Source organism: Mesorhizobium sp. M0106, assembly GCF_040322715.1.
GTDB lineage: Bacteria > Pseudomonadota > Alphaproteobacteria > Rhizobiales > Rhizobiaceae > Mesorhizobium.
On the sequence record NZ_JAMYUA010000010.1, the window covers coordinates 1 to 55,777 of the forward strand.

Genomic DNA, 55,777 nt, shown 5'->3' on the forward strand with positions numbered 1-55,777 from the left:
CCCCTCCTCAGCGCCACTCGCCCCCTCGGTCCCGAGCAGCCGGCTTGCGGGGGCCCCCTCGGGGGGCGTCGGGCTGTAGGGGAGTAGGGGAGTAGGAAAGCTAAGCGGCGCGCCCGCCCCTGTCTCTACTCTTACTGCCCTATTCCCCTACTCCCCTACTCCCCTACTCCCCTACTCCCCTATTCCCCTACTCCCTTATTCCCCTACTCCCTTACCTTACCACCCTTACCACCGTCCGCTCCGACAGCAGCGGCAGCAGCCGTGCCATGGTGCGGGCCGTTACCGCGACGCAGCCTTGCGTCGGCGTGAAGCCGGGGCGCGCCAGGTGGAAGAAGATGGCGCTGCCGCGCCCGCGCCGGCGCGGCACAATGTTCCAGTCCAGCACCAGGCAGGCGTCATAGAGATCGTCGGTGCGCAGCATCCGCTCATGGCTGGCGCCATAGGGGATTTTGACCGGGCGGTTGTAGTTGCGGTCCCCAGGCACTTCGCACCAGCCGAGGTCGCGGCCGATCGGCGTCATCGCCAGCCGCGTCCGGCGGCCGCCGGCAAAACGGTCGCCGCGAAAATATCCCGACAATATCCGCATCGAGGCAAGCGGCGTGGCGCCATCGCCCTCGCGCTTGCCGGCCGAGATGCCGCCATGCCCCAGCGCACATGGAAACACCAGTTTGCCGGCCTGCAGAAAGCCCTGGCTGGGTTGGCCGGGGCGCGCGCGCACGGTGAGCACGGTGAGCCCTTTAGGCAAAATTGCGCCGACTGCATTGCGATCGTGTTTTTTCTTGTATGATCGTGCCACGGAACAAATCACTGTGAACGGCTGTTGTGCCGGTCAGCTTCCGCATAAACAGGCAGCGGTCAACTGAAATCTCTTTTCAAAACAACGGATTGATCCATGACTTCACGCACCATTCTGATCGTCGACGACGATGACGACCTGCGCGGCACCCTTGTCGAGCAATTGTCGCTTTATGAGGAATTCGATGTCCTGCAGGAAGCGACCGCCGCCAAAGGCGTCGCCACGGCGCGTGGCGGGCTCATCGACCTGCTCATCATGGATGTCGGCCTGCCCGACATGGATGGCCGCGAGGCGGTAAAGATATTGCGCAAGGGCGGCTACAAGGCGCCGATCATCATGCTGACCGGCCATGATACCGATTCCGACACCATCCTTGGCCTCGAGGCCGGCGCCAACGACTATGTGACGAAGCCGTTCCGTTTTGCCGTGCTGCTGGCCCGCATCCGCGCGCAGTTGCGCCAGCACGAACAGAGCGAGGACGCCACTTTCTCGGTCGGCCCCTACACGTTCAAGCCCAGCCAGAAGCTTCTGATCGACCCGCGCGGCGCCAAGGTGCGGCTGACCGAAAAGGAAGCCTCGATCATCAAATATCTCTACCGTGCCGACCAGAAGGTGGTGACCCGCGACGTGCTGCTGGAGGAAGTCTGGGGCTACAATTCCGGCGTCACCACGCATACGCTCGAAACTCACGTCTACCGGCTGCGCCAGAAGATCGAGCGCGATCCTTCCAACGCGGAAATTCTCGTGACAGAAAGCGGCGGCTACAAGCTGGTTCCTTAAACATTTCATTATTCAAATAAGCGATCCGGGCGGGGCGCTTTTCGGGTACGGTCCTGAGGCTGGAGGTGGTTTTGGATCGGCCTCGTAGGGGAGGAGTCGGACTAACGGTTCGGGGACATAGCTAGATGGCGCTGGATGACGACATCCGCATCCTGTCCACCGTGAGGCTCTTCGAGGGCTTTACGCAGGAACAGCTGCGTCTGCTCGCCTTCGGCGCCGAAACCACCATGTTGAAAGCCGACCACAAGCTTTACCGCGAGGACGACGAGGCCGATTCAGCCTACATCGTCGTCAGCGGCCGCATCGTGCTCTACCGCGAGCACGACGGCGAGCGCATCCCGATCGGCACCGCCGGCCCCGGCACCATACTCAGCGAACTGGCGCTGATCGCCGACACCAACCGGCTGACCAGCGCCTCCGCCGAAATCGATTCGGAAGTGCTGCGGCTCAGCCGCAAGATGTTCCGCCGCATCCTCGAGGAATACCCGGAACTGGCGGTTCATTTGCACCAGCGCATTTTGGAGGATTTCCAGGCGATGATCCGCCGCATCGAGGAACTTGGGCCGCGTTTTGCCGGCTAATGTAGCGCCTTTGGCCTAGCCAGATTGGAACTGCGAGGGCTCAGGGCCGGTGCATTGCGGAAACAAGCTCGGCCTTGCGCCGTGCCGTCTCCAGTCCCAGCGCAATGAAGCGGCGCGCATGTTTGGCCAGCTCCATATTGTCGGTCCACAGATTGCGCCAGATCGCGGTTTTCCGCGACAGGTTCTCGTCGACGATTTCCGAGGAGAAGGACTCGAAGCTGAGGTTGTCGCTGTAGCCGATGGCGGTCAGCGCATCGAATATCGCGGCAAAATCGATATTGCCGGTGCCGAGGAAACCGCGATGGCTCTCGCCGATATGGACATAGCCGATCTTCCCGACCGCATTGCGAATGGCCAAGCCGACATCGGCCTCCTCGATGTTCATGTGGAAGCTGTCGAGATGCAGGAAGATATTGTCGGAGCCACTGTCCGCGATGAAGGCCATGCCTTGCGCGGCGGTGTTGAGCAGATTGCTTTCGAAGCGGTTGACGATTTCGAGGTTGAGGGTGACGCCGGCTGATTTTGCCGTGTCCGCCACCTTGGCCAGCGTGCCGGCGCTGCGGTCCCACTGGTCACGCGTCGGCGCCTCGCTCTGCAAGCCGTGGCTGGTGCTGAGGATGCCGGCAACCTTCTGGCCGCCGAGATCGCGGGTCAGCGCGATCGTACGTTCCAGGATTTCGACGCCGTGCGCGGCAATCGTTTTGTCGGCGCTCGAAATATCGCCGTCGGCCGGCAGTCCAATGCTGATCGCAACGCCGAGGCCGAGATCGGCGATCCGCTTGGCCAAGCCGTCAATGTCGACATTGGCGGGGTCGAGATAGGAGAATTCGATCAGGTCGAAGCCGGCTTCCCTGGTGTTGGCCAGCGTCCGCTCGAGGTCGCCCTGCGCCGAGCTCGCCGACCAGACGAATGAGTGGATTCCGATGCGCGACATGATCGTCTCCGGTTATTTCCAGCTGACCCAAGTCCAAAGCGGTTTTGGCAATCCAATGCTCGGACAAAAAGGTGCGGGCGGTGATACCCGCCGCCCCCCGCGCGGGAGGCTTAGCGAGCTGCGGTCCAGCCCTTGTAATCCTTCAAATTGTCGGCCGTAATCAGCTTCGGGTCGAGCAGTACCGTCGGCTCGGCCGGCTTCTTGCCGGCAAGCAGGTCAGCCGCCATCGTCAGCGACTGGCCGGCCATCACATAGGGATCCTGCGAGGCCGAGGCCTTGATCATCGACGCGCCGGAGGCGAGTTCCTTCTCGATATCGGGCGCGCCGTCGACCGCGGTGAAGATGAACTCCGAGCGGTTGAGCTGCTTGGCCGCAAGCTGGGCGCCGATCGCCGTCGGATCGTTGATGGCGAAGACCGCGTCGATCTTGTCGAAACGCGTCAGCAGCGACTGGAACACTTTCAGGCCGCCGTCACGCGAGCCTTCGGCGTTCTGGTCGTCGGAAAGGATCTTGATGTCGGGGTGCTTTGCCAGCACGTCCTTGCAGCCCTTGACCCGCTCCAGGATCGACGACGAGGCCGGGCCATTGAGGATGACATAGTCGCCCTTGCCGCCGGTATGATCGACCAGATACTGGCACGCCTCTTCGCCGGCCTTGACGTTGTTGGTCATCACGGTGACGTCGGCGCCCGGCGCCGAAACGTCGAAAGCGGCAACGACGATGCCGGCCGCCTGCGCCTTCTTCACCGCCGGCGCGATCGCCTTGGCATCGACTGCGTTGAGCATGATGACGTCGACACCGGCAGCGATGAAGGAATCGACCTGCGATACCTGCTTGTTGAGATCGTAGTCGGCCGATACCGAGGTCACCTGCACATTCGGGTTGATCTTCTTGGCCGCGTCCTCGATGCCCTTGATGGTGGCGACGAAGAACGGGTTGCCGAGCAGTCCGACCGAGATGCCGACCTTGTTCAGATCCTTTGCCGATGCCGGCGCGATGACGGCGGCCGCAAGGGCGACGCCGCAGAGCAGTTTAGCGATGGTCTTCATTGTTTTGTTTTCCTCCTGATGCCCCGCGCCTCTCACGGTGCGTTACACATGAAACCGGCTCGTTGGATGCCGGCGACTAAGGGCCATCACGTTCTTGCTCCTGCCTGGAGCCGGTAACGGTCGAGGGCGACCGCCACGATGATGACCAATCCCTTGATGATGTACTGCCAGATGTCCGAAACACCGGCGAGGATGAGCCCGTTGGACAGCACGGCGATGATCAGGCCGCCGATCAGCGTGCCCCAGATCGAGCCGACACCGCCGACGAAACTGGTGCCGCCGAGGATGACTGCGGCAATGGCGTCGAGTTCGTAGGACTGGCCGAGCTGAAGCCCGTTGGCGGCATAGAGCCGGGCCGCCGACATGGCGCCGCCAAGGCCGGCCAGAAGGCCGGAAACGCCGTAGACGAAGAGCAGCACCAGCGGCACCTTGATGCCGGTCAGCCTGGCGGCCTCGGCGTTGCCGCCGACGGCGTAGATCCAGGTGCCGAGCACGGTGCGCTTGAGCACCAGCCAGGACAGGACGACGACCGCCAGCGCGATGATTACCAGCCACGGAATGCCGAACAGCGAACCGTTGCCGATGAAGTCGAACGGCAGGTCCGCGTTGAACACCGTCGTGTCCTGGCCGAGCAGGCGGGCGACGCCGCGCACGGCGGTCAGCGATCCCAGCGTGACGATGAAGGGCGGCAGCTTGATATAGGCGATCAGCAGCCCGTTGATGACGCCGAAACCGAGCCCGACGAGAATGGCCGCAGGCACGCCCAGCAGTCCCCAATCGGGCACCAGCGACACCATCACCGCCACCATCGCCGAGACGGCAAGGATCGAGCCGACGGACAGGTCGATGCCGCCGGTCAGGATGACGAAGGTCATGCCGGCGGCCAGCACGATGTTGATCGACGATTGCTGCATGACGATCAGCAGATTGGTCTGGGTGAAAAAGCGCGGATTGATGAACTGGAAGCCGACCGCCAGCAGGATCAGGATCGGCAGCATGCCGAGTGCGGCGATGGCGGTACGCCATCTCGTGCTCCTGCCGACCGCCCGGTCGTCCGCTTTCATCGTGTCGGCCACCTTGTCGGTCATCGCTGAGCCGCTCCCGTTGCAAGTTCCATGATCGCTTCCTGCCGCAGCGGCTCGCCCTCCGACGCCGTCACCTCGCCGGCAATGGTGCCGTCGCGCATCACCAGCACGCGGTCGGCGATGCCGATCACCTCCGGCAGTTCGCTGGAGATCATCAGGATGGCGATGCCTTTCTTGGCCAGATTGTCGATCAGCCGATAGATTTCCGACTTCGCCCCGACATCGACGCCGCGGGTCGGCTCATCGAGGATGACGACCTGCGGCTCGGTTTCCAGCAGGCGGGCGAGCAGCACCTTCTGCTGGTTGCCGCCCGACAGCGAGCCGGCATTGGCCTGCACCGAGCTGGTGCGGATGGAGAGGTCTGACACCGCCTTGGCAGCGCGCTTTTCGGCAGCCGTGAAGTCGCGCAAACCGCCGGCCTTCGCGTCCTTTGCCAGCACGCCCATGCTGATATTGTCGGAGATCGACATGTCGAGAAACAGGCCAAGTTGCTTGCGGTCCTCGGTCAGGTAGGCGATGCCGGCATCGAGCGCCTCGCTCGGCGAACCGATGGATATCGGTTTGCCGCCGAGCTCCAGCGTGCCTGATGTGTGCCTGTCGGCGCCGAAGATCAGCCGTGCCAGTTCGGTGCGGCCCGAGCCGACCAGGCCGGCCAGTGCCAGCACCTCGCCCTTGTGGAGGTCGAAGGAACAATTCTTTATGAGATTGCCGTCCGACATGCCGCGCACCGACAGCGCGATGGCGCGCTTGCTGTCCGGCGGACGGTGATCCTTCTTGTAGAACGTCGACAGATCGCGCCCGACCATCATCGATACCAGGCGCGAGGCGTTCAGGTCGGCGCGGTCGAGCGTGCCGACATAGCCGCTGTCGCGTAGCACGCTGACGCGGTCGGCGAGCTGGTAGACCTCTTCCATGCGGTGGCTGATGTAGATGATGGCGATGCCTTGCAACTTCAGCGTCGCGATCACCTCGAACAGCCGGTCGGTCTCACGCGAGGTCAGCGACGTGGTCGGCTCGTCCATGACGATGATGCGCGCATTGGTCGACAGTGCGCGGGCGATTTCCACCAGCTGTCGCTCGCCGAGCGACAGGCTTGCGACCGGAGTGCGCGCCGAGAAGGTCACGCCGAGCCGCGCGATGATCTCGCTGGCGCGCCGATTGCACTGCTCGCGGTCGACAACGCCGAACCGTCGCGGCTCGTTGCCGAGAAAAATGTTCTGCGCTACCGACAGATTAGGCGCCAGCGACAGCTCCTGATAGATGACCGCAATGCCGGCGGCGCGCGCCTTGATCGGGTCGCCAGTCGCGGCCGGCACGCCGTCGATCAGGATTTCGCCGCCGGGGTCCGGCCGGTAGGCGCCGGACAGCACCTTCATCAGCGTCGACTTGCCGGCACCGTTTTCGCCCATCAGCGCGTGCAGCTCGCAGGCGTGAACGGTCAGCGACACATCGTGCAAGGCGCGGATCGCACCGAACGTCTTGGAGATGTGGCGCATCTCCAGCACCGGCTGGCGCACCGTCTCGATCCGGGCGGCGGCGCTCATCGCGCACCTCCTGCAGCTGCGCTGGCCACAGCCCGGTCGGCGGCAAGGCCGCGCCAGTCGTTGCGATAGCCGGCAAGGCCGCTGAAACTTGCCGCATGCACCGCCTCCGGCGCTTCGGTGGCAAACTCGCGTCCGACGCTTTCGAAGGCAAGTGCGGCAGCACCGGTGGCGCTGCCCTCCAGCGTTGCGCCCTGCAGGAAAGCCTGCCCGGGCCGCAACTGCGCCAGCAACGCGGCAAGCAGCCCGCCATTGTTCAGGCCGCCGTCGACGATCACTGTGTTGTCCGAATGGATCAGCTCGAGGCACAGATCGACCATCAGCGCGACATAGAGCAGCGCCATGGCCGCGCGTTCCTCGGCATTGGGCGTACGCCCGACCAGTTCGCCGCGGCGGTGCGGCATCGGGCCGCCGGGCGCGAAGCTCGGCAGCGCCATAATGCCGGCGTCGATCACCCGTTGTATCGATGACGGCGCGATTGCGCCCTGCCAGCCGGCGCTGATCGTGGCGAATTCGCGCCCGCCCATGAAGCGGACGGTTGGCACCGGGCCGCCATCGACATCGACATTGACCAGCATGTCGCGCTCGCCGTCGAGTGCGTCGAGCGGGCAGTCCGGATTGAGCACGACCACCCAGGTGCCGGTCGAGACCACGGTCACCGGCCCGAGCTGCTGCCGGCGGTAGGCATGGAGCGCGGCATTGCTGTCGTGGACGCCATTATGGATGGCGACTGGCTTCGCGGCCTGGCCGAAGCGCTGCTCGCCGATCACCGCGCCGGCACGCTCGAAGGCGGGCATCTGGCCGCGCCAGCCCTCGGCATCGACCAGCGAGCTGAAATCGCGTTTGCGCGGCGCCCATAAATGCGAGTGGCAGCCAAGATACGACACTTCCGATACCGGCCGGCCGCCAAACCGCCAGCTCCAATATTGGGGGTAGCCGAGGATCGATTTCGCTGTGGCGAAGGCACCGGGCTCCACCTGCTTCAGCCACAACATGTGGCGGCCGTAGTTGAAGCCAAGCGGCAGGCGCGGCGAAAAGGTCTCGGCAAAATCCGGAATGCGGCGGTCGATCTGCGTGGCGATTTCAGCTGGCGGTTCCTGCTCGTAATCGAGGATCGGATGCGTCAGCACGGCTTCGTCGACCAACGCGAAGGTGCAGCCATGGCCGGATACCATCAGCCCTTCCACGCCATGCATGTCGACTGCATTATCGATGGCGCGAGCCGCCCAGTCGTGCAGCGCTGGCTCGTTGAGCACGCTGAAGCCGCCTTTGCGGATCCAGCTCGGCTGGCTGCGGCGCTCGTCGAGGATCTGTCCGTCCTGGCCGAAGACGAACAGCTTCGAATTGGTCTTGCCGAAATCGAGGGCGGCGATGTTCACTGGGCGCCTCCCGAGGAAGCCGCGATCCGCACCATGACGCCGGCATCTTCGAGCATGCGGGCATCTGTCTCGGACAGGCCGTCATCGGTGACCAGCGTGCCGATCCGCGACAGCGGCAGTGCCACATTGCGCGCGTGGATCGACAATTTTCGGCTGTCGGCCAGCACGACGATCTGGTCGGCGCAGAGGCTGAGCTCGACGATCGAGCGGACCAGCAGCGGGTGCGATTCCAGAAGGCCTTCCTGGCCGATGCCTTGCGCGCCGAGAAAGAACTTCGAGGCGTAGAACGGCACCGTCTGCGTCAGCGAATGGATGATGCCCGGCTCGCGGTGCAGTTCGCCGCCGGCGACGGTGAGGCTGCAATGGCCGTGGTCGCTGAGATAGGCCGCGAGCGGCATCGAGTTGGTGTAGAGCCGGATGTTGCGGTCGGCGAGCTTGACGCCGAGATGGAAGCAGGTCGAACCGCCATGCACGATGACCGCGTCGCCGTCGCGCACCATGGTGGCGGCGAGAGCGGCGATCTGCCGCTTGGCCTCGACGGCGAGGTCGCGGTTCTCGTCATAGGGCCTGGCATAGGCGACGCCGGCTTGCGAAGCGCCATCGAGCGCCGAGATGCCGCCATAGACCTTGCGCGCTTCGCCGGCCTCGTCGATCTTGTCGATGTCGCGCCGCACCGTCGCCGCCGATACGCCAAGCCGCTCCTGCAGCTCGCGCACCGATGCGAAAGGCCGGTCCCGCAAAAGCTCGACAATCTGACGCTGGCGGCCGGAGTCGCTCAACCCTTACCTCCCAATGCGCTTGCCTCCCAAGCATTTTGCACGGCATTGCCGTTTTGCATGGCAATTGGTGCAACTTACTCAACGGCCCTCGGATTGCAAGCCTGATTTGACGCGATAACATCACTGTTGACGTAACTTACTCGCATCTGCGATACCAGCATGGGTCTTCGTCCCGGCACCGGGACGTCCAAAGCCGTGGCCGCGCGGCCGGTTTGTGGAGGAATTTCGATGACGATCAGTGCGGATGCGCAGGAACTGGCAGCGCTGCGGTCGCTTTCGGCCGCCATCGGCAGCGACCCGCATCTGACCCAGGCCGCCGGCGGCAACACCTCGCTGAAAGCCGGCGACACGCTCTGGATCAAGGCCTCCGGCACCTGGCTGAAGGACGCGCTCATCGCGGACATCATGGTGCCGGTCGGCATCCCGCCATTGCTCGACGCCATCGAACGGCGCGACCCGGCCGCCGAACAGCCGCAGGCCTTCACTGTCGGCGCCCTCAACGCGCGCGGCTTGCGCCCGTCGATCGAGACCACCGTGCATGCGCTGATGCCGCAGCGCATCGTTCTGCATGTTCACTGCGTCGAGACCATTTCGCTGGCCGTGCAGGCCGACTGCGAGGCCGAGGCCGCCAGGCGGCTCGACGGCCATCAATGGGCGTATGTTCCCTATCGCCGGCCGGGACTGCCGCTCGCGCAGGGTATCGCCGAGCGCCTTCGGCCAGGCGTGGATATCCTGATCCTCGGCAATCACGGCCTGGTCGTTGCAGCCGAGACCGTCGCCGCGGCCGACATGCTGCTGCGGCGCGTGACACGACTGTTGGCGCGGCCGCCGCGCCGGGTGGCGGAACCGGACATCGCGGCATTGACGGCGCGCGCCGGCGACAGCGACTACAGATTGCCGGCGGACGTTGAGGCGCATGCGGTGGCGATCGACCCCGAAAGCTGCCGCATGGCTTCGGGTGGCAGCCTCTACCCCGACCACGTCATCTTTCTCGGCGAAGGCTCGGTCGTGGCGAGACCGGACGAGGGTGTGAAGCGCGTCATCGAGCGCTGCGGCGCCGCACCCGTGGCGATCCTGTTTCCTGGACTCGGCGTGTTGATGCGCGGCGACGCCGGCGCCGGTGCCGACGCCATGCAGCGCTGCCTTTCCGACGTGACAGCGCGGATCGATGTCTCGGCGAAGCTGAATTATCTGACAGCGGCGGAGAATGACGAGCTGATCAACTGGGACGCCGAAAAATATCGCCAGAAACTCAATGCCGGAGGCAGCTGACATGCCGCGTTCGTCTGGTCCGCTTGCCATCGGCATCGACATCGGCACATCCGGCGCGCGCGCCGTCGCCATGCGTCCGGACTTTTCCATTGCGGCGCATTCCGCTATTGCCCTCGAGCGATTTGGGCCGAACGGCCGCGACCCCGCCATATGGTGGGAGGCGGTCGGCGCGACGTTGGCGGAACTGCTCAAATGTATCGATCGCGCGGCAGTGCGCTCGATCGCCGTCGACGGTACGTCGGGCACGCTGCTGCCGGTCGACGGCGCCGGGCGGCCGCTGGCCGAACCGCTGATGTACAACGACAAGGTCGCTGACGACACTATTCTGACAGCAATAGCCGGCGCGGCACCGGCAACGAGCGCTGCACTTGGGGCGACCTCCGGTCTCGCCAAGGCGCTGTCTTTCCAGCACCTGCCCGGCGTCGCCACTGTGCTGCACCAGGCAGACTGGATCGCCGGACAGTTTTCCGGCCGCTTCGATGTCAGCGACGAGAACAACGCCCTGAAGACCGGCTACGACGTCGAGGCCCGGCACTGGCCGGACTGGATCGCGGCGACCGGCGTGCGCATGGAATTCCTGCCCCGCGTCGTGCGGCCGGGCGATGTCACGGACACGCTCACCGCCAGCGCTGCGAAAATGTTCGGCCTGGCGCGCGACGTGGTTATCGTTGCCGGCACGACGGATGGCTGCGCCTCATTCCTGGCGACCGGTGCGAGTGCCGCGGGCGACGGCGTTACCGCGCTCGGCTCGTCGCTGACCATCAAGATCCTCTCCGACCGGCCGATCTCGGCGCCGCAATTCGGCATCTACAGCCATCGGCTGGGTGACACCTACCTGGCGGGCGGCGCCTCGAACTCCGGCGGCAAGGTGCTGGCCCAGCATTTCCCCGTCGCCCGCATTGTCGAACTCAGCAAAAAAATCGACCCGGCGACGAAGACCGGCCTCGATTATTACCCGCTGCCGGCGCCGGGCGAACGCTTCCCCATAGCCGATCCGGCGCTGCCGCCGCGCCTCGAGCCGCGGCCCGCCGACGACGCCGACTATCTGAAAGCGATGTTCGAGGGTATTGCGGCGATCGAAGCGCTCGGCTATCGCCGGCTTGCCGAACTCGGCGCCCCCCGGCTGACATCGGTCAGGAGCGTCGGCGGCGGTGCGGCCAATCCGGCCTGGACAGCGATCCGGCAGCGCAAGCTTGGCGTCGCTCTGGTGCCGGCTCTTTCGGAGGAGGCCGCTGCCGGCACGGCGCGGCTGGCGCTGATGGGCGCAAGCGCAGCGGGGCTTTTATGACGGCCAAGGCAATTCAACACCTCGACGGCATCGCCGCGCTGACCGACCGCTATCAGGTGTTCCTGCTCGACCAATTTGGTGTGCTGCACGACGGCACCAGCGCCTATCCAGGTGCTGTCGAAGCGTTGTCGGCACTCAAGCGCGCCGGCAAGACCATCGTACTGATCTCGAATTCCGGCAAGCGGGCGCAACCCAATGAGCGCCGCCTGCTGAAGCTCGGCTTCGAACCGGGAAGCTGGGATCACTTTGTCTCCTCCGGCGAGGTGGCGTGGCGCTCCTTCCACCAAATGGCAGCATCCGGAGCCCTGCGCCCGCAGACAAAATGCCTGCTGATCCGCCGCGACAATGACCGTTCGGCTGTCGACGGCCTGCCCTTCGTCCTGGCCAAGAACGGCGACGATGCCGAACTGGTGCTGATTTCCGCCAGCGAGGGCGATCGCTACGACCTCGACCATTATCGCCGGCTTCTTGGTCCGGCGGCGGCGCGGCGCGTGCCATGCTTCTGCACCAATCCCGACAAGATCATGCTGACTGCCGTCGGCCCTCGCTTCGGCGCCGGCCGGCTCGCCGATCTCTATGAGAGCCTCGGCGGCAGCGTGGCGCGCATTGGCAAGCCCAATCCGCAGATATTCGAGGCAGCGCTGGCACTGGCGGGCCATCCGGAGCGCGAAAGCGTGATCTGCGTCGGCGACAGCGTCGAGCACGACATCGCCGGCGGCAACGGCGTCGGCGTCGCGACGACGCTGGTCCTGTCGGGCATATTGGCGGGGGCGCCTGACCTGGAGGACGTTTTCGCCACGCTGAACGCCCGTCCCGACTACATTGCGGATAGCTTCAGGTTTCGCTGAGTTGTTAAAGCTAATCCAGGTTGAAACGCCCGATCACCGGCACATGGTCCGAGGGCCGTTCCCAGCCGCGCGCCGGCCGCAGGATTTCATAGCCGGCAAAATGCGGCACCAGGTTTGGCGACGACCAGACATGGTCGAGGCGGCGGCCGCGATTTGAGGCCTGCCAATCCTGGGCGCGATAGCTCCACCAGGTGTAGAGTTTCTCCTCGTAAGGCACATTGAGCCGCATCAGGTCGATCCAGTCGCCGGCGAGCCGCATTGCCTCGAAGTTTTCCGTCTCGACCGGCGTATGGCTGACGACATTGAGGAGCTGCTTGTGCGACCAGACATCGTGCTCGAGCGGCGCGATGTTGAGGTCGCCGACCAGGATCGAGCCGGAGTGCTCGTCATGCTCGGCGCGGACGGCGTTCATCTCGGCAACGAAATCGAGCTTGTGCTTGAACTTGCGGTTGACGGCCGGGTCGGGCTCGTCGCCGCCGGCCGGAACGTAGAAATTGTGCAGCAGGATCGTTTTGCCGCCGGCGTTGACGGTGACCGACAGATGCCGGCTGTCGTCGATCTCGCAGAAGCGGCGCTTTTCGACCACCTCGATCGGCCGCCGCGCTATGGTGGCAACGCCGTGATAGCCCTTCTGGCCATGGAAGGCGATGTGCTCGTAGCCGAGCTTGCGGAACGCCTTCTCCGGAAACAATTCGTCCGGAACCTTGGTTTCCTGCAGGCAGAGCACGTCCGGCGCCTGCTCGACCAGCAGGCGTTCGACGATCGGCATACGCAGCCGGACGGAGTTGATGTTCCAGGTAGCGACTGAAAACGGCATGTGGGTTCCGGACAACGCGAGATCCGCCGGATGGGTCTGGCGGAAGTCAATCGCGGAAACTACTGCCAGCCGCGCACCGCAAAGACAAGCCGGCGCTTGGCCGAGCCTGTCATGGTCGAGTCCGGTGCTGCCCCTCATCCGTCTGCCGACACCTTCTCCCCGTATAGTGACGGGGAGAAGGGGCTGGCCGCACGCTTGGTGCTCTTTTTGCAATGCGAAAAATTGGCGAAACCGACGATGAGAGCGCCCCTCTCCCCGTCACTATACGGGGAGAGGATGCCGGCAGGCAGGTGAGGGGCGGCGCTGACGCCCGAAGAGAATTTACCGCGTCTTGGTGTTCAGCTCGCGGTTCGCCGTATAGTCGATGGCGAAAGTGTCGGGGGCGAAGCTGACGCCCTCCTTGGTGTTGAAGATCATCACCGTCGTGTCCTTGCCTTGCGCATCGGTGATGGTCCACTGCCGCAATTCATAGGATTTCGGATCGAACATCATGGTGATCTTCGAATTGCCGAACACCGATTTGTCGGCAAGCTGGATGGTGGTGAGATCGTCCTCTTCCTTGACGCTTCTGACGCGCCCGCCCGACAGATCGATCTTGTCGTCGAGCAGCAGCTTCAGCGGCGTCTTCGACAGCGGGTAGAGGTCGGAGGTCCGCAGCTTCTTGTTGAGGATGACCACCGACTTGCCGTCGGAAATCACCCTGAAATTCGAGGCGCCGTCATAATTGAAGCGTATCTTGCCCGGTCGTTCCAGAAAGAACTTGCCGCCGGTCTGCTCGCCCTTGGGCCCGAACTGCACAAACTCGCCGCTCATCGATTTGACCGAGGAGAAATGATCGGCGATCTTCTGCGCCGTCGCCGGAACCGCTGCTTGCGCCGACGCCAGCAGCTGGAAGCCGGGCACGACATTGGCGGCCGCCGCACCGGCCAGGACCAGGCCGAGGCCGAGCACCTGCCGGCGGGTTGGGGCGAAATCCCTGCTTTGGGCGAGAGTTGCGTTTTTCATGCCGGTCACCATCATCTGATTGCTTGCTCGTTATATTGGTCTGGCCCCCCGGTTGGGCTTAAGTTTGGCGGACCGCACGGCGCCCGTCCGTTGCAACGCGCCAAAAGGTTCAAAGTTGCCGGCGCGGATGCGCTCTAGAACTTGTCGTCCTCCGTCGGCACCAGGATTTCGCGTTTTCCGGCATGATTGGCCGGGCCGACAATGCCTTCCTTCTCCATCTTCTCGATGATCGAGGCGGCGCGGTTGTAGCCGATGCCGAGCCGGCGCTGGATGTAGCTGGTCGAGGCCTTGCCGTCCCGCAGCACCACCGCAACCGCCTGGTCGTAGGGATCGTCGGAATCCTCGAAATTGCCGCCGTCGCCGCCGCCACTGCCTTTGCCCGACGGCTCATCGTCATCCTTGTCGTCGTCCTCGGTGATGGCGTCGAGATATTCCGGCACGCCCTGCAATTTCAGGTGCGCGACGATCTTCTCCACCTCGTCGTCGGAGACGAAGGGACCGTGCACGCGCTGGATGCGGCCGCCGCCGGCCATGTAGAGCATGTCGCCCATGCCGAGCAGCTGTTCGGCGCCCTGTTCGCCCAGGATGGTGCGGCTGTCGATCTTCGATGTCACCTGGAAGGAGATGCGGGTCGGGAAATTCGCCTTGATGGTGCCGGTGATGACGTCGACCGACGGCCGCTGCGTCGCCATGATGACATGGATGCCGGCGGCGCGCGCCATCTGCGCCAGGCGCTGCACCGCGCCTTCGATGTCCTTGCCGGCGACCATCATCAAATCGGCCATCTCGTCGATGATGACGACGATGTAGGGCATCGGCTCGAGGTCGAGGTTCTCCGTCTCGTAGATCGCCTCGCCGGTTTGGCGGTCGAAGCCGGTCTGCACGGTGCGCGAGATCCTTTCGCCCTTTTTCTCGGCCTGCTGCACGCGCGCGTTGAAGCCGTCGATGTTGCGGACGCCGACCTTGGACATCTTGCGGTAGCGGTCCTCCATCTCCCGCACGGTCCATTTCAGCGCCACCACCGCCTTCTTCGGATCGGTGACGACCGGCGTCAGAAGATGCGGAATGCCGTCATAGACCGAGAGCTCCAGCATCTTTGGATCGATCATGATCAGCCGGCAGTCCTGCGGCGTCAGCCGGTAGAGCAGCGACAGGATCATGGTGTTGATGGCGACGGACTTGCCCGAGCCGGTGGTGCCGGCGACCAGCACGTGCGGCATTTTGGCGATGTCGACGATCACCGCCTCGCCATTGATGGTCTTGCCCAGCGCCAGCGCCAGCTTGGCCTTGGTGGTTTCGAAATCGCGGCTGGCCATGATCTCGCGCAAATAGACCGTCTCGCGCCTGGCGTTCGGCAATTCGATGCCGATCGCGTTGCGGCCGGGCACCACGGCGACACGGCAGGCGATGGCGCTCATCGAGCGGGCGATGTCGTCGGACAGGCCGATGACCCGCGACGATTTGATGCCGGGCGCCGGTTCCAGCTCGTAAAGCGTGACGACCGGACCCGGACGGACATGGATGATTTCGCCCTTGACGCCGAAATCCTCCAGCACGCCCTCGAGCAGGCGGGCGTTCTGCTCCAGCGCGTCCTTGGACAGGCTGGCGTCGCGCACCACGTTCTTTGGTTCCGACAGGAAGTGCAGCGACGGCATCTCGAATTTTTCCGAGCCGATCAGCGAAGTCTGCGCCTCGCGCTGGACGCGGGCGCCGGGGGCCGGCCGCGGCGCCGGCGCCTCGACGCGTGTCGCCGCGTCGGAACGGAAGTTCTGCACCTTGGCCGTCGGCGCGGCGCGGCGCTGGCCGGCCGGCTCGGGCGCGAAATCCATGTCGTCGTCATTGTCGTCGTTATCGAAGACGTCGGCATCGTCAGGGTCGATCGAGGCACTGCGGTCGTTGACCATGGCGGCGAAGAATTCCGGCTCGACGCGGGCGCGCCCGCCCGGGCTCATCCGCGCCTCGGCGAACTCGGCCGATTCGACCCGTTCGGCCGCCCGCCGCCAGGCGCTGGGGCGCGGTTCCATCTCCGGCTCGAAATCGTCGCGCTCGCGCCGGCGCGCGGCGCGGCGGCGCAGATAGGCCCGCAGCGACAGCCACCAGTGGGTGATGGCGCCAAGCGCCAATATGCCTTCGTCGCCCTCGTCCTCTTCATTGTCGAAAAGCAGGTCGTCCTGCGGATCGGGCACTGCAGGCTGTTCGAGGACGGCAAAGCCGTTCTTGCGCGAAATCAGCGCCGAGCCATACAAGAATACCCACAGCGCCGGCGCTGCCAGGAGCACGGCGAGTACGCTGGCGACGAGGCCGGTCGGATAGCCGCCGATGACCAGGCCCGGGATATTGAGCACCATGTCGCCGAAGACGCCGCCGAGGCCGGTCGGCAGCGGCCAGGTCTTGGGCGGCACCACGCAGCCGGCAATTGCCGCGCCAAGCAGCGAAAACCCGAACCAGGCCAACGCCCGTTTCGGCAGCCGGTCGACGCCGCGCGCGGTAAACAGCAGAAATCCCCAGATCACCGCCGGCACCAGCGCCGCAACGGCGGCAAGTCCGAAGAACTGCATGGCAATGTCGGAAAAGACGGCGCCGGCATAACCCATTGCATTGGTGACGATGTTGTCGGTGGCGTGCGAAAAGCTCGGATCGGCGACGTTCCAGGTGGCAAGGGCGGCGACGCCGAAACCAACCAGAGCAAACAGCCCGGCACCGACCAGCCGCCCGACCTGGCGCCTCGCGAACGACCGCATGCCGTGCTCCGTATCGGCCAGCGCAAGCGGTGCTGAAGCCCCTGAACGCATGCTCTTCCTCGTCTGTCGTTGCCCGGCCGGGCGCGGACGCGCAACACGGCAGATTCGGCTGTCAGACTAGCGGCGGGAAGGTTAAGGGCGCATTAACCATGGGCATTCTGCGTCACCGGAACGGGCGACCGCCACCACAGTTCGGAGCCGCTGCGGCCGCTGTTGCACGCCGCCGGCGGATCGAGCACCTTGGTCAAGCGATTGTGATCGAGCCATAACGGCCGCCTACGCACAAAAAAGAGGCCCGGAAATCTTCCGGGCCTCAAGGCGTGAGCCCTTTCGGGAGCATCACGACGGGATCTTCCCGGCACCGGCAAAACGCCGGTGCCAGCCAATAAACCTCACGGCACCACTTCGCCGTGCTGGCTGATGTCGAGGCCTTCGACCTCTTCCTGGGTCGAAGGACGCAGGCCGACCAGCGCCTTGACGATATAGAGGATCACGAAGCTCGCGATCGCCGTCCACAGGATGGTGAAGACGATACCGTAGAGCTGCTTGCCGACAGAGGCACCCGAGCCAAGGCTGTTGATCGCCGGATCGGCGAGCACGCCGGTCAGCAATGCACCGATGATGCCGCCGATGCCGTGCACGCCGAATGCATCGAGCGAGTCGTCATAGCCGAACGCGTGCTTGAGCTTGACGGCCGAGACGTAGCAGAGCACGCCGGCGACGATGCCGACGATGAAGGCGCCGGTCGGATTGACGAAACCGGAAGCCGGCGTCACCGCGACCAGGCCGGCGACGGCGCCCGAGATGATGCCAAGCACGCTCGGCTTCTTGGCGACGATCCATTCGGCGAACATCCAGGCGAGCGCCGCAGCGGCAGCGGCAACCTGGGTGTTCAGCATCGCGGCACCGGCAAGGCCGTCGGCGGCCAGTTCCGAGCCGGCGTTGAAGCCGAACCAGCCGACCCACAGCAGCGAAGCGCCGATGACGGAGTAGACGAGGTTGTGCGGCGCCATGTTGGTGGTGCCGTAGCCTTCACGTTTGCCGAGAACCAGCGCGCAGACCAGGCCGGCAACACCGGCATTGATGTGAACGACCGTGCCGCCGGCGAAATCGAGAACGCCGGCTGTGCCGAGGAAGCCGCCGCCCCACACCCAGTGCGCGATCGGGGCGTAGACCACCAGCAGCCACTCGCCCATGAAGATGAGCAGCGCCGAGAACTTCATGCGTTCGGCGAAGGCGCCGGCAATCAGCGCCGGCGTGATGATGGCGAAGGTCATCTGGAACATCGAGAAGACGAACTCAGGAATGTTCGCCACGCCCGGCAGCCACAGCGAGGAGGTGGTGATGCCGTTGTGGAAGAACTTCGAGAAGCCGCCGAGATAGGCATTCATGCCGCCGCCATCCGAGAAGGCCAGCGAGTAGCCGAACATGAACCACAGCACCGTCACCAGGCAGGTGATGGCAAAGCTCTGCATGATGGTGGCGAGCACGTTCTTTTTGCGCACCATGCCGCCATAAAACAGCGCCAGGCCCGGTACGGTCATCATCAGCACCAGCGCCGTCGAGGTCAGCATCCAGGCTGTGTTGCCGGTGTCGAGCGCGGGCGCAGGGGCAGCCGGTGCCGCTTCCTGCGCGAACGCAGCAACCGTGCCCAGCGCAGCGAGAGCGAGCGAACCTAAAACGGCCGCGCGTCCCGTTATCTTCAAGGTGGAAGGAATATTCATTGAACTCTCCATTGGAATACGTATCCGCAGCTCAAAGCGCGTCGGTGTCTGTTTCGCCGGTGCGAATGCGCACCGCCTGGTCGATGCCGAAAACGAAGATCTTGCCGTCGCCGATCTGGCCGGTCTTGGCCGCCGCGGTGATGGCTTCGACGGCCTTGTCGACCATGTCGACAGCGACCGCGACTTCGATCTTGATCTTCGGCAGGAAGCTGACCGCGTATTCCGCCCCGCGATAGATTTCCGTGTGCCCCTTCTGACGTCCGTAGCCTTTTACTTCGGTGACGGTCAGGCCCTGGATGCCGACTGCGGTGAGCGCCTCGCGCACCTCGTCGAGCTTGAACGGCTTTATGATTGCCATCACGATCTTCATAAGGTTTCACCCTTTGCTGTTGCGGGTCCCCGCGTTTGCACGACTTCGCCGATCCCCATGAGAGCCGGAGAGTGCCCGCTAGGATTCAAGCTCCGTGCCAATTGCCGAAGCAGGGTGTTAAGCTGTTGTTAAACAACGAAATCGAGAAGGTCTGGCAGCTGCCTGTTCACAGGCGCGGCAGTGCATATGCTTAAAAAGTAGGCAAATTTCGAAAAATGCCTACTCCGCAGGCGGCCGCTTCAGCCGGATGAGTCCTTCTTGGGCAACCGAGGCGATCAGGGTGCCGTCGCGGGCAAACAGCGAGCCGCGGGTAAAGCCACGCGATCCTTGCGTCGACGGGCTGTCTTGCGTGTACAGCATCCAGTCGTCGAGCGGATGGCTGCGGTGGAACCACATGGCGTGGTCGAGGCTGGCTGCCTGGATATCACGATCGAAAATGGCGCGGCCATGGGCAAAGGTCGAGGTGTCGAGCAGCGTCATATCCGAGAGGTAAGCGAGCGCGGCCGCCTGCGTGGCGCGGTCGGCCGGCACCGGGCCGGTGGTGCGGATCCAGATGTTCTGCTTCGGCTCGAGCTTTTCCCGGCTGGTATAATGCTTCAGCATCACCGGCTTCATCTCGATCGGCCGGTCGCGCTCCCAATAGCGCTTGATGCCGTCGGGCACGGCTTCGCCGAACTTGCCCAGCAATTCGCGCTGCGACAGCAACGTGTCAGGCGCCGGCACGTCCTGCGGCATCGGCACCTGATGTTCCAGGCCGACCTCATCCTGCTGGAACGAGGCTTCCAGCGAAAAGATCGCCTGGCCGTGCTGGATCGCCACGACGCGGCGCGTGGTGAAGGAGCCGCCGTCACGGATGCGGTCGACCTCGTAGATGATAGGCACCTTGGTGTCGCCCGGCCGCATGAAATAGCCATGCAGCGAATGCACGTGGCGCTCGGGCTCGACCGATCGCTGCGCGGCGACCAGCGCCTGGGCGATGGTCTGGCCGCCGAAGATGCGCTGCCAATCGAGCTTGGGGCTGCGACCACGATACAGGTTGTGTTCCAGCTGCTCGAGGTCGAGAATACCGAGAAGCTCGTCCATGGCTGCCGTCATCTTGACCTCGCCGCAAAATTACCATGGCGGTTTCCGACAGGAACAGCGGGCAGTCAAGGGCGGAATGCCCGGCGACAGTCAGGCTGCGAAAGGAATTGCCCATGGTCGACAGCAAGAATTCGCTCGACGTTCTGGTCGCCGGCGCCGGTTATATCGGCTTGGCCGCCGCCGTGTCGCTGAAGCAGGCGCGGCCGAGCCTCGCCGTCGCCGTCGTCGATGCCGCGCCGGCCGGCGTCTGGCAGAAGGACGGCCGCGCCTCGGCGATTGCCGCCGCCGCGTGCCGCATGCTCGACCAGCTCGGCGTCTGGAACGAGATCGCGCCGGAGGCGCAGGCAATCACCGAAATGATTGTCACCGATTCGCGCACATCCGATCCGGTCCGCCCGGTGTTCCTCACCTTCGACGGCGAGGTCGCGCCCGGCGAACCCTTTGCGCATATGGTCGCCAACAAGGATTTGAACGGCGCCTTGCGCCGGCGCGCCGAACAACTCGGCATCGGCATCATCGAAGGCGTCGCCGTCAGCGCCTTCGACATCAACGGCGCCGGCATAACGGTGCATCTTGCCGACGGCGCGACGCTGAAGGCGCGGCTGCTGGTTGCCGCCGACGGCGTCAACTCGAAGCTGCGCGACATGGCCGGCATCAAGACGGTAAAATGGGAGTATGGCCAGTCCGGCATCGTCTGCACGGTGGCGCACGAGCGGCCGCACAACGGCCGCGCCGAAGAGCATTTCCTGCCCGCAGGCCCGTTTGCCATGCTGCCGCTCAAGCCGGGCAAGGACGGCACCAACCGCTCGTCGATCGTCTGGGTCGAACGGTCGCAGGATGCCGAGAAACTGGTCAGTGGCGACGCGCTGGTCCTGGAATATGAGCTCGAGCAGCGCTTTGGCCTGAAACTCGGCGAAATTCATATCGCCGACAAGCCGCGTGCCTGGCCGCTAGGGCTGATCATTGCGCGCGCCTTCGTCGCGCCGCGCATCGCCTTGGCCGGCGACGCCGCCCACGGCATCCACCCGATCGCCGGCCAGGGTCTCAATCTCGGCTTCAAGGACGTGGCGGCGCTGGCCGAAGTGGTGGTCGAGGCCGACCGGCTCGGCCAGGACATCGGCGCGCTCGACGTGCTTGAGCGCTACCAGCAATGGCGGCGTTTCGACACGGTGCAGATGGGCATCACCACCGATGTGCTGAACCGGATGTTTTCCAACGATTTCGGCCCGCTGCGCACTTTGCGCGACATCGGCCTCGGCCTCGTCGAGCGCATGCCCCGGCTGAAGGGGTTTTTCATCCGCCAGGCGTCGGGTCTGTCCGGCGACACGCCGAAACTGTTGAAGGGCGAGGCGATCTAAACAGGCCCTGAAGCGATCAGGCGTCTCGGCTTAATCGCCATGCGGTCTGCCAAATTTCCGTGTCAGGGAACTTAGTTCACCTCGAAGCCCAGCTTCTGGCGCAGCCGCAGCATGCGCTGGTCGGGAATCTGCAGGTTTTGTCCGCCGGCTTCCGCCGTACGGCTGACCATCCGCAGCAGATCGCTCCTTTCGGCCGCGTCGAGCCGTTCGCGCAGGAACGGTGCCAGCTTGTCGATGACGACCGTGGCGTCGTCGATTTGCGATGCCGCCCATTTGGCGTAGATCACCGCTTCATCGGTCTGTTTTTTGTCGGCAATCTCCGAGATCACCGATCGAATGGCAGCTTCGCGTTGCGGCAGCACAGGACCATGTTCGGAAACGATGGCGGTGATCAGCGTCGCGGCGGCGACGACCGGATCGTCGATCGCCGTCAGCGGCGAGAGCGCCGCCTGCTTGCGCAGTTTCTTGCGGCGGACGTTGCCCTGCACGCGGCCAACGACGTCGGCAACCTCACGCGCCGCGTCGTTCATGGTCTTCAGCCGGTACCACCAGAACGCCGCTGCCCCCAGCAGGCCGATTGCTGCAATCAATATATGCATGCCCCGAAATCCCCCGATCTCGGCGACCATAGGAGAAGTATTGCTTCGCTTCAACACGCAAAAGTTGCGTCCGATGAGGAAAACGAAAGCCCGCGCCAGTCGTTGGTCTCCGCCGCTCCGCGGAGGAACCTATCGAGACATCTCTATGACCCGGGCACCTTGTAGATCGCCCGCACCTCGATCGTGCCGATTTCGGCCAGCGGAATCTCGCCCGCGATCTCCAGCGCCTCGTCTAGGCTCTCGGCCTCGATCATGACGAAACCGAGCAACTGCTCCTTGGTTTCGGCGAAGGGGCCGTCGGTGACCAGCCGCTTGCCCTTGCGCCTGCGAACGGTTTTCGACGTTTTCACCGATTGCAGCGCCTGCGCGATGATCAGCATCCCGCGTTGGTCCAATGACCGGTCATGGGCCATCGAATCGGCGTCGAGCTTGGCCAGCCTCTCGGGCGTCATTGCGTAGAGATCTTTTTCTTCACCATAGACCAGGCAAACATACTTCATTTTTATCTCCATTCCTGGCTTGAAGCCGAAGACGAGGCTACGGAAATCTCCGCGGAGCCCTTGCCTGCCGCAGAATCGAGACCGGCCGCAGCATAGTCGAGAAGAGATACCGCAATCCCGATAATGGCAATCGCCGCAAGCAATCGGCCGAAGCCGGAAGGCTGCAGGCGCGACCAGTCGGCTTGTTGTTCACCGGCCCTGTGGCCGGTGCTTGTCCAGTGAGCAGAAAACAGGTTGTTCATGTGGTCCTCCATCCGGCCACCAAGTCCATGGCCGCCCGCAGGACGGCCGGGACAGATGGAAGTCGACATTTTTGCACGCGTATTTTTTTTAATTTTTTTCGCTCGACATGATGTGTCACGCTGCCGCCGATACGAAAGCGTGGGTGGCCTTCGCTCCGGCGCGCGCTATAGTCGACTGGATGCCGATCACGGGCTCAATCACGACAATCAAGGAGGAATTGATGGACCGCACCGCCAACGCCGTTTGGAAAGGCAGTTTCAAGGAAGGCAAAGGCACGCTCGATACACAGAGCGGGACGCTGAAGGGCACGCCCTATTCCGCCAAGATGCGTTTCGAGGACGAGAGCGGCAAATCCGGCACAAATCCGGAAGAGCTGATCGCCGCCGCCCATGCCGGCTGCTACGCCATGCAGCTTTCGCATTTCCTCGCCGAGAACGGCACCCCGGCCGCCGAACTCGACGCCAAGGCCGTGGTAACGCTGGTTCCCGGCACTGGCATCACCGGCAGCGCGATCACCCTGGTCGGCAAGGTACCGGGCATCGATGCCGCCAAGTTCAAGGAATTGGCCGAGAAGGCCAAGGCCGAATGCCCGGTCTCGAAGGCGCTCGGCGCCATCAAGGTATCGCTCGACGCCAGGCTCGGGTGAGAGAGCTTTTATGCCTGATAGATTCCAACTGGTGTTGGAGTCCATCAATTGTTAAAGTCGGCGCCGCCCCTCATTGCCCTGCCGGGCATTTCTCCCCGTAAGTGACGGGGAGAAAGAAGCTGGCCGCCGCGGCGGCACTCTTCTTGCGACGTTGATGATTGACGAAACCGTCGAAGAGCGTCCCTCTCCTCGTCCCTATACGGGGAGAGGTCGCCGGCAGGCGGGGCAGCGCCAGCCAATCGAAAGTAGGCAACGAACACGTTACCTGAGGGGCCGTCCGACGTCTCGAAAATCCTTATCGCCCATCCCCGGACAGCGCGTCGAGACGGGCGCGCAATGCCGCGACCTCTTCCTCGAGGGCCTGCACGCGCGTCTCCAGATCCGACGCCGGCGAGGACGACTGCAGGGGCGCTGCGGCAGCCGGCAGCTGCGGCGGCCCGCTGAGCAGATGGACATAGCGATCCTCGCGCTGGCCGGGACCACGGTCGATCTGCTGCACCAGCGGTGGCCGGCGGCCGATCAGCAGATCGAGATTGCCGCGAAGCTCCTCGATCGACGGCAACCGCGCCAGGCGCTCGCTTCGCGCCAGCAATTCATAGGCCGTCTGCGGGCCGCGCAGCAACAACAGGCCGAGCAGCGCGATCTGCGCCGAGGTCAGGGAAAAGCGCTGTGCCACGACATGCTCATAGCGCTCGACGCGCGACGCGAACACCTGCCTGACGAGGCCCTTCTGCTCGAGCTGGCCAAGCGCCCTTCTGACTTCGCCAACCTCGACCGACAACACCGGCTCGCGCGCCGTTTTCTGGTTGGCCGCCGCATGTGCTGCATTGAGCGTCAGCGGATAGACGTCCGGCGTCAGCTCCTTCTTCTCGATCAGGCAGCCGAGCACGCGGGCTTCGATGGGAGAGAGGATGGGAAGGTCGATATCGGTCATAAGTTTGCTATCCTTTCCAACTCGGCGGGACAGCGCCCCCCTCTGTCCTGCCGGACATCTCCCCCTCTAGTGGGGAGATTGGCTGTCATCACCGCTTCGCCACTTTTCAAGGCTGCAGAAAGGGCGCTGTCCTCCAAGCTGCTAATCTCCCCCTTGAGGGCCCCTTGAGGGGGAGATGTCCGGCAGGACAGAGGGGAGCGCGAAGGATCGCTGCGGACGAGACGATCTCGGCTGCAACCCGCCCGCCGCCTAAACCCGTCGCTCCACCATCATCTTCTTGATCTCGGCGATCGCCTTGGCCGGGTTGAGCCCTTTGGGGCAAGTCTGGGCGCAGTTCATAATGGTGTGGCAGCGATAGAGCCGGAACGGGTCTTCGAGATTGTCGAGCCGCTCGCCCGTCGCCTCGTCCCTGGAATCGATCAGCCAGCGATAGGCCTGCAGCAGCGTCGCCGGGCCGAGATAGCGCTCGCCGTTCCACCAGTAGCTCGGGCAGGAGGTCGAGCAGCAGGCGCACAATATGCACTCGTAGAGCCCGTCGAGCTTTTCGCGGTCCTCATGGCTCTGCAGCCATTCCTTGGCCGGCTCGGGCGACACCGTCTTCAGCCACGGCTCGATCGAGGCGTGCTGGGCGTAGAAATTGGTGAGGTCGGGCACCAGGTCCTTGACCACAGCCATGTGCGGTAGCGGATAGACCTTGATCGCGCCGGAAATGTCGTCGCAGCCCTTGGTGCAGGCCAGCGTGTTCGACCCGTCGATGTTCATGGCGCAGGAGCCGCAAATGCCCTCGCGGCAGGAGCGGCGCAGCGTCAGCGTCGGATCGATCTTGTTCTTGATCCAGAGCAGCGCGTCGAGCACCATCGGCCCGCAATCGTCCATGTCGACGAAATACGTATCCATGCGCGGGTTCTCGTCATCGTCCGGCGACCAGCGGTAGATGCGGTATTCTCGCAGATTGGTCGCGCCCTCCGGCTTCGGCCAGGTTTTTCCGGCCATGATCTTCGAGTTTTTCGGAAGCGTGAGTTCGACCATTACCTCAGGTCCTTTCGGATGACGAGCTTCAGCCCGGACCAGATCTCGTTCACGGCGGCGACCTTGACGTCGACGAGGTCGAGCTTCAGCGCCTCTGTGCGGATAACGTCCTCGGTGACGTCGGTCGGCACTTTCGATGCCTTCTTCGGCCAAGAGACCCAGACCATGCCATCCCGCTTGATCGCTGCTTCGATGTCGCCAAGACGGTCCTCGATCTCGACACGCTGCCGGGTGAAAGCATGCACGGCATCGTATTTGTCATGAACGCCAGAGATCGCCGACCAGTCAGCCAGCCGGTCGACGTGGGCAAACTCGACGGCGTCTGCCAGATCGTCGAGTTCGGGCGGCAAGGCGACGAAGGCGGCAATCATCCCGTCCTTCAGGCCGAGCTTGGCCGGAAGGGGCGTGCCGGAATATCCCGCAACCGCCAGCGCCATGATCAATACACCCTGGCCTTCGGCGCGATCTTGGCCGGGTTGATGCCGCCGTCTGCTTCCTTAAGCAGCGTTTCGGTGTGCACCGGCCGGTAGGTGAGCGCCACCTCGCCGGCCTCGTTGAGCCGAGCCAGCGTATGCTTGCGCCAGTTGGCGTCGTCGCGGGCCGAAAAGTCCTCCCGCGCGTGCGCGCCGCGGCTTTCCTTGCGCGCCTCGGCGCCGTAGACGGTGGTGATGGCGTTGGCCATCAGGTTTTCCAGCTCCAGCGTCTCGACCAAGTCGGAGTTCCAGATCATCGAGCGGTCAAACACCTTGACGTCGCCGAGTTCACCCCAGATCTGCGAAATGCGCCTGCAGCCGCTTTCCAGCGATTCCTGGGTGCGGAACACCGCCGCGTCCTCCTGCATCGCCTTCTGCATCTTTTCGCGCAAAACCGCTGTCGGCGTCGAGCCGTTGGCGTGACGCAGCCGGTCGAAGCGGTCCATGATCTTTTCGACGGCGGCCTCGTTGGGCGAAGGGATCGCCGATGTGCGGTCGATCACCTGGCCGGCCCGGATTGCCGCCGCACGGCCGAACACCACCAGGTCGATCAGCGAGTTGGAGCCCAGCCGGTTAGCACCGTGCACCGAGGCGCAGCCGGCTTCGCCGACCGCCATCAGCCCGGGCGACACCTGGTCCGGATTCGACGCCGTCGGGTTCAGCACCTCGCCCCAGTAATTGGTCGGCACGCCGCCCATATTGTAGTGGACCGTCGGCAGCACCGGGATCGGCTCCTTGGTCAGGTCGACGCCGGCAAAGATCTTTGCCGATTCCGAAATACCCGGAAGCCTCTCGTGCAGAACGGCCGGGTCGAGATGGTCGAGATGCAGGAAAATGTGATCCTTCTTCGGGCCGACGCCGCGGCCCTCGCGGATTTCCAGCGTCATGCAGCGCGAGACCACGTCGCGCGAAGCCAGATCCTTGGCTGACGGCGCGTAGCGCTCCATGAAGCGCTCGCCCTCGGAATTGACGAGATAGCCGCCCTCGCCGCGCGCGCCCTCGGTGATCAGGCAGCCGGCGCCGTATATGCCGGTCGGGTGGAACTGCACGAACTCCATATCCTGCAGCGGCAGGCCTGCGCGTGCGGCCATGCCGCCGCCATCGCCGGTGCAGGTATGCGCCGAGGTGGCCGAGAAATAGGCGCGGCCATAGCCGCCGGTCGCCAACACCACCATCTTGGCCGAAAAGCGGTGGATGGTGCCGTCGTCGAGGTTCCAGGCGACGACGCCGGTGCAGGTGCCGTCCGGCTCCATGATCAGGTCGAGCGCGAAATACTCGATGAAGAACTGCGCATTGTGCTTCAGCGACTGGCCGTAGAGCGTGTGCAGCATGGCGTGGCCGGTGCGGTCGGCGGCCGCACAGGTGCGCTGCACCGGCGGCCCCTCGCCGAAATTCATCATCATGCCGCCGAACGGCCGCTGGTAGATTTTCCCGTCCTCGGTGCGGCTGAAGGGAACGCCGTAGTGCTCGAGCTCGTAGACCGCCGCCGGCGCTTCGCGCACCATGTATTCTTGAGCGTCGGTGTCGCCCAGCCAATCTGAGCCTTTGACGGTGTCGAAGAGATGCCACTGCCAGTTGTCGGGACCCATATTGGCGAGCGAGGCGGCGATGCCGCCCTGCGCCGCAACCGTATGCGAGCGCGTCGGGAACACTTTGGTGATGCAGGCGGTGCGCAGGCCCTGTTCGGCCATCCCGAGCGCGGCGCGCAGGCCGGCGCCGCCGGCGCCGACGACCACGACGTCGAATTTGTGATCGACATAGCTATAGGCGGAAGCCGTGTTGGCGTTCTTCGCGTCCTTGGCCAAAAAATCAGCCTCCAAATGCCAGTTTAAGCAGGGCGAAGACCGAAGCGACGCCGACGACTACGGGAAAGAATGTGTTGAGGGCGAGCAGCGCCAGCCTGGTGCCTTCGCCATGCACATAGTCTTCGATGATCGCCTGCATGCCGAGCCGCATGTGGTAGAGCACCGACAACAGCACCAGCGCCAGCACCAGTGCAACGAACGGATTGGCAAGTGCGGCGCGCACCTCGAGATAGCTGGCGCCGTTGAGTGCGATCAGGAAGCCGACGAAGAACAGGACCAGCGGGATGTTGGAGATCGCCGTCAGCCGCTGGCGCCAGAAATGGCCGGTGCCCTCGCGGGCGGAACCGAGGCCGCGGACCTTGGCCAGCGGCGTGCGCATGTCGGTGTTCTTGCCGTTCATGTCAGGCTCCCCGCGCCATGTAGCCGGCGATCCAGATCAGCAGCGTCAACGTGACCGAGCCGGCAAGCGTCGCCCAGGCGATCCTCGATGCCGTATGCTTTTCCAGCCCTGCCCCAGTGTCCCAGATAAGATGGCGCACGCCGCCCAGCATGTGGTGCATCAGCGCCCAGCTGTAGCCGAACAGCACCAGCCGTCCCAGCCACGAGCCGAAGGCCCAGTTGACGGCATTGAAGGTCGCCTCCGAACTCGCCGCCGCCATCAGCCACAGCGCGACCAGCAGCGTGCCGAAATAGAGCGCCCCGCCGGTGATACGATGGATGATCGACATCGTCATGGTGATCGGCGGCCGATAGACGGTCAGATGCGGCGAAAGCGGCCGTTCACGTCTGGCAAATTCGCGGGTGGCTGGTGATTTGCTCATGGCTCCCCCAGTTCGGCGTCTCTGGAGCCTCAGGTGGGAATGCGGCATTACCGCTTCCGGTTGCGACTTCGGACAGCCGGTTTCTAATGCTCTTTTTGCACCGCGTCAAAGCCGGAAAACCGTTTCGAAAACGTAATTTAGTCTGATGAAAGCGAGGCTTTCAGCTTCAATCGATTAGGGCTGTCGCCTTGCGCCGGCACAATGTCGCCGCACTGCAAAATATGGCTGGCGCAAGCGGCGGATCAGCGCTTGCAGGCCAGCGGTGATGCACCGCCCTTCATCACCAGCGCCTCACGCCCATCGATCACGATTGCGTCATGCGCCTCGCCGTAACGGCTGGTCTGATTGGCCGGTGACGCCGGCAGCTCGGCGCTGGCGCCGTTCTGGCCGAGGACGCGCACCGACGTGCCGAGATTCTCGATGGTCATCACGCTACCGTCGGCGCAGTTGTAAGTAGCTGTGCGCGGCTGCGGTGCCGTCGGTTCACTAGCCGCGGGAGCAAGCGACACGGAAGCGGCGGCCGTGTTGCCGAGCTTGGGCGCGCTGGTCTGCGGCGCGCAGGCGGCTGCAGCCAGCAGCGGCGGAATGGCTAGCGCCATCCGAAACGTGCGGCGTAATCTCATTTGCTGCTTTCCCCACCGCGTATCGAGCCCGCCGCGATGCTCCGGCAAGCCACCGGATTTCATGCTTTTTGAGTCGCGCCCGATGCTGGGGATGGTGGAAACAAGGCATGGCCGAATGATGGCCGGTGGGCGATTGAGTATTAATCATATTTTCCGAGACCTCGCCCCTGCTGCGGTTGCCCTCTTAACAAAGGTTAATAAAAGGTTAATTTCTGATTCGAGGAGGCTTGCCTCTCAGCAATGGAGCAGCACGCCATGCATTCGAATTCAGCAGGATCGCGCCTTCCCTGGTTCCTATTGGCGGCGCTCGCCGTCGGCGTCGTCGCACCGGCATTCGCCGGGACGCGTCATCATGACCGCGTCTATGCCGATTCCTTCGGCAATCTCGTCATCGACAGCGCCGCCGGCTACAAGCGTATCCTCGTTGGCGAGGGCAAGCTGGCCAAGGAATTGTCCGACTACACCAGCGCCGGCCAGCCCGACGTGATCTACGAAAACGAATCGGACGATGTCCGCGGCGGCGACTGCTATAGGCCGCCGGTTTTCGTCAAGGGCCGCAGCTATATGTACGGCCTCTCCGACGGCGAAATGCCGGAGCTCAGCCCCTGCCGCTGACGGCCACGCCGCCCTTGGTTGACGGCGCCGGCAGGGCAACAGCCGGCCCCACCGAGACACGCACGCAATCGCGACCGCTGCCCTTCGCCTGATAGAGCGCTTTGTCGGCGCGCCGCAGCAGGTCGGAAAAGCTTTCGCCCGGACCAAGCTCGGCAACGCCAAAGCTGGCGCTGCAGCGGTGATCCGCGGGCAGGCAGTCGATCGGCGTGGCACCGAAGGCGCTACGCGTGCCCTCGGCAAAGAGCCGGGCGGCGGCTAGATTGGTCCCCGGCAGGAAAATAGCGAATTCCTCGCCGCCGATGCGGCCGGCGACCTGATGGTCGGCCGCGGCATCGCGGAGAAAACCGGCAAAGGTCTCGATGACCCGATCGCCCGACGCGTGGCCGTAAGTATCGTTGATGCGCTTGAAATGGTCGAGATCGGCAATGACCAGTGCCGCTGGAACGGCGCGCCGCATGGCGTCACGCAGTGCGATCTCGGCATGGCGCTCGAAGCCGCCACGGTTGAGCAGCCGCGAAAGCGTGTCGGTTTCCGATTTCGACGTCGCCTCGGCGAGCACGTCGCGGACCAGGATAGCCAATGTCACCAGCGCAAGCGCCAGGCCGAACACGGTGCCGACCGACTGCGACACCAACGCATAGCTGGTCTGCGCATAAGATTGCGGGTTGGCGCCCCAGCCACCAAGCGCATGGGCGATGAAGGGTTTGCTGGCGAACTGCAAGGTGCTGGCCGCCAGGACAGCCATCAGCATATAGTCGAGCCGCTCGCGTCTTTGCCTGGACGACAAGACGATCGCCAGCCCGGTGAACTGCATGGCCGCATAGGGAAGCTGGTAGGCCGCCATTCGCACAAAGGATTGGCGTGGCAGGTCCTGCACGAAGTAGACCGCGAGGGTGGCGAAGACCAGGAAGAACAGCATCGGCGGCCAAGGCGGCGAAACGCGGTATTTATGGGCAAGCCCGCCATTGAAGGCGACGGTAGCGCCAAGGAAGGCGGCAAAGGCGGCGACAACCACGGGGCGCGCATTGTCGAAGGCAGGAATGCTGAACTCGATCGCGAAATAAGCCGTGCCGAGTACATAGCCGAACGCCAGCCAGCGTGCCGACACCCGGCCGGCGTCATAGACCGCGATCGTCATGAAGGCCGCCGCCAGCAGCCCGGCAACGAACAGGTTGATCAGCAGGATGAAATTAGCGCTGCCCATGGCGTTTTGGCACTCCCCCCGAACAGCAAATCACCAACGCGCGAAAAAGACGTTAATTCGAAGCCGCCGCTGACGCTCAGCCAGCACTGGTCCGATTGGGAAGGACGACCGTTTCAGGCCGCTGATAGGACAGGCATACGCTGTCGCGGCCACTCCTTTTGGCTTTGTAGAGCGCTTCGTCGGCGCGGCGCATCAGCGGGTCCAGCCCTTCGTCGCTGGTGCGGGCGGCCACGCCGAAGCTCGCGGTCACTCTTGTGTCGGACGGAAGTCCGTCGATTCTGCCCGCCGAATAGACCGTGCGAATGGCTTCGGCAAACAGTCTTGCCGCGCCAAGGTCGCTGAGCGGCAACAGCACGGCGAACTCTTCGCCGCCGATACGGCCGGCAACGCCGCGCGTACCTGCAGCCGACAGAAGCTGGGCAGCGAAGTCGGCGATGACGCGATCGCCGGCCGCGTGGCCATGCTGATCGTTGAGCGCCTTGAAATGATCGAGATCGGCAAGCACCAGAGCAACCGGCAATTGCGCCGTGGCACAGTGCTGCAGGACAAGCATGGCGCGCTCCTCGAAGCCGCGGCGGTTGAGCAGGCCCGACAGCGGGTCTGTCAGGGTTTCGGTCTTCAGGGCCTTCATCACATCGAGCGCGGCGGCGCCGAACAGGCAAAGCGCAATAAGCAGCGACAGCAATGCATGCGACAGCAGCGCCGTCGTCCAATAGGACGAGGAGTAAAGCCCTTCATAGCTGGTGAACGGCCCATGCGCGATGACGACGGCAAGCGTCCGCGCCAGGAAGTTCAGGCCGGAAAGCAGCGACAGCACGAACAGGATCATTTCTGTCGGGCCGTTGTTGCGCACCACGCGCAACTCGGCGGCGACAACCAGGCTGATGCCGCCGAAGCTGAAATTGATGGCAAGGATGCGCCAGGTGAGATCCGGCCGGGCAAAAAGAAACCAGGAGAACGCGGCCAGGCCGCCGCAGGCCAGAATGCCGACCGCCGGGTAAGGCACGCGCCGCCCATAGCGCGCAATGACCGCGCCGGCGAGACAGCAGGTGGCGAAGGTGAAGCACAGGATCGAGATGAGCTTGGTCGGTGCCATGCCGACCGGCAGCGTGAAATACTGGAGCAGGAAGCCTGCGGCCGAGGCCGAGTAGCCCGCCGCCAGCACGCCCAGATAGGGACGGTGGCGCTGATAGAACCACAGCACGAGAAATGCCGCGCCGAGTGTGAGGGCGATGCCTGGATTGAGCAGCGCTATGAGCAGGCCGGTGTCCAAGCGCTGTAATTTCCCCTCGCTTCCCCTTGGAGCACCTTAGAGCGGAAGCCCAAACAAGCGGTTAAGCGAAAGCGAATATACGACAGGTGCGTCGACAAAGCCGCTGGGCGGAACCGCGAACGGCGAGCGGCGTTTCACGACGGCAACCAGGAGACGCTCCGATGGCCGACACGATCATGCTGACCGATCACGATGCAATTCGCTCATGGGCCGCGGCACGCGCCGGCTTTCCGGCGATCGTCGACGTGTCGCCCGAAGCCGGAACGCAGCCCATGCTGAGGCTGGTCTTCGGCCAGCATGCCTACCAGGACCAGGATGAGGCCGAACGCCCGGTCAATGCCGGCGGCTATGAACTGGTCGAATGGGACGAATGGTTCAAACTCTTCGACGAGCGCCAACTGGCGCTGGTCGTCGCAAAGGACCAACCCGGCCGCCGTGAGGGATTCCATGAATTCGTCAGGCGGCCCGACTGAAGAATGCCCGAACCGCATTGCGGCTCGGGCTCCTCATATCCGACTGCGCGCGCCTGCCCTATTTCCACTCGCGGATGTCGACGAAATGGCCGGCGATCGCCGCCGCCGCGGCCATTGCCGGCGACACCAGATGCGTCCGGCCCTTGAAGCCTTGGCGCCCCTCGAAATTGCGATTCGAGGTCGAGGCGCAGCGCTCATGCGGCTTCAGCCGGTCGTCGTTCATGGCAAGGCACATCGAGCAGCCCGGCTCACGCCAGTCAAAGCCGGCGGCGACAAAGATCTTGTCGAGGCCTTCGGCCTCTGCCTGTTCCTTGACCAGGCCGGAGCCCGGCACGATCATCGCACTGACCCGCGGATTGACTTGTCTGCCCTCGATCACCTTGGCGGCGGCGCGCAGATCCTCGATGCGGCCATTGGTGCAGGAGCCGATGAAGACGCGATCGAGTTCGATATCGGTGATCTTGGTGCCCGGCTTCAGGCCCATATAGTCGAGTGCGCGCTGCTTGGAGGTGCGCTTGTTCTCATCAGTGATGTCGTCCGGGTTCGGCACGATGCCTTGCACCGAGACCACGTCCTCGGGCGAGGAGCCCCAGGAGACGATCGGCGGCAGCTTTGCCGCGTCGAGCACGACCACCTTGTCGAAATGCGCGCCTTCGTCGGACTGCAGCGTCTTCCAGTAGGCGAGCGCGGCGTCCCAGGCTTCGCCCTTGGGGGCGCGCGGCTTGTCCTTGACATAGGCGAAGGTGGTCTCGTCGGGCGCGATCAGGCCGGCGCGGGCGCCGGCTTCGATCGACATGTTGCAGATCGTCATGCGGCCTTCCATCGACAGCGCACGGATTGCCTCGCCGGCATATTCGATGACATAGCCGGTGCCGCCGGCCGTGCCGATCTCGCCGATGATGGCGAGGATGATGTCCTTGGCGGTGACGCCTTCCGGCAGTGCGCCGTCGACGCGCACCAGCATGTTCTTGGCCTTGCGCTGGATCAGCGTCTGCGTCGCCAGCACATGCTCGACTTCCGAGGTGCCGATGCCATGCGCCAGCGCCCCGAACGCGCCATGCGTCGAGGTGTGGCTGTCGCCGCAGACGATGGTCATGCCCGGCAGCGTAAAGCCTTGCTCGGGACCGATGATGTGGACGATGCCCTGGCGGATATCCTTCTCGGAATAATATTCGATGCCGAAATCCTTGGCGTTCTTGGCCAGCGCCTCGACCTGGATGCGGCTTTCCTCGTTCTTGATGCCGAACTTGCGCTCGGGCGAGGTCGACACATTGTGGTCGACCACGGCCAGCGTCTTTTCCGGATGCCGAACCTTGCGGCCGGTTATGCGCAGGCCTTCGAAAGCTTGCGGGCTGGTGACTTCGTGGACCAGATGGCGGTCGATATAGAGCAGGCAGGTGCCGTCGTCCTGGCGGTCGACAACATGGTCGTCGAAAATCTTGTCGTAGAGGGTGCGGGGTGCGCTCATTTGCGTAAATCCGTCGATTTAAAAAGGGAAAACGACGCCGGTCGGACCGGCGAAACAGCCTGGCGAGTCTGGCCTAGCTAAGTCGGCTGGTCAGCGCCCCGCAGACGCGCGCGGAAAATCGCGACGGCAGGCGTTTCCTGTCCTGCAGCACGAAACCTTTATAGGCCGGATCGCCAAAAAGCTCTTCCATGGCGCTGCTCATATCAATGTTTTGGCTTTTCAGCAATCGCGTCTGCCTTCGCTCACAGCACCTCGAACACGAAGGTCTTCACCAGCGCGTCGGGCTCGGCGATTGCGTAGCAGCGGAACCACGGGCTCTCCTCGACCGGCCGCCATTTTTTCGCCTGCTCCAGTTCGCCAAACACGGCTTGAAACCCGCCGCTTTCAAACACCTGGTCGCGGACCGTGAAGATGGCGTGGCCGCCCGTCCTGGTGATGCGTACCAGTTCATGCAGGCCCGACGCCGGTGCGTGGCTGATGGTGAACACGCCGGTCGAGAAAAAGGCGCGGAAATACCCGTCCGCCCAAGGCAATGGCCCGCCGAGCATCGCCTGTTTCAGCTCGCTGTAGGCCTGCCGGCTGCCGGCGATTTTCAGCATGTCCTGCGACAGGTCGAGCCCGGCAATATCGTGGTAGCCGAGTGCCTTCAGGGATGGCCCCGACAGGCCGGTGCCGCAGCCGGCGTCGAGCAGCGGCCCTTCGCCCGCCGGCACATGGCGCGCCACCCAGGCGGTGATCAGGAACGGCAGGAGATAGCCGAGCGCCGCGGTTTCGCCGTCATAGGTCGCGGCCCATTGCGCATAGGCCTTGGCGAGCGTCTCAGGCGTGTCGGCCGTATAGACCGCTTCCAGCGCCGCATTGGCCTTGTCGATGATCATGGGTCCTCCCCGGTCGCGTCCGATCGATGGTAGCGCCGTTTTCGCCTGCCTTCTATTCCCCATGCTGGTGGCGGAGCCGCTTCTCCAGCGCCCGCAAGACCAACGATAGGCCAACGGTCAGGATGAGATAGATATAGGCGACGATCGAATAGGTTTCGAAGAAGCGGAACGAGCCAGCGGCGTAGATCTTGCCCATCTGGGTGATGTCGGCGACGCCGAGCACCGAGACCAGCGAGGAATCCTTGACCATGGCGACGAAATCATTGCCGAGCGGCGGCAGGATGGTGCGGATCGCCTGCGGAAAGATGACCAGCCGGAAGAGCTGGGTGCGCGTCAGCCCGAGCGCCTTGGCCGCCTCGATCTGCCCCTTCTCGACCGCCTGGATACCGGCGCGGAACACCTCCGAGATGAAGGCGGAATAGCCGATGGTCAGCGCCATGACGGCGCGCCAAAGCAACGACACGTCGCGTACCAGCAGCTCACCGAAGAGGCCGGCGCTTTGCAGCGGCGCCGTCAGCGCGTTCCATGCCGCGACGAAGGCCGGCGCCCCGGCAAAGGCGATCCAGAACAACAGCACCAGCATCGGCACGCCGCGGATGATCTCGACGTAGAAGCGGCCGATCTGGCTGAGCCAGCGTGAGCCCGACAGGCCCATCAGCGCGACGCCGAGGCCGATCGCGCAAGCCAGCGCGAAGGCGACCACCGTGACGAAGATGGTGACGCCGATGCCCTTGGCGACGGTTGCGAAGACCTGGGCATAGAGGTCGCTGGCAGCGATGAAGATGGCGGCGGCCAAGGCGATCGCCACGGCCACGGCAAGCCACCACGGGAAGTCGGATTTGGCTGAGGCGAGAGGCGCCGACGGCATCAAGCGGTACCGATAACAGAGTCACGAAGGCAGCGTTCTGTCACACCCCCCTCTGGCCTGCCGGCCATCTCCCCCTCAAGGGGGGAGATCGGCAGCTTTGACCTCGCGGCCCGTTCTGCAACACTGAAAATTGGCGAAAGCCGATGCGAAATCCGATCTCCCCCCTTGAGGGGGAGATGTCCGGCAGGCCAGAGGGGGGTGTACGAGCGCAGAGTCAGCGCGAGTTCCCGCGCACAATCGTCATGAAATGCGCGCAACAAGCGGGCCTACTGCCCCATCTTGTAGTCGAGGAACCACTTCTTGTTGAGCGCGTCGAGCGTACCGTCGGCCTTGAGCGCGGCGATTGCCGCGTTGACCGGCTTCACCAGGTCGGAGCCCTTGGGGAAGATGAAACCGAAATCCTCGGTGCCGAGTGGGCCGCCGATCAGCTTAAGGCCGCCGTTGGACGCATCGACATAGCCCTTGCCGGCAGTGCCGTCGGTGAGCACGACGTCGACGTCGCCGGCCTTCAGCGCCTGCACCGTCGCGCCGAATGTCTCGAACAGCTTGATGCGCGGGTTCTGCTCGTTGCCGTCGAGCACGCTGTAGACGGCGGTGTAGAAGGGCGTGGTGCCGGCCTGCGCGCCGATCAGCCCGTCCTTGAAGGCGGCGAACGTCTTGGCATCGGTGAAGCGCTTCTCGTCGCCGCGCACCAGCATGAACTGTTCCGAGCGCATATACGGGTCGGAGAAATCGACCTTCTGCTTGCGGTCGTCCTTGATGGTGATGCCGGTCATGCCGATGTTGTACTGATTGTCGGAAACCGCCTGGATCATCGCGTCCCAAGAGGTATTCTGGTACTCGACCTTGAAATTCAGCCGTTTGGCGATCTCGTTCATCGCGTCATATTCCCAACCGATCTGCTTGCCGGTCTTGGCATCGATGAACTGCAGCGGCGGATAGGCGTTTTCGGTCACCACCACCACCTTCTTGCCGCCGAGGTCGGGCAGCGCCTGCGCCAGAGCCGCGACCGGCACGAGAAGGCAAGCCAGCAGGCCGGCCAGCAGCAGTTTCGAATTTATCATGACTATGCTCCCCAGGAACTGAACCGCCTCGATCGACCGAGGCATGTAGGAAATCCGGCGCCGACTTTAGCTTTCCGCAGGCGCCTTGCAAGCCGCTCCGATGCGGCGCTCGGCACGAAAATGAATTCCAATGCTTTCAACGGCGGCAATTACAGAACGATCCGTATCGATTGCGGACCGGCAAAATCGAATCCACCTCGCGAAATAAAAAGGCGGCCGAAGCCGCCTTTCCAAAACCATGAGTTTTGAAGACGCCTTATTCGGCGGCAGTTGCTTCCGCGGCCTTGGCGGCCTCGTCGGCGGCCTTCTTCTCGGCGGCGTCCTGCGCGGCCTTCTCGGCGGCCAGCGCCTGGGCGGCGGCCACTTTCTCGGCCTCGATGCGCGCCTTCTCGGCGTTCAGCGCATCGCGCTCTTCGTCGTTTAGCTTGCGGGCGCGCACACCGGTGTTTTCCGAAATGCGGGCCGACTTGCCGCGACGGTCACGCAAATAGTACAGCTTGGCGCGACGCACCTTGCCGCGGCGCACGATCTCGACGCCCTCGACCATCGGCGAATAGACCGGGAACACACGCTCCACGCCTTCGCCGTAGGAGATCTTGCGGACGGTGAAGTTTTCCTGGAAGCCGGCGCCGGCGCGGGCGATGACGACGCCCTCATAGGCCTGCACGCGGGTGCGGGTGCCTTCGGTCACGCGGACCTGGACGCGCACGGTATCGCCGGGCTGGAATTCGGGGAGCTTGCGCTTGGCTTCGATCTTGGCGGCCTGCTCGGCCTCAAGCTGACGGAGGATGTCCATCTCATAGATCCACTTCTTGTTCTTCCGACAGTCAGAGCGTCCGACACTCGCCTTGCAGTCGCATCGACCGCTCGGCTATGCCCTTCGTTCGAGAACGTCTGTTCGAGAACATCGGGCAGGGGCGACTACACCGTCATTGTTGACGGGCCAGAAGATCGCTCTTGGCAGATTTTTCTTCCGGTTCGGCGCGCACATACAGCTATTTCGGCGCTTTGTCACGTCTTCGCCGTTTCTTTTTTGGGCCGTTTCTTTTTTGCGCTGCTTTTTGGGCTGGCGCCCGCTGTGGCAATCCCGTGATCGCTTGTGGTCTAGGGGGTTGCGCCCGCGCGTCAAGCTTTCTAAGCCGGAAGACAGGCATTTTCCTCCAGCGACGACACCCCTCATGCCAATCTTGGACGCGGTCCTGCTCTTTCTCGCCGGCTTTCTATCAGGCGCGGTCAACGCCGTTGCCGGCGGCGGCACGTTCATAACCTTTGGCGCCATGACACTGGCCGGCCTGCCGCCGATCGTCGCCAATGCGACATCGTCGGTGACGCAATTTCCTGGCTACATCACCTCGACGCTCGCCTATTGGCACGACATCAAGCATTTCTGGCGCGGCGCACTGCTGCTCAGCCTCATTTCGGCTCTCGGTGCGCTGTCTGGCGCGCTTATCCTTCTAGGGCTCGACAACCCGTCGTTCCGCGCCTTGGTGCCGTGGCTGCTGCTGGCGGCAACCGCACTGTTCGCTGCCGGGCCATGGCTGAAGCCGGCGCCCAAGCCGGAGCATGAGGCCGCGGTAGGTTCGCTGGTCGGGTCGCTGGCGCAGTTCGCCACCGCCGTCTATGGCGGCTTCTTCGGCGCCGGCATGGGCGTCATGATGCTGGCGACGCTCGGTCTCACCCAGTCCGGCGACTATCACCGGCTGAACGCACTGAAGAACATGCTGGCCGTGGTCATCGCTGCGGTTGCCATCCTCGTCTTCGTCTCGGGCGGCGTCATTGCCTGGCTGCAGGCGATCATCATGATCCCGGGTGGCGCGCTGGGCGGCTATGCCGGCGTCTGGATCGCCAGGCGCGTGCCGCAGAACGCGGTGCGCGGCTTCGTCATCGCCGTCGGCCTGTTCCTGGCTTTCTACTATTTCGATAAGGGCTGAGCGGCTCGACCATGATCCCGAAAAGTGGGATCCGGTTTTCGGAAAAGATCATGGTCAAACAGCAAGATGGAGTCTGATTCATCCCGATTTTATTGGGATGGATCAGGCTCCAGCAGATCCGGCCGTCGCTCCTTCGTCAGCCTCTCCGCTTCGGCCCGCCGCCACGCCGCGATCTTCCTGTGATTGCCCGAAATCAGCACTTCGGGAATCGGCCGGCCCTCGAACTCCTGCGGCCGCGTATAATGCGGATGTTCGAGCAGGCCGTTTTCAAAGCTCTCTTCCTCGCCCGATACCGCATTGCCCATGACGCCGGGCAGCAGGCGCACCACGGCGTCGAGCAGCACGAGTGCCGCCGGCTCGCCGCCGGACAGGATGAAGTCGCCGATCGAAACTTCTTCGAGGCCGCGCGCCTCGATGACCCGCTGGTCGACGCCTTCGAAGCGGCCGCAGACGATCACCGCACCCGGCCCAGCGGCGAGTTCGCGCACGCGTGCCTGGTTCAGCGGCTTGCCGCGCGGGCTCATCAGCAGGCGCGGACGTGGATCGCCTGCCGGCGAGGCGTGGTCGATGGCGCTGGCCAGCACGTCTGCCCGCATCACCATGCCGGCGCCGCCGCCGGCCGGCGTGTCATCGACGGTCCGGTGGCGATCGCTGGCAAAGTCGCGGATCTGGACTGTTTCGAGCGACCAAATGCCGGTCTCCAGCGCGCGGCCGGCTAGCGACAGGCCGAGCGCGCCGGGAAACATGTCGGGATAGAGCGTCAGCACCGAAGCCGAAAAACTCACCGGTTGCCTCCGGCGTCCCTCGGCCCGCGCGGCCTACCCTTGGGGTCGAAACCGTCGTCAGCGAGAGGCTCGCCGTCCTCGTCCTCGACCAACCCTGCGGCGGCTGGATCAACGCGGACAAAGCCGCCGGCGATCGACACTTCCGGAACGGCGGCCTGCGTGAACGGGATGAGCACCCCTTTGCGCCCCGCCAGCGTCACGTCGAGAATGTCGCCGCCGCCGAAATTGTGCACGGCGACGACCTTGCCGACGACCGCACCGGTGTCGTCCTTGACCTCCAGTCCGACGAGGTCGGCATGGTAGAATTCATCCTCTTCGCCCTCATCGGGCAACACCGAACGATCTACGAACAATTCGGTGCCGGCCAGCGCCTCGGCGGCATTGCGGTCGTTGACGCCTTTGAACCGCACCACCACCACGGTGTTGGCGGGCCTGATGTCGACGATCTGGAAGGCGCGGCCATCCCTGGCGTAGAGCGGACCGTAATCGGCCAGCGCCAGCGGGTCGCCGGTAAAGCTCTTGACGCGCAATTCGCCCTTGATGCCATGCGCGGCACCGATCACGGCCATCTGGACGGGGTTTTGCGGCTTGATCATCTGCGGAAAATCCTTTGCCTTGCTCTAACCCCAGCCCGTCGTCATTTCAATGACGCTGCTCTTCACCGCTTCCTAACCCGCGTGCCGGAAGATGGCGGGAACTGGAAGAGTGCAATGCAGGAATTCCTCATACCGGCAAAACCCGACCTGCAGGCGGCGCGCGAGGCCTGGCTGAAGATGCTGGCGCGCGAACGCCGGCTATCGCCCGAAACCGTCGAGGCCTATGAGCGCGACACGCGCCAGTTCCTGCATTTCCTGACCGGCCATTGCGGCGGCTCGCCCGGCATTTCCGACATCGCCGATCTGCGCCCCGCCGATTTGCGCGGCTTTCTCGCTGCCCGCCGTGCCGAGGGCGCCGGCGCCCGCACGCTCGGGCGCGGGCTGGCCGGCATCCGTTCGCTGCTGCGTTTCCTGGAACGGCGCGGCCTCGCCAATGCGGCAGGTGCGACAGCCTTGCGCGCGCCGCGGCAGCCGAAATCGCTGCCCAAGCCGCTGACCGCAAGCGATGCAAAACACGTCGTCTCGGTGGAAGGCCAACTGGCGGAGGAGCCGTGGATTGCCGCGCGCAACGCCGCCGTGCTGACCCTGCTCTATGGGTCCGGCTTGCGGATCTCCGAGGCGCTCGGCCTGTCGGGCGCCGATCTTTCCTCACCTGGTGATACCGTGCTGCGCGTCACCGGCAAGGGTGGCAAGACCCGGCTGGTGCCGGTGCTGCCGGTGGCGCTGCGGGCGATTGCCGAATACCGCCGCTTGTGTCCCTGGCATCTCGATCCCAAGGGCCTGCTGTTTCGCGGTGCCCGCGGCGGCCCACTCAACCCGGCAATCGTCCAGCGCGACATGGCCAAGCTGCGCTCGGCGCTCAACCTGCCCGACACGGCGACGCCGCATGCGCTGCGCCATTCCTTCGCCACGCATCTGCTAGGGCGGGGCGGCGACCTGCGCACCATCCAGGAGTTGCTCGGCCACGCCAGCCTGTCGACAACCCAGATATACACCGGCGTCGACACCGCCAGGCTGCTCGAGATTTACGAAGCAGCTCATCCTCGTACGTGATCGATGCATGTGTCGGTGGGCATCTCGCAACAATTTTGATGCGCCGGTTAACCGTTTTGCCGCTTTTTGCGCCTAGAACCGCAGCATGAAACGCCTCATCGCCATCGCCGACCGCGCGACCCATATGTCGCTGAAGCTGCTCGTCGCGCTCAACGCCCTGTTTTTCCTCTCTTTCCTCATCGTCGCGCTGCTCGCCGCGGGCAAGGCACGCGCCGAGACTTCGGCCTGCGCCGGTAGCGATATGCTGAGCGCGCTGCAAAAGGACGACCCGGCTGCCTACCGCAAGATCGAGGCAGACGCGGCAGCGACGCCGAACGGCAAGGGCCTGCTGTGGAAGCTCGAAAAATCGGGCGAAAAACCGTCCTTCCTGTTCGGCACCATGCACGTTACCGACCCGCGCGTCACCACGCTGCCACCCGCCGCGCAGAAGGCATTCGATGCGGCTGGCACCGTCATCATCGAGACCACCGAAGTGCTCGACAAGCAGAAGATGATGGCCGCACTGCTGAAAGAGCCGGATCTGATGATGTTCACCGACAAGACGACGCTTTCGTCGCTGCTGTCGCCGGAGGATGCGGCGGTGGTCAACAAGGCGCTCGATGCGCGTGGCATCCCGCCAGCGACCGTCGCCAAGATGAAACCCTGGTTGCTGTCGGCGATGGTGGCGCTACCTGCATGCGAAGTCGCCCGCCAGGCTGGCGGTGCGCCGGTGCTCGACGTCAAGCTTGCCAAGGACGCCGAGGCTTCGGGCAAATCGGTCGAGGGCCTGGAGACAATCGCCGACCAGCTGCGCGCCATGGCTTCGCTGCCGATCGCCTTTCACCTGAAGGGGCTGGTCGATACGCTGAAGCTTGGCGACAAGGTGAACGATGTCAACGAAACCATGATCGTGCTTTACCGGCGTGGCGACACTGGCATGTATGTACCGCTGTTTCGGGCCGTCATCCCCGAACAAGTCGACGACCAATCGGGTTACGCCGAATTCGAGCAGACCATGATCACCAGCCGCAACAAGGTGATGGTCGATCGTGCAGCGCCGATCCTCGCCCACGGCAATGTCTTCATGGCGGTCGGCGCCATGCACCTTCCCGGAGCGCAAGGCTTGGTCGAGGGTTTCCGCAAGACCGGCTATACGGTGACCGCCGTCAACTGAACGACACGGCGGAGTTGCACACCGAATCATTGCCGAGGCGGGATCAGCCCTTACGCGTGGCGCGACGGCGGACCAGCCGCGCTTCGTGCCAAGAAACCGAAAAAGGTTCGGTTTGGCTCGATCGAACCCATTTTGCGGTGGAAATGCATGCTTGCGAGCGATTCCGGATCAGAATTGCCCTGTTTTCGGCGTTTTCAACGCCTAATGTGAAACCGATTCAACGATTGTACGTTGATGGCTATTACTTGATGTTTTTCATCCACGGAGGACACTTTTATGGCGAACACACCCAATCCGAACGACCCATTCACCTCACCGGGTACCGCACGGCCACGCGGCGGCGGCAGCGGCTGGCTGATTGCACTGGTCGTCGTTATCCTGGCAATTGTCGCCTATTATGTTTTTGGAAGACGTAGCGAGGCACCTGCGCCTGCCGAACCGCCCGCAGCCAGCACACCGGCTCCGGCCCCAGCACCTGCCGAGCCGATGAAGCCAGCCGAACCGGCTCCTGCGCCAGCTCCGGCGACACCCGCTCCGGCTCCCGCTCCGGCAGAACCTGCACCCGCTCCGGCCCCTGCGCCAGCCCCGGCTCCGGCTCCCGCACCAGCACCGGCCCCGGCTCAGTGATCAGACTGCTGATTTAATATATGAACGGTCCGCTGAAAGGCGGGCCGTTTTTTTGGGGAGCAGCCGTCGATGCTCTGAGCTGCGATTAGCCATGGGTTAACTTCATCTTCGTCATCCAGCGCGGAGCAGGAGCGAAGCGACATCGCGGAGACCCTGGAATCCATCTGTGGTTCAGAATGGAGGCCGTCTGTGGTGATCCTTCGCGCCCCTCTCTGTCCTGCCGGACATCTCCCGCACTTGGGGGGAGATTGGCTGTCAGCCCCGCTTTCGCCAATCGCCACCGTCGCCTGCGATTCAACCGCTCAGATATGGATCGGCTTGAAGAACGTCGCCAATGCCGCCTCCTTTACCGCTTCCGACATCGTCGGATGGGCGTGACAGGTGCGGGCTAGGTCTTCCGACGAGCCGCCAAATTCCATCAGCACGGCCGCCTCATGGATCATCTCGCCGGCGCCGAAGCCGACGATGTGGACGCCGAGCACACGGTCGCTGGCCTTGTCGGCCAGGATTTTCACAAAGCCGTCGGTGTGCAGCATGGCGCGCGCGCGGCCATTGGCGCTGAACGGGAATTTTCCGGCCTTGTAGTCGACGCCGGCCTTTTTCAATTCTTCTTCGGTCTTGCCGATCGAGGCGATTTCCGGCGTGGTGTAGACGACGCTCGGAATCACGTCATAGTTCACATGACCGGCCTGGCCGGCGATGGTTTCGGCCACCGCCACGCCCTCGTCCTCAGCCTTGTGTGCAAGCATCGGCCCGGCGATGACATCGCCGATGGCATAGATGCCATGCACGTTGGTCCTGAGATGGCCGTCGGTCTTGACCCGGCCGCGCTCATCGACGTCGACGCCGGTCTCCTTCAGCCCGAGAGCGTCCGAATAGGCCCGTCGTCCCGTCGCAATCAGCACCGCGTCCGCCTCGATCGTCTCGGCTGCTCCGCCCTTGACCGGCTCGAAGGTAACCGTCGCCCCCTTCTTGGCCTTGGCGACGCCAGTCACCTTGGCGCCCAGCCTGAACTCAAAGCCCTGCTTCGACAGCAGGCGCTGGAACTGCTTGGAGACCTCGCCATCCATGCCGCCCAGGATGGTGTCGAGGAACTCGACCACGGTGACTTTGGCGCCGAGCCGCGCCCAGACCGAGCCGAGCTCCAGACCGATGACACCACCGCCGACCACCACCAGATGGCCCGGCACCTTGTCCAGCGACAGCGCGCCGGTCGACGAGACGATCACCTTCTCATCGAAATCGACCTCGACGCCGGGAATGCCGGCGACGTCGGAGCCTGTGGCGATGACGATGTTCTTGGTGTCGATCTCCTCGACCTTGCCGTCATCGGAGGTCACCGACACCTTGCCGGCCGCAACCACCTTGCCGGTGCCACGAAAACTGTCGATCTTGTTCTTCTTGAACAGGAAGGCGACGCCATTGACATTGGCCGTCACCGTCGCATCCTTGTGTGCCATCATCTTCCCAAGATTGAGCTTGGGCGCGCCGATCTCGACGCCGAGCGCCTCGAAGGAATGGCCGGCCTCGGCAAATATCTCGGACGCATGCAGCAGCGCCTTTGACGGGATGCAGCCGATGTTGAGGCAGGTACCGCCGAAGGTCGGGTTCTTTTCGACTACCGCCGTCTTCAGACCGAGCTGCGCCGCCTTGATGGCGCAGACGTAGCCGCCTGGTCCCGATCCGATGATAACGACGTCATAGGCCATGATACTGTCCCTTTTGCTTTAGCGGCCGCCGCCGATTTCCAGATTGGCGCCTGTTGTGTAGGACGCCTCGTCCGACAGCAGCCAGAGAATTGCGGCTGCGACCTCCTCGGCGGTGCCGACGCGCTGCATGGGCACCACCTTGCGCATTCTCTCGACGCGATCCGGCTGCCCGCCGGAGGCATGAATTTCGGTGTCGATGATGCCCGGGCTGACCGCGTTGACACGAATGCCTTCACCGGCCACTTCGCGGGCAAGCCCGATGGTGAAGGAATCGACCGCGCCCTTCGAGGCGGCGTAGTCGACATATTGACCCGGCCCGCCAAGCCTTGCCGCGATCGAAGAAACATTGACGATGGCGCCACCCTTGCCGCCATGCCTGGTCGACATCCGCTTCACCGCCTCGCGGGCGCAAAGCATCGGCGCGATCACATTGATGCGCATCATGCGCTCCAGCCTTGCAGCGCTAAGCTCGTCGACGCGCGCGCTCTGGTCGACCACGCCGGCATTGTTGACGAGCGCGTCGAGTCGACCGAAACGGCCATCGACAGCCTCGAACATGGCCAATACGTCCGTCTCGCTGCCGACATCGGCCTTGACGGCGAAGGCTTCTCCGCCAGCGGCATCGACGTCGGCGACCACCGCTTCGGCGGCTTTTGCATTCGACGCGTAATTGACCGCAATGCGATAGCCGGCCTTGGCGGCAAGCCTGCATGTAGCGGCGCCGATGCCGCGGCTGCCGCCGGTCACCAGCAGGATTTTTCCGCTCGCGCTCATTCCTGACATCCCTTCAGGGCAAAGACGTCCCAGGGCACCTTGGAAAAGCCGTTGGCGCCATAGGCCGCCGACATCTGCAGCGACGCTCCCAGATCGGGCAGGATCAGCTTCTTCGGCGCATCCTTTCCTTCGCCCGGCAGCAACGCGATATTGCCCTGGTCGTCGGCAGTGTAGATGACGCCCTCCCACACAGTGCAGGCGGCGAGTTCGTCGCCGGTGACGTCGCCGGCCGGGCATTTGTACATCAGCGAGCCATGCGGCCGCGCCACGCCCTCCGTCCACATGACGATGCCGTCGAGCACGACGCCCTTGTCGAGCACCATCTTGAAGCTGTTGGTGACGGCGGCCGACTCGCCGGTCGGCCTGAAATCGATCTCGGCGGCGTTTTCAGGATCGCCATAGACGGCGAGCTCGAGCGGGCAGGCGGCATGGGCGGCGGAGACCGTCTGCACGCCGAGTGCGCAGATTGTGACAAACAAACCGGACCGGAAACGAGACGAACTCATCCGGCGGCGCAGATCCATGCTCCGGCTCACGTCGGCTGCCCCTAGAGGTCGAGCACCAGCCGCTCAGGATCCTCCAGGCTTTCCTTGACGCGGACCAGGAAGGTCACCGCTTCCTTGCCGTCGACGATGCGGTGGTCGTAGGACAGCGCCAGATACATCATCGGCCGGATGACGATCTGGCCGCCGACCACCATCGGCCGCTCCTGAATCTTGTGCATACCCAAAATGCCCGACTGCGGCGCGTTGAGAATCGGCGTCGACATCAGCGACCCGTAAACGCCACCGTTGGAAATCGTAAACGTGCCGCCTTGCATATCCGCAACCGACAGCTTGCCGTCGCGCGCCGCCAGCCCCAGCCTGCCGATGTCCTTCTCGATTTCGGCGATCGACATCTGGTCGGCATTGCGCACAACCGGCACGACAAGGCCTTTCTCTGTACCGACGGCAACGCCGATATGAGCGTAGTTCTTGAAGATGATGTCGGTGCCATCGATCTCGGCATTGACCGACGGGATCTCCTTCAGCGCATGGGTGACGGCCTTGGTGAAGAAGCCCATGAAGCCGAGCTTCACGCCGTGCTTCTTCTCGAACACGTCCTTGTATTTGCCCCTCAGCGCCATCACCGCGCTCATGTCGACCTCGTTGAAGGTGGTCAGCATGGCGGCGGTCGATTGCGCTTCCTTGAGGCGGCGCGCGATGGTCTGGCGCAGCTTGGTCATGCGCACGCGCTCCTCGCGCGACGCATCGTCGGCCGGGGACGGCGCGCGCGCGGCAACGGGTGCCGGTACAGGCGCTGCCTTCGGCATTTCGGCCGGCTGCGACGGCGCGCCCCTGGCGATCAGGTCGAGCACGTCGCCTTTCAGCACCTGGCCGCGCTTGCCCGAGCCCGACACCTGGTCGACTGCGAGATTGTGCTCGGCCAGCAGCTTTGCCGCCGACGGCGCCGGCGGCATGGTGCGCGTCTCGATTGCGCCGGCGTCGCCGGCGATCTTGGCCGTCTCGGCAGCGGCCTGCTTGACGCTCGAGGCCGCAGTCGGAGCCGAGGCCTGCGACACCGCCTCCTGCTTCGTTGCCGGAGCGGCGGCATTGGCTGCCGCGCCGGCGCCTGCCGAAATCGTGCCGAGCAGTGCGCCGACGCCGACCGTCTCGCCTTCCTTGACGGCGATCTCGGCGAGCGTGCCCGCGGCGGCGGCCGGCACTTCCACCGTCACCTTGTCGGTTTCGAGCTCAACCAACGGCTCATCGGCGGCGATCGCGTCGCCGACCTTCTTGAACCATTTGCCGATGGTTGCCTCGGTGACGGATTCACCAAGTGTCGGGACGCGGATTTCGGTTGCCATTGTGCCTGTCCGTTTCTTTCGGTTCTGTTCTATTCACCAAGCGCGTCGTCGAGCAAGGCGGCAAGCTGGGCGAGATGCTTCGACATCAATCCGGTCGCCGGCGAGGCGGCGGCCCGCCGGCCGGTATAGCGCACCCGCTGATGCTTGGCGTCGATATGCGCCAGCACCCATTCGAGATACGGATCGATGAACGACCAGGCGCCCATGTTCTTGGGCTCCTCCTGGCACCAGACCATCTCGGCATTGCGGAAGCGCGACAGTTCGGTGATCAGCGCCTTGGCCGGGAACGGATAGAGCTGCTCGACGCGCAGCAAGTAGATATCGTTGATGCCGCGCTTCTCGCGCTCTTCGTAGAGGTCGTAATAGACCTTGCCCGAACAGAGCACGACACGGCGGATCTTCGAATCCTTGGTGAGCTTGATGGCCTGGCCTGACAGCAGCTGCGCGTCGTCCCACAACAGCCGGTGAAAGGCGCTTTCGCCCGACATCTCCGGCAGCGTCGATACCGCCCGCTTATGGCGCAGCAGCGACTTCGGCGTCATCAGGATCAGCGGCTTGCGGAAGTCCCGCTTCAACTGCCGGCGCAGTATGTGGAAATAGTTGGCCGGCGTCGTGACGTTGGCGACCTGCATATTGTCTTCGGCGCAAAGCTGAAGGAAGCGCTCGAGCCGGGCCGACGAATGCTCGGGGCCCTGGCCTTCGTAGCCATGCGGCAGCAGGCAGACGAGGCCCGACATTCTGAGCCATTTGCGCTCGCCCGACGAGATGAACTGGTCGAAGACCACCTGGGCGCCGTTGGCGAAGTCGCCGAACTGCGCTTCCCACAGCGTCAGTGCCTTCGGCTCGGCCAGCGAGTAGCCATATTCGAAGCCGAGCACGGCCTCTTCCGACAGCATCGAGTTGATGACCTCGAAACCGGCCTGCGCCGCCGACAGATTGTTGAGCGGGATGTAGCGTGTCTCGTCGCGCTGGTCGTAGAGTACGGAATGGCGCTGCGAGAAGGTGCCGCGCTCCGAATCCTGGCCGGACAGCCGGATCGGATTGCCGTCGAGCAGGATGGCGCCGAAGGCCAGCGCCTCGGCCGTGGACCAGTCGATGCCTTCGCCCGACTCGATCGCCTGGCGGCGGTTGTCGAGGAAGCGGATGATCGTCCTGTGCGCCTCGAAATCCTTCGGCACCTCGGTCAGTTTCTTGCCGATCTCCTTCAGCGTCTTGACCGGCACCGCAGTCTTGCCGCGCCGCTGTTCGTCCTGGTTGTCGGCCGAGCGCAGGCCGGACCAGGCGCCGTCCAGCCAATCGGCCTTGTTGGGCTTATAGTGCTGGCCGACCTCGAATTCCTGCTCGAGATGCGCCCGCCAATCGGCCTTCACCTTTTCGAGCTCGGCCTGGGTGATGTGGCCTTCCGCGATCAGCCGGTCGGCATAGATCTGCATGGTCGTCTTCTGGTTGCGGATCTTGCGATACATGATCGGCTGGGTGAAGGCCGGCTCGTCGCCCTCATTGTGGCCGAAGCGGCGGTAGCAGAACATGTCCACCACGACAGGCTTGTGGAACTTCATGCGGAATTCGATCGCCACCTTGGTGGCATGGACCACGGCTTCCGGATCGTCGCCATTGACGTGGAAGATCGGCGCTTCGATCATCTTGGCCACGTCGGACGGATAAGGCGACGAGCGCGAGAAGCGCGGGTTGGTGGTGAAGCCGATCTGGTTGTTGATGATGAAATGCAGCGTGCCGGCGACGCGGTGGCCGCGCAGGCCCGACAGGCCGAGGATTTCGGCAATCACGCCCTGGCCGGCAAAGGCCGCATCGCCATGCAACAGCAGCGGCAGCACCTTGGCGCGCTCTTCCAGCGGCACGATCTCCTCGCGGCTGCGGCCGAACAGATAGTCCTGCTTGGCGCGCGCCTTGCCCATCACCACCGGATCGACGATTTCCAGATGCGACGGGTTGGCGGTCAGCGACAGATGCACCTTGTTGCCGTCGAACTCGCGGTCCGACGAGGCGCCGAGATGGTACTTCACGTCGCCCGAGCCCTCGACCTCGTCGGGCGCTGCGGAGCCGCCCTTGAACTCATGGAAAATGGCGCGGTGCGGCTTGGCCATCACCTGCGACAGCACGTTCAGCCGGCCGCGATGCGCCATGCCGAGCACGATCTCCTTCATGCCGAGCTGGCCGCCGCGCTTGATGATCTGCTCCAGCGCCGGGATCAGCGACTCGCCGCCATCGAGGCCGAAGCGCTTGGTGCCCTTGTACTTGACGTCGATGAATTGCTCGAAGCCTTCCGCCTCGACCAGCTTCTGCAGGATCGCCTTCTTGCCGGCGGCGGTGAAGGAGATCTCCTTGTCGGTGCCCTCGATGCGCGCCTGGATCCAGGCCTTCTCCTCGGGATCGGAAATATGCATGAATTCTACGCCGAGCGTCGAGCAATAGGTCCGGGTCAGGATATCGAGCATCTGCCGGATGGTGCCGAATTCCAGCCCGAGCACATTGTCGAGGAAGATCGGCCGGTCGTAGTCGGCTTCGGTGAAGCCGTAATTCTCCGGCGACAGCTCGTTATAATCCTCGAGCGGCTTGGCAATGCCAAGCGGATCGAGATTGGCGTGCAGGTGGCCGCGCATGCGGAAGGCGCGGATCATCATGATGGCGCGGACGGAATCGCGCGTCGCCTGATGCACGTCGGCGTCGGAAAGCGCTGCGCCGTTGCCGGCCGCCCTGTCCTTGACCTTTTTTTCGATGTGCTTTTCGACCAGGCCCCAATTGCCGTCCAGCGCCGAAACCAGCTCGCCATTAGCCTGCATCGGCCAGGAGGGCTTGGCCCAAGAGGCGCCCTTGGCGTTCCTGCGCACGTCGCCGGCGTCGTCCTTCAGCGCCGCGAAGAAGTCCTGCCATTCGGGATCGACGGAAGCGGGATCGTCCTCATAGGCGGCATAGAGCGCGTCGATATAATCGGCATTGCCGCCATAGAGGAAAGAGGTAAGCGAAAACTGGTCGTTGGCCTGATCTTGTCTTGCCATGTCATTGTCGAAGCCTTTGCTTCGTCTCCTTTGTTGGAGGGGAGTAAGGGAATAGGGGAGTAAGGGAGTAGGGCAAATGCCCTCGTCTTGTTCCCTACTCCCCTATTCCCGTACTCCCTTACTCCCTTACTCCCCTAACCCTTGATCGCCTCGACCAGCGTCGTGCCGAGCCGGGCCGGCGACGGCGAAACCTTGATGCCGGCCGATTCCATCGCCGCGATCTTGTCCTCGGCGCCGCCCTTGCCGCCGGAGATGACCGCGCCCGCATGGCCCATGGTGCGGCCCGCCGGCGCGGTGCGCCCGGCGATGAAGCCGGCCATTGGCTTGCTGCGGCCGCGCTTTGCCTCGTCCTTAAGGAACTGCGCGGCATCTTCCTCGGCCGAACCGCCGATCTCACCGATCATGATGATCGACTTGGTCTCGTCGTCGGCGAGGAACATCTCCAGCACATCGATGAACTCCGTGCCTTTGACCGGATCGCCGCCGATGCCGACGGCGGTGGTCTGGCCGAGGCCGACATTGGTGGTCTGGAACACCGCCTCATAGGTAAGCGTTCCCGAGCGGGAAACAACGCCGACCGAGCCCTTGCGGAAGATGTTGCCGGGCATGATGCCGATCTTGCATTCGTCCGGGGTCAGCACGCCGGGGCAGTTGGGGCCGATCAACCGCGACGTCGAGCGGTCGAGCCTCGCCTTGACCTTGATCATGTCCATCACCGGTATGCCCTCGGTGATGCAGACGATCAGCGGGATCTCGGCCTCGATCGCTTCCAGGATCGCTTCCGCGGCCCCTGCCGGCGGCACGTAGACGACGGAGGCATTGGCGCCGGTCCTGGCCTTGCCTTCGGCTACGGTGGCGAAGATCGGCAGTGCCTCGCCCTTGGCGCCGGTCCAGGTTTCGCCGCCCTTCTTGGGGTGGATGCCGCCGACCATTTTCGTGCCGTGATAGGCCAGCGCCTGTTCGGTGTGGAACGTGCCGGTCTTGCCGGTCAGGCCCTGCACCAGCACCTTGGTGTTCTTGTCGACGAGAATGGACATGATGGTCCTTTTAAAAACCGTTGATCGGGGAAGGCCGCGCGCTCATGGTCACAACCGCTTCAGCTCGGCGACGGTAAGGTCGCTTTTGGCATTGCCGGTGTTGAGCGTCGTTGCCGGCTCGAACATCAGCACCACCGGCTCCTCGCTTAGCGAGCGCGGCCGGTGCTCGACGGCGCGCGGCACGACAATGAACTCGCCGCTGCCAAGCTCAACCGTGCCGTCGCGGAAATCGATGGCGATGCGGCCGCGCAGCACCAGGAATGCTTCGTCTTCATTGTCATGCGCGTGCCAGTCGAAGACGTCGCCGAATTTGGCGATCTTGACTTGGGAATCGTTGACGTCGCCGGCAATATGCGGATCGAAGACCTTGTTGATCTTCTGATCCGCCGCCTCGACGAGATTTATCTTGTACGGAGGCATCGCCTATCGACCTTGACCCTGAAGTTCTGTTTTCAAGCTGGGCATTTTTGGTTTCCATGAACGACAGCACCGATCCATTGGCCCCCGGCGCGCCGGGTCGTCACGATCTGCACCGATAAATTGCCGTTAGACGTTCTCAATTCACCAAGGGACTTGGGGTCATCATCGGCTTGGAAACTGCTGCCATATTTGGTCAGAAGCTTTTTCAGGATCATGTTGGCGGCCAGCTTCGGATCGTTGGTGCCGAAGGAGACCAGGCAGTCGCAGCGACCGTTCCAACTCTTGATTGAGGCAACGATCTCCGTGGCCTTGTAGACTTGCAGCCCGTCGGATCCGGCCTTGAACCCGCTTTGCCGGGCAACCGCGTTGAACCGGCCGAAGCTGGGCGCCGTTGCCGGACATAAGTTCATGAAGAGATTGACCCTCTTGCCGATCCAGGCGGGCGACTTCGAACTATCCGCGGCCGCAGCAGCGCTGGCCCAAAGGGCCATGCCGGTCAGCGCTAGGGCCAGCATCCGCTGCATCAGACGCCCTTCACCGCCGCGACGATCTTCTTGGCTGCGTCATCAAGATCATCGGCCGACACCACGTTTAGCCCGCTGTCGTTGATGATCTTCTTGCCGAGCTCGGCATTGGTGCCTTCCAGCCGCACAACCAGCGGCACTTGCAGGCCGACCTCCTTGACAGCGGCGATGACGCCCTCGGCGATGATGTCGCATTTCATGATGCCGCCGAAGATGTTGATCAGGATGCCTTTGACCGCCGGATCCTTGGTGATGATCTTGAACGCCGCCGTCACCTTCTCTTTCGACGCGCCGCCGCCGACATCGAGGAAGTTGGCGGGCTCGGCGCCATAAAGCTTGATGATGTCCATCGTTGCCATGGCGAGGCCGGCGCCGTTGACCATGCAGCCGATATTGCCGTCGAGCGCGACATAGGCGAGGTCGTATTTCGACGCCTCGATCTCCTTCTCGTCCTCTTCGGTGGTGTCGCGCAATTCGAGCACGTCCGGGTGGCGAAACAGCGCATTGTTGTCGAACGACACTTTGGCGTCGAGAACGCGCAGCCGGCCGCTCCTCATGACGATCAAAGGGTTGACCTCGAGCAGGCTCATGTCCTTCTCGACAAAGGCCTTGTAGAGGATGGGGAACAGCGTGGCGCCATCCTTGGCGGCGTCGCCGTCGAGCTTCAGCGCCGCGTTGAGCTTCTTCACGTCGTCGGCCGTCACGCCCTTTTCCGGGTCGATGGCTACGGTGATGATCTTTTCCGGCGTGTCGTGGGCGACCGCCTCGATGTCCATGCCGCCCTCGGTCGAGACGACGAAGGCGACGCGCCCGACCGAGCGGTCGACCAGGATCGACAAATAGAGCTCGCGCTCGATGTCGGCGCCGTCCTCGATATAGAGCCGGTTGACCTGCTTGCCGGCCGGGCCGGTCTGCTTGGTGACCAGCGTATGGCCGAGCATCTCCTCGGCGTTGGCGACGACCTCGGCCACCGACTTTGCCAGCCTGACACCGCCCTTGGCATCGGCGCCGAGCTCTTTGAACTTGCCCTTGCCGCGACCGCCGGCATGGATCTGGCTCTTGACCACATAGAGCGGGCCGGGCAACGCCTTGGCGGCGGCTTCCGCCTCGTTCGCCTTGAACACCGGCACGCCCTCGGCCACCGGTGCGCCAAAACCTTTCAGCAGCGCCTTGCCCTGATATTCATGGATGTTCATGCGCTATGTCTCCAGCTTGCTTGGCGGGCTTGGTTGCCGGCTTACTTGGCCGCGAGATGCGGAGCGATCTTGACGCAGGCGTCGCACAGGCCCTGCACCGCCGCGACTGAATTGTCGAACATCTTCTGCTCGTTCTTCGCGAGCTCGATCTCGATGATCCGCTCGACGCCGCCGGCGCCGATTACAACGGGAACGCCGACATAGGTGTTCTTGACGCCATATTGGCCCGAAAGATACGCCGCACAGGGCAGCACCCGCTTCTTGTCCTTGAGATAGGCTTCGGCCATGGCGATGGCCGAGGCGGCCGGCGCATAAAAGGCAGAGCCGGTCTTGAGTAGGCCGACGATCTCGGCGCCGCCGTCGCGGGTGCGCTGCACGATCTGGTCGAGCCGCTCTTTCGAGGTCCAGCCCATCTTGATGAGGTCGGGCAGCGGGATGCCGGCAACCGTCGAATAGCGGATCATCGGCACCATGGAATCGCCGTGGCCGCCGAGCACGAAGGCAGTGACGTCCTCGACCGAGACCTTGAATTCCTCGGCAAGGAAATAACGGAAGCGCGAACTGTCGAGCACGCCGGCCATGCCGACGACATGGCTCTTGGGCAGGCCGGAAAACTTCTGCAGCGCCCAGACCATGGCGTCGAGCGGATTGGTGATGCAGATGACGAAGGCTTTTGGCGCGTATTTCTTGAGGCCGGCGCCGACCTGCTCCATCACCTTCAGATTGATGCCTAGAAGATCGTCGCGGCTCATGCCGGGCTTGCGCGGCACGCCGGCGGTGACGATGCAGACATCGGCGCCCTCGATGCCGGCATAGTCGTTGACGCCGGTCAGCCTCGAGTCGAACCCATCGACCGGCGACGACTGCGCGATGTCCAGTCCCTTGCCTTGCGGGATGCCTTCGGCGATATCGAACAGCACGACGTCGCCGAGATCCTTGAGGCCGACCATGTGGGCGAGGGTGCCGCCGATCATGCCCGAGCCGATGAGCGCTATCTTGTTGCGTGCCATGTCAGGATATTTTCCCTTTGACTATGACGGCGCCCAAATCCTTGACGATTTGATGACGGCGTCGGAGGAAGAGGCCGGAATGCTGCGGAACCGCGAAATTCGCCGCACGCAATAGCCCCGGCCGCACAAAAATTCAAACGATTATTTTGGAGTGAGTAATTTCAATCGGTTAGAAACAATGGGAATTACGTAAACGTCAAAATTCTGAAGCCGACTAGAGGAATTCTACACAATGGCACTGGAAATCAGAAGGCTGTTTCCTGACGATGACGCCCTTGTGATGCGGGTTGCCGATGAAGTCTTCGACGAGCCGGTCAGGCCGGATCGGCTCTCCGCCTATCTCGCGGAGCCCGGTCATTTCATGGTCGTGGCCCTCGCCGACGGCATCGTCGTTGGCCAATGCGCAGCCGTCATCCACCGCCACCCGGACAAGGTGAGCGAACTCTACATAGACGAGGTCGGCGTGGCGCCGGCCTTTCAACGCCAGGGCATTGCGACGAGGATGCTCGGCGCCATGTTCGCACTCGGTCGCGAGCATGGCTGTGAGGAGGCGTGGGTCGGCACCGAGCCGGACAATGTTGCTGCTCGCGCAGTTTACGAGTCGCGAAAAGAGCCGCATGGGCCGGCGGAGGGGTTGGTCATGTATGTTTATCAATTATAGGCGCCGGCGGCAGCGCCACCTTCGGTACTATCCCTCACGCCTGTGCCTGCCGTGCCTCCGTCGATGATCCCTGCGCCCTCTGCCTCTCCGCCCAGTCCTCCAGCCAGTCGTGGCTCTGCATCTCGATCAGCCGCGATGCGGTGCGCTCGAACTCGAAGACTTCGTTGCCGCGCTTGGCCGTATAGAGCTGCGCCGGCGGTGCCGCGGCGCTCAGCACCAGCCGTACATGATGATCGTAGAGCGTATCGACCAGCAGGATGAAGCGCTTGGCTTCGTTGCGCTTGCCTTCGCCGAGCACCGGCACACGGTCGATGAAGATGGTCGAGAAACGGCTGGCAATGGCAAGATAGTCGCGGGCGCCGAGCGGCCTCTCGCAGAGATCGGCGAAGGAAAAACGCGCCGCCTCGCCGGCAGCACGCGGCACTACGACGTGCCGGCCCTTCACCGTCAGCATCGTCTCGGCCGTCGGCCTGCCATGCGTCATCACCGCCC

Annotated in this window: 56 protein-coding genes (1 of these 56 cut by a window edge); 13 read left to right on the plus strand and 43 right to left on the minus strand. The window is 63.8% G+C overall.

From position 1 onward, the window contains the following. Window positions 1-211 precede the first annotated feature (211 nt). Complete coding sequence (locus NKJ55_RS12300) at window positions 212-748, minus strand: L,D-transpeptidase family protein (RefSeq protein ID WP_245274862.1); 537 nt, start codon at window positions 746-748, stop codon at window positions 212-214. A gap of 144 nt (window positions 749-892) precedes the next feature. Here NKJ55_RS12300 and NKJ55_RS12305 point away from each other — a divergent pair, with 144 nt between their 5' ends. Both NKJ55_RS12305 and NKJ55_RS12310 read left to right on the plus strand, forming a co-directional pair. Beyond that, on the plus strand, window positions 893-1,576 hold the full coding sequence (locus NKJ55_RS12305) for a response regulator transcription factor (RefSeq protein ID WP_023680479.1): 684 nt from the start codon (window positions 893-895) through the stop codon (window positions 1,574-1,576). Window positions 1,577-1,701: 125 nt separating this feature from the next. Then, entirely contained in the window at window positions 1,702-2,157 is a 456-nt protein-coding gene (locus tag NKJ55_RS12310) for a Crp/Fnr family transcriptional regulator (RefSeq protein WP_023680480.1), read from the plus strand. 40 nt (window positions 2,158-2,197) lie between these two features. On the opposite strand, the gene NKJ55_RS12315 is transcribed toward NKJ55_RS12310, so the two are convergent. The 6 genes from NKJ55_RS12315 to NKJ55_RS12340 all read right to left on the minus strand — a co-directional run bounded on the left by NKJ55_RS12315 (window position 2,198) and on the right by NKJ55_RS12340 (window position 8,924). Then, window positions 2,198-3,091, minus strand: coding sequence for a sugar phosphate isomerase/epimerase family protein (locus NKJ55_RS12315; protein ID WP_352450136.1), 894 nt, complete (start codon window positions 3,089-3,091; stop codon window positions 2,198-2,200). Window positions 3,092-3,201: 110 nt separating this feature from the next. Further along, window positions 3,202-4,140, minus strand: coding sequence for an ABC transporter substrate-binding protein (locus NKJ55_RS12320; protein WP_352450137.1), 939 nt, complete (start codon window positions 4,138-4,140; stop codon window positions 3,202-3,204). Between the two features lie 86 nt (window positions 4,141-4,226). Continuing rightward, window positions 4,227-5,204 (minus strand): ABC transporter permease subunit, encoded by a 978-nt coding sequence (locus tag NKJ55_RS12325; RefSeq protein WP_502904480.1) that lies wholly within the window; start codon window positions 5,202-5,204, stop codon window positions 4,227-4,229. A 20-nt stretch (window positions 5,205-5,224) separates the two neighbouring features. Then, window positions 5,225-6,769 carry a sugar ABC transporter ATP-binding protein gene (locus NKJ55_RS12330; protein WP_352450139.1) on the minus strand — a complete coding sequence of 515 codons (1,545 nt, stop codon included), beginning with the start codon at window positions 6,767-6,769 and terminating at the stop codon, window positions 5,225-5,227. After that, a complete protein-coding gene (locus NKJ55_RS12335; RefSeq protein WP_352450140.1) occupies window positions 6,766-8,145 on the minus strand; it encodes an FGGY-family carbohydrate kinase in 1,380 nt (459 codons plus the stop codon). Before NKJ55_RS12335 ends, NKJ55_RS12330 begins: the two co-directional genes overlap by 4 nt. Next, complete coding sequence (locus NKJ55_RS12340; RefSeq protein WP_023680486.1) at window positions 8,142-8,924, minus strand: DeoR/GlpR family DNA-binding transcription regulator; 783 nt, start codon at window positions 8,922-8,924, stop codon at window positions 8,142-8,144. The genes NKJ55_RS12335 and NKJ55_RS12340 overlap by 4 nt, the downstream gene beginning before the upstream one ends. Window positions 8,925-9,152: 228 nt before the next feature. Here NKJ55_RS12340 and NKJ55_RS12345 point away from each other — a divergent pair, with 228 nt between their 5' ends. From NKJ55_RS12345 to NKJ55_RS12355, 3 genes are read left to right on the plus strand one after another with little or no spacing between them, the layout of a single operon-like run. Further along, window positions 9,153-10,196, plus strand: coding sequence for a class II aldolase/adducin family protein (locus NKJ55_RS12345; protein ID WP_352450142.1), 1,044 nt, complete (start codon window positions 9,153-9,155; stop codon window positions 10,194-10,196). Between the two features lies 1 nt (window position 10,197). Further along, window positions 10,198-11,484, plus strand: a complete 1,287-nt coding sequence (locus tag NKJ55_RS12350) for an FGGY-family carbohydrate kinase (protein ID WP_352450143.1) — start codon at window positions 10,198-10,200, stop codon at window positions 11,482-11,484. Continuing rightward, window positions 11,481-12,332, plus strand: coding sequence for a TIGR01459 family HAD-type hydrolase (locus tag NKJ55_RS12355; protein WP_352450144.1), 852 nt, complete (start codon window positions 11,481-11,483; stop codon window positions 12,330-12,332). The genes NKJ55_RS12350 and NKJ55_RS12355 overlap by 4 nt, the downstream gene beginning before the upstream one ends. 10 nt (window positions 12,333-12,342) lie before the next feature. Here NKJ55_RS12355 and NKJ55_RS12360 read toward each other — a convergent pair whose 3' ends face one another. The 6 genes from NKJ55_RS12360 to tesB form a co-directional block, all read right to left on the minus strand. Further along, window positions 12,343-13,149, minus strand: coding sequence for an exodeoxyribonuclease III (locus tag NKJ55_RS12360; protein WP_352450145.1), 807 nt, complete (start codon window positions 13,147-13,149; stop codon window positions 12,343-12,345). A 321-nt stretch (window positions 13,150-13,470) separates the two neighbouring features. Beyond that, window positions 13,471-14,154 (minus strand): outer membrane lipoprotein carrier protein LolA, encoded by a 684-nt coding sequence (locus tag NKJ55_RS12365; RefSeq protein ID WP_352450147.1) that lies wholly within the window; start codon window positions 14,152-14,154, stop codon window positions 13,471-13,473. Between the two features lie 134 nt (window positions 14,155-14,288). Then, window positions 14,289-16,946 carry an FtsK/SpoIIIE family DNA translocase gene (locus NKJ55_RS12370; protein WP_352450148.1) on the minus strand — a complete coding sequence of 886 codons (2,658 nt, stop codon included), beginning with the start codon at window positions 16,944-16,946 and terminating at the stop codon, window positions 14,289-14,291. Between the two features lie 341 nt (window positions 16,947-17,287). Then, window positions 17,288-18,601, minus strand: coding sequence for an ammonium transporter (locus NKJ55_RS12375; RefSeq protein ID WP_352450268.1), 1,314 nt, complete (start codon window positions 18,599-18,601; stop codon window positions 17,288-17,290). 49 nt (window positions 18,602-18,650) lie between these two features. Next, window positions 18,651-18,989, minus strand: a complete 339-nt coding sequence (locus NKJ55_RS12380; RefSeq protein ID WP_023679755.1) for a P-II family nitrogen regulator — start codon at window positions 18,987-18,989, stop codon at window positions 18,651-18,653. 219 nt (window positions 18,990-19,208) lie between these two features. Then, window positions 19,209-20,084: an acyl-CoA thioesterase II gene (tesB, locus tag NKJ55_RS12385; RefSeq protein ID WP_352450149.1), complete on the minus strand. Its 876-nt coding sequence runs from the start codon at window positions 20,082-20,084 to the stop codon at window positions 19,209-19,211. 101 nt (window positions 20,085-20,185) lie between these two features. Here tesB and NKJ55_RS12390 point away from each other — a divergent pair, with 101 nt between their 5' ends. Further along, on the plus strand, window positions 20,186-21,430 hold the full coding sequence (locus NKJ55_RS12390) for a ubiquinone biosynthesis hydroxylase (RefSeq protein WP_352450150.1): 1,245 nt from the start codon (window positions 20,186-20,188) through the stop codon (window positions 21,428-21,430). 71 nt (window positions 21,431-21,501) lie between these two features. Here NKJ55_RS12390 and NKJ55_RS12395 read toward each other — a convergent pair whose 3' ends face one another. The 3 genes from NKJ55_RS12395 to NKJ55_RS12405 all read right to left on the minus strand — a co-directional run bounded on the left by NKJ55_RS12395 (window position 21,502) and on the right by NKJ55_RS12405 (window position 22,771). Continuing rightward, window positions 21,502-22,029 (minus strand): hypothetical protein, encoded by a 528-nt coding sequence (locus NKJ55_RS12395; RefSeq protein WP_352450151.1) that lies wholly within the window; start codon window positions 22,027-22,029, stop codon window positions 21,502-21,504. 143 nt (window positions 22,030-22,172) lie between these two features. Further along, the gene (locus NKJ55_RS12400) at window positions 22,173-22,529 is read right to left on the minus strand and encodes a YciI family protein (RefSeq protein WP_352450152.1); all 357 of its coding nucleotides are present in this window, start codon (window positions 22,527-22,529) and stop codon (window positions 22,173-22,175) included. A gap of 2 nt (window positions 22,530-22,531) precedes the next feature. Continuing rightward, a complete protein-coding gene (locus NKJ55_RS12405) occupies window positions 22,532-22,771 on the minus strand; it encodes a hypothetical protein (RefSeq protein ID WP_352450153.1) in 240 nt (79 codons plus the stop codon). 221 nt (window positions 22,772-22,992) lie between these two features. On the opposite strand from NKJ55_RS12405, the gene NKJ55_RS12410 reads away from it, so the two are divergent. After that, the gene (locus NKJ55_RS12410) at window positions 22,993-23,418 is read left to right on the plus strand and encodes an OsmC family protein (protein WP_031212702.1); all 426 of its coding nucleotides are present in this window, start codon (window positions 22,993-22,995) and stop codon (window positions 23,416-23,418) included. A 295-nt stretch (window positions 23,419-23,713) separates the two neighbouring features. Here NKJ55_RS12410 and NKJ55_RS12415 read toward each other — a convergent pair whose 3' ends face one another. The 7 genes from NKJ55_RS12415 to NKJ55_RS12445 all read right to left on the minus strand — a co-directional run bounded on the left by NKJ55_RS12415 (window position 23,714) and on the right by NKJ55_RS12445 (window position 29,103). Beyond that, window positions 23,714-24,352 (minus strand): YceH family protein, encoded by a 639-nt coding sequence (locus tag NKJ55_RS12415; RefSeq protein ID WP_352450154.1) that lies wholly within the window; start codon window positions 24,350-24,352, stop codon window positions 23,714-23,716. A 249-nt stretch (window positions 24,353-24,601) separates the two neighbouring features. Then, on the minus strand, window positions 24,602-25,381 hold the full coding sequence (locus tag NKJ55_RS12420; RefSeq protein WP_292663232.1) for a succinate dehydrogenase iron-sulfur subunit: 780 nt from the start codon (window positions 25,379-25,381) through the stop codon (window positions 24,602-24,604). Then, a complete protein-coding gene (locus NKJ55_RS12425) occupies window positions 25,381-25,818 on the minus strand; it encodes a DUF3052 family protein (RefSeq protein ID WP_352450155.1) in 438 nt (145 codons plus the stop codon). Before NKJ55_RS12425 ends, NKJ55_RS12420 begins: the two co-directional genes overlap by 1 nt. A 2-nt stretch (window positions 25,819-25,820) precedes the next feature. Beyond that, window positions 25,821-27,659 (minus strand): succinate dehydrogenase flavoprotein subunit, encoded by a 1,839-nt coding sequence (gene sdhA, locus NKJ55_RS12430; RefSeq protein ID WP_023679766.1) that lies wholly within the window; start codon window positions 27,657-27,659, stop codon window positions 25,821-25,823. 4 nt (window positions 27,660-27,663) lie between these two features. Continuing rightward, the gene (sdhD, locus tag NKJ55_RS12435; protein WP_292663226.1) at window positions 27,664-28,059 is read right to left on the minus strand and encodes a succinate dehydrogenase, hydrophobic membrane anchor protein; all 396 of its coding nucleotides are present in this window, start codon (window positions 28,057-28,059) and stop codon (window positions 27,664-27,666) included. 1 nt (window position 28,060) lies between these two features. After that, on the minus strand, window positions 28,061-28,480 hold the full coding sequence (gene sdhC / locus NKJ55_RS12440; RefSeq protein ID WP_352450156.1) for a succinate dehydrogenase, cytochrome b556 subunit: 420 nt from the start codon (window positions 28,478-28,480) through the stop codon (window positions 28,061-28,063). 242 nt (window positions 28,481-28,722) lie between these two features. Then, window positions 28,723-29,103, minus strand: coding sequence for a hypothetical protein (locus NKJ55_RS12445; protein ID WP_352450157.1), 381 nt, complete (start codon window positions 29,101-29,103; stop codon window positions 28,723-28,725). A 255-nt stretch (window positions 29,104-29,358) separates the two neighbouring features. Here NKJ55_RS12445 and NKJ55_RS12450 point away from each other — a divergent pair, with 255 nt between their 5' ends. Then, window positions 29,359-29,718: a hypothetical protein gene (locus NKJ55_RS12450; protein WP_352450158.1), complete on the plus strand. Its 360-nt coding sequence runs from the start codon at window positions 29,359-29,361 to the stop codon at window positions 29,716-29,718. Here the strand turns inward: NKJ55_RS12450 and NKJ55_RS12455 are convergent. Further along, window positions 29,702-30,922, minus strand: a complete 1,221-nt coding sequence (locus NKJ55_RS12455; protein WP_352450159.1) for a GGDEF domain-containing protein — start codon at window positions 30,920-30,922, stop codon at window positions 29,702-29,704. The genes NKJ55_RS12450 and NKJ55_RS12455 overlap by 17 nt on opposite strands. Window positions 30,923-30,998: 76 nt before the next feature. Beyond that, a complete protein-coding gene (locus tag NKJ55_RS12460; protein ID WP_352450160.1) occupies window positions 30,999-32,195 on the minus strand; it encodes a GGDEF domain-containing protein in 1,197 nt (398 codons plus the stop codon). A 161-nt stretch (window positions 32,196-32,356) separates the two neighbouring features. On the opposite strand from NKJ55_RS12460, the gene NKJ55_RS12465 reads away from it, so the two are divergent. Further along, a complete protein-coding gene (locus NKJ55_RS12465; protein ID WP_023679773.1) occupies window positions 32,357-32,668 on the plus strand; it encodes a hypothetical protein in 312 nt (103 codons plus the stop codon). A gap of 58 nt (window positions 32,669-32,726) precedes the next feature. Here the strand turns inward: NKJ55_RS12465 and leuC are convergent, their stop codons facing one another. The 5 genes from leuC to rplS form a co-directional block, all read right to left on the minus strand. Then, window positions 32,727-34,136, minus strand: coding sequence for a 3-isopropylmalate dehydratase large subunit (leuC, locus tag NKJ55_RS12470; protein WP_352450161.1), 1,410 nt, complete (start codon window positions 34,134-34,136; stop codon window positions 32,727-32,729). 242 nt (window positions 34,137-34,378) lie between these two features. Beyond that, on the minus strand, window positions 34,379-35,014 hold the full coding sequence (locus NKJ55_RS12475; RefSeq protein ID WP_352450162.1) for a class I SAM-dependent DNA methyltransferase: 636 nt from the start codon (window positions 35,012-35,014) through the stop codon (window positions 34,379-34,381). 52 nt (window positions 35,015-35,066) lie between these two features. Further along, complete coding sequence (locus NKJ55_RS12480) at window positions 35,067-35,882, minus strand: amino acid ABC transporter permease (RefSeq protein ID WP_352450163.1); 816 nt, start codon at window positions 35,880-35,882, stop codon at window positions 35,067-35,069. Window positions 35,883-36,148: 266 nt separating this feature from the next. Next, on the minus strand, window positions 36,149-36,946 hold the full coding sequence (locus tag NKJ55_RS12485; protein ID WP_031212709.1) for a transporter substrate-binding domain-containing protein: 798 nt from the start codon (window positions 36,944-36,946) through the stop codon (window positions 36,149-36,151). Between the two features lie 256 nt (window positions 36,947-37,202). Further along, window positions 37,203-37,742 carry a 50S ribosomal protein L19 gene (gene rplS, locus NKJ55_RS12490; protein WP_023679779.1) on the minus strand — a complete coding sequence of 180 codons (540 nt, stop codon included), beginning with the start codon at window positions 37,740-37,742 and terminating at the stop codon, window positions 37,203-37,205. A gap of 382 nt (window positions 37,743-38,124) precedes the next feature. On the opposite strand from rplS, the gene NKJ55_RS12495 reads away from it, so the two are divergent. Then, a complete protein-coding gene (locus tag NKJ55_RS12495; protein WP_023679781.1) occupies window positions 38,125-38,877 on the plus strand; it encodes a sulfite exporter TauE/SafE family protein in 753 nt (250 codons plus the stop codon). 89 nt (window positions 38,878-38,966) lie between these two features. Here NKJ55_RS12495 and trmD read toward each other — a convergent pair whose 3' ends face one another. Continuing rightward, the gene (gene trmD / locus NKJ55_RS12500) at window positions 38,967-39,662 is read right to left on the minus strand and encodes a tRNA (guanosine(37)-N1)-methyltransferase TrmD (RefSeq protein ID WP_352450164.1); all 696 of its coding nucleotides are present in this window, start codon (window positions 39,660-39,662) and stop codon (window positions 38,967-38,969) included. Beyond that, complete coding sequence (gene rimM / locus NKJ55_RS12505) at window positions 39,659-40,258, minus strand: ribosome maturation factor RimM (protein ID WP_352450165.1); 600 nt, start codon at window positions 40,256-40,258, stop codon at window positions 39,659-39,661. Before rimM ends, trmD begins: the two co-directional genes overlap by 4 nt. A 114-nt stretch (window positions 40,259-40,372) precedes the next feature. Between rimM and NKJ55_RS12510 the strand changes: the two genes are divergently transcribed. After that, complete coding sequence (locus NKJ55_RS12510; RefSeq protein WP_352450166.1) at window positions 40,373-41,311, plus strand: tyrosine recombinase XerC; 939 nt, start codon at window positions 40,373-40,375, stop codon at window positions 41,309-41,311. 85 nt (window positions 41,312-41,396) lie between these two features. Continuing rightward, a complete protein-coding gene (locus tag NKJ55_RS12515; RefSeq protein ID WP_023679785.1) occupies window positions 41,397-42,464 on the plus strand; it encodes a TraB/GumN family protein in 1,068 nt (355 codons plus the stop codon). Window positions 42,465-43,393: 929 nt separating this feature from the next. On the opposite strand, the gene lpdA is transcribed toward NKJ55_RS12515, so the two are convergent. The 10 genes from lpdA to mdh all read right to left on the minus strand — a co-directional run bounded on the left by lpdA (window position 43,394) and on the right by mdh (window position 54,624). Beyond that, the gene (gene lpdA, locus NKJ55_RS12520) at window positions 43,394-44,800 is read right to left on the minus strand and encodes a dihydrolipoyl dehydrogenase (RefSeq protein ID WP_352450167.1); all 1,407 of its coding nucleotides are present in this window, start codon (window positions 44,798-44,800) and stop codon (window positions 43,394-43,396) included. An 18-nt stretch (window positions 44,801-44,818) separates the two neighbouring features. Then, on the minus strand, window positions 44,819-45,574 hold the full coding sequence (locus NKJ55_RS12525) for an SDR family oxidoreductase (protein WP_352450168.1): 756 nt from the start codon (window positions 45,572-45,574) through the stop codon (window positions 44,819-44,821). Beyond that, on the minus strand, window positions 45,571-46,098 hold the full coding sequence (locus NKJ55_RS12530) for a hypothetical protein (protein ID WP_352450169.1): 528 nt from the start codon (window positions 46,096-46,098) through the stop codon (window positions 45,571-45,573). The genes NKJ55_RS12525 and NKJ55_RS12530 overlap by 4 nt, the downstream gene beginning before the upstream one ends. 23 nt (window positions 46,099-46,121) lie before the next feature. Further along, window positions 46,122-47,420: a 2-oxoglutarate dehydrogenase complex dihydrolipoyllysine-residue succinyltransferase gene (odhB, locus tag NKJ55_RS12535; protein ID WP_352450170.1), complete on the minus strand. Its 1,299-nt coding sequence runs from the start codon at window positions 47,418-47,420 to the stop codon at window positions 46,122-46,124. A gap of 29 nt (window positions 47,421-47,449) precedes the next feature. Further along, window positions 47,450-50,437, minus strand: a complete 2,988-nt coding sequence (locus tag NKJ55_RS12540; RefSeq protein ID WP_352450171.1) for a 2-oxoglutarate dehydrogenase E1 component — start codon at window positions 50,435-50,437, stop codon at window positions 47,450-47,452. A gap of 134 nt (window positions 50,438-50,571) precedes the next feature. Next, the gene (gene sucD, locus NKJ55_RS12545; RefSeq protein WP_352450172.1) at window positions 50,572-51,474 is read right to left on the minus strand and encodes a succinate--CoA ligase subunit alpha; all 903 of its coding nucleotides are present in this window, start codon (window positions 51,472-51,474) and stop codon (window positions 50,572-50,574) included. Between the two features lie 48 nt (window positions 51,475-51,522). Next, complete coding sequence (locus tag NKJ55_RS12550) at window positions 51,523-51,894, minus strand: cupin domain-containing protein (protein WP_352450173.1); 372 nt, start codon at window positions 51,892-51,894, stop codon at window positions 51,523-51,525. Window positions 51,895-51,926: 32 nt separating this feature from the next. Further along, on the minus strand, window positions 51,927-52,418 hold the full coding sequence (locus tag NKJ55_RS12555) for a hypothetical protein (protein WP_352450174.1): 492 nt from the start codon (window positions 52,416-52,418) through the stop codon (window positions 51,927-51,929). Next, window positions 52,418-53,614: an ADP-forming succinate--CoA ligase subunit beta gene (gene sucC / locus NKJ55_RS12560; protein ID WP_352450175.1), complete on the minus strand. Its 1,197-nt coding sequence runs from the start codon at window positions 53,612-53,614 to the stop codon at window positions 52,418-52,420. The genes NKJ55_RS12555 and sucC overlap by 1 nt, the downstream gene beginning before the upstream one ends. 41 nt (window positions 53,615-53,655) lie before the next feature. Next, window positions 53,656-54,624 (minus strand): malate dehydrogenase, encoded by a 969-nt coding sequence (gene mdh / locus NKJ55_RS12565; RefSeq protein WP_352450176.1) that lies wholly within the window; start codon window positions 54,622-54,624, stop codon window positions 53,656-53,658. A 232-nt stretch (window positions 54,625-54,856) separates the two neighbouring features. Here mdh and NKJ55_RS12570 point away from each other — a divergent pair, with 232 nt between their 5' ends. Then, the gene (locus NKJ55_RS12570) at window positions 54,857-55,285 is read left to right on the plus strand and encodes a GNAT family N-acetyltransferase (RefSeq protein WP_352450177.1); all 429 of its coding nucleotides are present in this window, start codon (window positions 54,857-54,859) and stop codon (window positions 55,283-55,285) included. Between the two features lie 34 nt (window positions 55,286-55,319). Here NKJ55_RS12570 and zapE read toward each other — a convergent pair whose 3' ends face one another. After that, window positions 55,320-55,777 carry the 3' end of a cell division protein ZapE gene (zapE, locus tag NKJ55_RS12575; protein WP_352450178.1) on the minus strand. Its footprint extends 745 nt past the window's final position, so the window shows 458 of its 1,203 coding nt (coding positions 746-1,203); the start codon falls outside the window, past its right edge; the stop codon is at window positions 55,320-55,322.

Bases quoted from the DNA above. Each gene is read 5' to 3' on its own strand.
- NKJ55_RS12305 (WP_023680479.1), top strand. From the start codon at position 893: ATGACTTCACGCACCATTCTGATCGTCGACGACGATGACGACCTGCGC.
- NKJ55_RS12310 (WP_023680480.1), top strand. From the start codon at position 1,702: ATGGCGCTGGATGACGACATCCGCATCCTGTCCACCGTGAGGCTCTTC.
- NKJ55_RS12315 (WP_352450136.1), bottom strand. From the start codon at position 3,091: ATGTCGCGCATCGGAATCCACTCATTCGTCTGGTCGGCGAGCTCGGCG.
- NKJ55_RS12320 (WP_352450137.1), bottom strand. From the start codon at position 4,140: ATGAAGACCATCGCTAAACTGCTCTGCGGCGTCGCCCTTGCGGCCGCC.
- NKJ55_RS12325 (WP_502904480.1), bottom strand. From the start codon at position 5,204: ATGAAAGCGGACGACCGGGCGGTCGGCAGGAGCACGAGATGGCGTACC.
- NKJ55_RS12330 (WP_352450139.1), bottom strand. From the start codon at position 6,769: ATGAGCGCCGCCGCCCGGATCGAGACGGTGCGCCAGCCGGTGCTGGAG.
- NKJ55_RS12345 (WP_352450142.1), top strand. From the start codon at position 9,153: ATGACGATCAGTGCGGATGCGCAGGAACTGGCAGCGCTGCGGTCGCTT.
- NKJ55_RS12350 (WP_352450143.1), top strand. From the start codon at position 10,198: ATGCCGCGTTCGTCTGGTCCGCTTGCCATCGGCATCGACATCGGCACA.
- NKJ55_RS12355 (WP_352450144.1), top strand. From the start codon at position 11,481: ATGACGGCCAAGGCAATTCAACACCTCGACGGCATCGCCGCGCTGACC.
- NKJ55_RS12360 (WP_352450145.1), bottom strand. From the start codon at position 13,149: ATGCCGTTTTCAGTCGCTACCTGGAACATCAACTCCGTCCGGCTGCGT.
- NKJ55_RS12365 (WP_352450147.1), bottom strand. From the start codon at position 14,154: ATGAAAAACGCAACTCTCGCCCAAAGCAGGGATTTCGCCCCAACCCGC.
- NKJ55_RS12370 (WP_352450148.1), bottom strand. From the start codon at position 16,946: ATGCGTTCAGGGGCTTCAGCACCGCTTGCGCTGGCCGATACGGAGCAC.
- NKJ55_RS12380 (WP_023679755.1), bottom strand. From the start codon at position 18,989: ATGAAGATCGTGATGGCAATCATAAAGCCGTTCAAGCTCGACGAGGTG.
- tesB (WP_352450149.1), bottom strand. From the start codon at position 20,084: ATGACGGCAGCCATGGACGAGCTTCTCGGTATTCTCGACCTCGAGCAG.
- NKJ55_RS12390 (WP_352450150.1), top strand. From the start codon at position 20,186: ATGGTCGACAGCAAGAATTCGCTCGACGTTCTGGTCGCCGGCGCCGGT.
- NKJ55_RS12395 (WP_352450151.1), bottom strand. From the start codon at position 22,029: ATGCATATATTGATTGCAGCAATCGGCCTGCTGGGGGCAGCGGCGTTC.
- NKJ55_RS12400 (WP_352450152.1), bottom strand. From the start codon at position 22,529: ATGAAGTATGTTTGCCTGGTCTATGGTGAAGAAAAAGATCTCTACGCA.
- NKJ55_RS12405 (WP_352450153.1), bottom strand. From the start codon at position 22,771: ATGAACAACCTGTTTTCTGCTCACTGGACAAGCACCGGCCACAGGGCC.
- NKJ55_RS12410 (WP_031212702.1), top strand. From the start codon at position 22,993: ATGGACCGCACCGCCAACGCCGTTTGGAAAGGCAGTTTCAAGGAAGGC.
- NKJ55_RS12415 (WP_352450154.1), bottom strand. From the start codon at position 24,352: ATGACCGATATCGACCTTCCCATCCTCTCTCCCATCGAAGCCCGCGTG.
- NKJ55_RS12420 (WP_292663232.1), bottom strand. From the start codon at position 25,381: ATGGTCGAACTCACGCTTCCGAAAAACTCGAAGATCATGGCCGGAAAA.
- NKJ55_RS12425 (WP_352450155.1), bottom strand. From the start codon at position 25,818: ATGGCGCTGGCGGTTGCGGGATATTCCGGCACGCCCCTTCCGGCCAAG.
- sdhD (WP_292663226.1), bottom strand. From the start codon at position 28,059: ATGAACGGCAAGAACACCGACATGCGCACGCCGCTGGCCAAGGTCCGC.
- sdhC (WP_352450156.1), bottom strand. From the start codon at position 28,480: ATGAGCAAATCACCAGCCACCCGCGAATTTGCCAGACGTGAACGGCCG.
- NKJ55_RS12445 (WP_352450157.1), bottom strand. From the start codon at position 29,103: ATGAGATTACGCCGCACGTTTCGGATGGCGCTAGCCATTCCGCCGCTG.
- NKJ55_RS12450 (WP_352450158.1), top strand. From the start codon at position 29,359: ATGCATTCGAATTCAGCAGGATCGCGCCTTCCCTGGTTCCTATTGGCG.
- NKJ55_RS12455 (WP_352450159.1), bottom strand. From the start codon at position 30,922: ATGGGCAGCGCTAATTTCATCCTGCTGATCAACCTGTTCGTTGCCGGG.
- NKJ55_RS12465 (WP_023679773.1), top strand. From the start codon at position 32,357: ATGGCCGACACGATCATGCTGACCGATCACGATGCAATTCGCTCATGG.
- leuC (WP_352450161.1), bottom strand. From the start codon at position 34,136: ATGAGCGCACCCCGCACCCTCTACGACAAGATTTTCGACGACCATGTT.
- NKJ55_RS12475 (WP_352450162.1), bottom strand. From the start codon at position 35,014: ATGATCATCGACAAGGCCAATGCGGCGCTGGAAGCGGTCTATACGGCC.
- NKJ55_RS12480 (WP_352450163.1), bottom strand. From the start codon at position 35,882: ATGCCGTCGGCGCCTCTCGCCTCAGCCAAATCCGACTTCCCGTGGTGG.
- NKJ55_RS12485 (WP_031212709.1), bottom strand. From the start codon at position 36,946: ATGATAAATTCGAAACTGCTGCTGGCCGGCCTGCTGGCTTGCCTTCTC.
- rplS (WP_023679779.1), bottom strand. From the start codon at position 37,742: ATGGACATCCTCCGTCAGCTTGAGGCCGAGCAGGCCGCCAAGATCGAA.
- NKJ55_RS12495 (WP_023679781.1), top strand. From the start codon at position 38,125: ATGCCAATCTTGGACGCGGTCCTGCTCTTTCTCGCCGGCTTTCTATCA.
- rimM (WP_352450165.1), bottom strand. From the start codon at position 40,258: ATGATCAAGCCGCAAAACCCCGTCCAGATGGCCGTGATCGGTGCCGCG.
- NKJ55_RS12510 (WP_352450166.1), top strand. From the start codon at position 40,373: ATGCAGGAATTCCTCATACCGGCAAAACCCGACCTGCAGGCGGCGCGC.
- NKJ55_RS12515 (WP_023679785.1), top strand. From the start codon at position 41,397: ATGAAACGCCTCATCGCCATCGCCGACCGCGCGACCCATATGTCGCTG.
- lpdA (WP_352450167.1), bottom strand. From the start codon at position 44,800: ATGGCCTATGACGTCGTTATCATCGGATCGGGACCAGGCGGCTACGTC.
- NKJ55_RS12525 (WP_352450168.1), bottom strand. From the start codon at position 45,574: ATGAGCGCGAGCGGAAAAATCCTGCTGGTGACCGGCGGCAGCCGCGGC.
- NKJ55_RS12530 (WP_352450169.1), bottom strand. From the start codon at position 46,098: ATGGATCTGCGCCGCCGGATGAGTTCGTCTCGTTTCCGGTCCGGTTTG.
- odhB (WP_352450170.1), bottom strand. From the start codon at position 47,420: ATGGCAACCGAAATCCGCGTCCCGACACTTGGTGAATCCGTCACCGAG.
- NKJ55_RS12540 (WP_352450171.1), bottom strand. From the start codon at position 50,437: ATGGCAAGACAAGATCAGGCCAACGACCAGTTTTCGCTTACCTCTTTC.
- sucD (WP_352450172.1), bottom strand. From the start codon at position 51,474: ATGTCCATTCTCGTCGACAAGAACACCAAGGTGCTGGTGCAGGGCCTG.
- NKJ55_RS12550 (WP_352450173.1), bottom strand. From the start codon at position 51,894: ATGCCTCCGTACAAGATAAATCTCGTCGAGGCGGCGGATCAGAAGATC.
- NKJ55_RS12555 (WP_352450174.1), bottom strand. From the start codon at position 52,418: ATGCAGCGGATGCTGGCCCTAGCGCTGACCGGCATGGCCCTTTGGGCC.
- sucC (WP_352450175.1), bottom strand. From the start codon at position 53,614: ATGAACATCCATGAATATCAGGGCAAGGCGCTGCTGAAAGGTTTTGGC.
- mdh (WP_352450176.1), bottom strand. From the start codon at position 54,624: ATGGCACGCAACAAGATAGCGCTCATCGGCTCGGGCATGATCGGCGGC.
- NKJ55_RS12570 (WP_352450177.1), top strand. From the start codon at position 54,857: ATGGCACTGGAAATCAGAAGGCTGTTTCCTGACGATGACGCCCTTGTG.